Annotated in this window: 54 protein-coding genes and 1 pseudogene (2 of these 55 only partly in view); 30 read left to right on the top strand and 25 right to left on the bottom strand. The window is 73.1% G+C overall.

Annotated features, from left to right (window positions below; translation table 11 throughout):
- The 3 genes from IH50_RS0120330 to IH50_RS0120320 form a co-directional block, all read left to right on the top strand.
- On the top strand, positions 1–612 hold the 3' portion of the coding sequence (locus tag IH50_RS0120330) for an aminoglycoside adenylyltransferase domain-containing protein (RefSeq protein WP_030863979.1). Its footprint begins 192 nt before the window's first position; the window shows 612 of its 804 coding nt (coding positions 193–804); the start codon falls outside the window, past its left edge; the stop codon is at positions 610–612.
- Positions 613–758: 146 nt separating this feature from the next.
- On the top strand, positions 759–1187 hold the full coding sequence (locus tag IH50_RS0120325; protein ID WP_030863977.1) for a VOC family protein: 429 nt from the start codon (positions 759–761) through the stop codon (positions 1185–1187).
- Between the two features lie 127 nt (positions 1188–1314).
- A complete protein-coding gene (locus IH50_RS0120320; protein ID WP_030863975.1) occupies positions 1315–1740 on the top strand; it encodes a CBS domain-containing protein in 426 nt (141 codons plus the stop codon).
- Positions 1741–1838: 98 nt separating this feature from the next.
- Here IH50_RS0120320 and IH50_RS0120315 read toward each other — a convergent pair whose 3' ends face one another.
- On the bottom strand, positions 1839–2294 hold the full coding sequence (locus IH50_RS0120315) for an archease (RefSeq protein ID WP_030863973.1): 456 nt from the start codon (positions 2292–2294) through the stop codon (positions 1839–1841).
- A 130-nt stretch (positions 2295–2424) separates the two neighbouring features.
- Here IH50_RS0120315 and IH50_RS0120310 point away from each other — a divergent pair, with 130 nt between their 5' ends.
- Positions 2425–3075, top strand: coding sequence for a phosphoribosyltransferase (locus IH50_RS0120310; RefSeq protein WP_030863971.1), 651 nt, complete (start codon positions 2425–2427; stop codon positions 3073–3075).
- Positions 3076–3443: 368 nt separating this feature from the next.
- On the opposite strand, the gene IH50_RS0120305 is transcribed toward IH50_RS0120310, so the two are convergent.
- Complete coding sequence (locus IH50_RS0120305) at positions 3444–4058, bottom strand: TetR/AcrR family transcriptional regulator (RefSeq protein ID WP_051767387.1); 615 nt, start codon at positions 4056–4058, stop codon at positions 3444–3446.
- 266 nt (positions 4059–4324) lie between these two features.
- Here IH50_RS0120305 and IH50_RS0120300 point away from each other — a divergent pair, with 266 nt between their 5' ends.
- The 4 genes from IH50_RS0120300 to IH50_RS0120285 are packed head-to-tail and all read left to right on the top strand — an operon-like array spanning position 4325 to position 9126.
- Positions 4325–4882, top strand: coding sequence for a 2Fe-2S iron-sulfur cluster-binding protein (locus tag IH50_RS0120300; protein WP_030863968.1), 558 nt, complete (start codon positions 4325–4327; stop codon positions 4880–4882).
- The gene (locus tag IH50_RS0120295; RefSeq protein WP_030863967.1) at positions 4879–5871 is read left to right on the top strand and encodes an FAD binding domain-containing protein; all 993 of its coding nucleotides are present in this window, start codon (positions 4879–4881) and stop codon (positions 5869–5871) included. The genes IH50_RS0120300 and IH50_RS0120295 overlap by 4 nt, the downstream gene beginning before the upstream one ends.
- A complete protein-coding gene (locus IH50_RS0120290; protein WP_030863966.1) occupies positions 5868–7997 on the top strand; it encodes a xanthine dehydrogenase family protein molybdopterin-binding subunit in 2130 nt (709 codons plus the stop codon). The genes IH50_RS0120295 and IH50_RS0120290 overlap by 4 nt, the downstream gene beginning before the upstream one ends.
- On the top strand, positions 7990–9126 hold the full coding sequence (locus tag IH50_RS0120285) for an XdhC family protein (protein WP_030863965.1): 1137 nt from the start codon (positions 7990–7992) through the stop codon (positions 9124–9126). The genes IH50_RS0120290 and IH50_RS0120285 overlap by 8 nt, the downstream gene beginning before the upstream one ends.
- A gap of 230 nt (positions 9127–9356) precedes the next feature.
- Here IH50_RS0120285 and IH50_RS0120280 read toward each other — a convergent pair whose 3' ends face one another.
- Positions 9357–9920, bottom strand: a complete 564-nt coding sequence (locus IH50_RS0120280) for an NADPH-dependent FMN reductase (RefSeq protein WP_030863963.1) — start codon at positions 9918–9920, stop codon at positions 9357–9359.
- 121 nt (positions 9921–10041) lie between these two features.
- Between IH50_RS0120280 and IH50_RS0120275 the strand changes: the two genes are divergently transcribed.
- Positions 10042–10704, top strand: coding sequence for a TetR/AcrR family transcriptional regulator (locus tag IH50_RS0120275; RefSeq protein WP_037872580.1), 663 nt, complete (start codon positions 10042–10044; stop codon positions 10702–10704).
- Positions 10705–10765: 61 nt separating this feature from the next.
- Positions 10766–11803, top strand: a complete 1038-nt coding sequence (locus tag IH50_RS0120270; protein WP_037872619.1) for a LacI family DNA-binding transcriptional regulator — start codon at positions 10766–10768, stop codon at positions 11801–11803.
- Between the two features lie 139 nt (positions 11804–11942).
- On the opposite strand, the gene trxA is transcribed toward IH50_RS0120270, so the two are convergent.
- The gene (gene trxA / locus IH50_RS0120265; protein WP_030863954.1) at positions 11943–12332 is read right to left on the bottom strand and encodes a thioredoxin; all 390 of its coding nucleotides are present in this window, start codon (positions 12330–12332) and stop codon (positions 11943–11945) included.
- Between the two features lie 118 nt (positions 12333–12450).
- On the opposite strand from trxA, the gene IH50_RS0120260 reads away from it, so the two are divergent.
- Positions 12451–13896 carry a dihydrolipoyl dehydrogenase family protein gene (locus IH50_RS0120260; protein WP_030863951.1) on the top strand — a complete coding sequence of 482 codons (1446 nt, stop codon included), beginning with the start codon at positions 12451–12453 and terminating at the stop codon, positions 13894–13896.
- Positions 13897–14157: 261 nt separating this feature from the next.
- On the opposite strand, the gene IH50_RS0120255 is transcribed toward IH50_RS0120260, so the two are convergent.
- Entirely contained in the window at positions 14158–14802 is a 645-nt protein-coding gene (locus IH50_RS0120255) for a peptide deformylase (protein WP_030863948.1), read from the bottom strand.
- Positions 14803–14931: 129 nt separating this feature from the next.
- Here IH50_RS0120255 and IH50_RS0120250 point away from each other — a divergent pair, with 129 nt between their 5' ends.
- A complete protein-coding gene (locus IH50_RS0120250) occupies positions 14932–16347 on the top strand; it encodes a PepSY-associated TM helix domain-containing protein (protein WP_030863947.1) in 1416 nt (471 codons plus the stop codon).
- A gap of 63 nt (positions 16348–16410) precedes the next feature.
- Here IH50_RS0120250 and IH50_RS0120245 read toward each other — a convergent pair whose 3' ends face one another.
- From IH50_RS0120245 to IH50_RS0120230, 4 genes are all read right to left on the bottom strand, one after another.
- Positions 16411–16758 (bottom strand): tetratricopeptide repeat protein, encoded by a 348-nt coding sequence (locus IH50_RS0120245; RefSeq protein WP_030863944.1) that lies wholly within the window; start codon positions 16756–16758, stop codon positions 16411–16413.
- Between the two features lie 62 nt (positions 16759–16820).
- Positions 16821–17483 carry a response regulator gene (locus IH50_RS0120240; protein WP_030863941.1) on the bottom strand — a complete coding sequence of 221 codons (663 nt, stop codon included), beginning with the start codon at positions 17481–17483 and terminating at the stop codon, positions 16821–16823.
- Positions 17480–18727 (bottom strand): sensor histidine kinase, encoded by a 1248-nt coding sequence (locus IH50_RS0120235; protein ID WP_078914043.1) that lies wholly within the window; start codon positions 18725–18727, stop codon positions 17480–17482. The genes IH50_RS0120240 and IH50_RS0120235 overlap by 4 nt, the downstream gene beginning before the upstream one ends.
- The gene (locus tag IH50_RS0120230) at positions 18724–19560 is read right to left on the bottom strand and encodes a CPBP family intramembrane glutamic endopeptidase (RefSeq protein WP_030863936.1); all 837 of its coding nucleotides are present in this window, start codon (positions 19558–19560) and stop codon (positions 18724–18726) included. The genes IH50_RS0120235 and IH50_RS0120230 overlap by 4 nt, the downstream gene beginning before the upstream one ends.
- A 484-nt stretch (positions 19561–20044) precedes the next feature.
- Here IH50_RS0120230 and IH50_RS39945 point away from each other — a divergent pair, with 484 nt between their 5' ends.
- The 5 genes from IH50_RS39945 to IH50_RS0120205 all read left to right on the top strand — a co-directional run bounded on the left by IH50_RS39945 (position 20045) and on the right by IH50_RS0120205 (position 25176).
- Positions 20045–21490, top strand: coding sequence for a DUF4185 domain-containing protein (locus IH50_RS39945; protein WP_199822110.1), 1446 nt, complete (start codon positions 20045–20047; stop codon positions 21488–21490).
- A gap of 666 nt (positions 21491–22156) precedes the next feature.
- Positions 22157–22813, top strand: coding sequence for a hypothetical protein (locus IH50_RS0120220; RefSeq protein ID WP_078914042.1), 657 nt, complete (start codon positions 22157–22159; stop codon positions 22811–22813).
- Between the two features lie 153 nt (positions 22814–22966).
- Positions 22967–23644, top strand: a complete 678-nt coding sequence (locus IH50_RS0120215) for a sigma-70 family RNA polymerase sigma factor (RefSeq protein ID WP_078914041.1) — start codon at positions 22967–22969, stop codon at positions 23642–23644.
- Positions 23645–23697: 53 nt separating this feature from the next.
- Positions 23698–24675 carry a pyridoxal-phosphate dependent enzyme gene (locus IH50_RS0120210; protein ID WP_030863926.1) on the top strand — a complete coding sequence of 326 codons (978 nt, stop codon included), beginning with the start codon at positions 23698–23700 and terminating at the stop codon, positions 24673–24675.
- Between the two features lie 141 nt (positions 24676–24816).
- Positions 24817–25176 carry a cupin domain-containing protein gene (locus IH50_RS0120205; protein WP_030863923.1) on the top strand — a complete coding sequence of 120 codons (360 nt, stop codon included), beginning with the start codon at positions 24817–24819 and terminating at the stop codon, positions 25174–25176.
- A 16-nt stretch (positions 25177–25192) separates the two neighbouring features.
- On the opposite strand, the gene IH50_RS0120200 is transcribed toward IH50_RS0120205, so the two are convergent.
- The 9 genes from IH50_RS0120200 to rhaI all read right to left on the bottom strand — a co-directional run bounded on the left by IH50_RS0120200 (position 25193) and on the right by rhaI (position 36653).
- Positions 25193–26530: a PASTA domain-containing protein gene (locus IH50_RS0120200; protein WP_030863921.1), complete on the bottom strand. Its 1338-nt coding sequence runs from the start codon at positions 26528–26530 to the stop codon at positions 25193–25195.
- 182 nt (positions 26531–26712) lie between these two features.
- Positions 26713–28023, bottom strand: a complete 1311-nt coding sequence (locus tag IH50_RS0120195) for an FtsX-like permease family protein (protein WP_030863919.1) — start codon at positions 28021–28023, stop codon at positions 26713–26715.
- Positions 28024–28026: 3 nt separating this feature from the next.
- On the bottom strand, positions 28027–28812 hold the full coding sequence (locus IH50_RS0120190) for an ATP-binding cassette domain-containing protein (protein WP_030863917.1): 786 nt from the start codon (positions 28810–28812) through the stop codon (positions 28027–28029).
- Between the two features lie 124 nt (positions 28813–28936).
- On the bottom strand, positions 28937–29578 hold the full coding sequence (locus tag IH50_RS0120185) for a LutC/YkgG family protein (protein WP_030863915.1): 642 nt from the start codon (positions 29576–29578) through the stop codon (positions 28937–28939).
- Positions 29575–31053 (bottom strand): LutB/LldF family L-lactate oxidation iron-sulfur protein, encoded by a 1479-nt coding sequence (locus tag IH50_RS0120180; protein WP_030863914.1) that lies wholly within the window; start codon positions 31051–31053, stop codon positions 29575–29577. Before IH50_RS0120180 ends, IH50_RS0120185 begins: the two co-directional genes overlap by 4 nt.
- Entirely contained in the window at positions 31050–31805 is a 756-nt protein-coding gene (locus tag IH50_RS0120175) for a (Fe-S)-binding protein (RefSeq protein WP_030863912.1), read from the bottom strand. The genes IH50_RS0120180 and IH50_RS0120175 overlap by 4 nt, the downstream gene beginning before the upstream one ends.
- 72 nt (positions 31806–31877) lie before the next feature.
- Entirely contained in the window at positions 31878–33323 is a 1446-nt protein-coding gene (locus IH50_RS0120170; protein ID WP_030863910.1) for a rhamnulokinase, read from the bottom strand.
- The gene (locus IH50_RS0120165; RefSeq protein ID WP_030863907.1) at positions 33320–35359 is read right to left on the bottom strand and encodes a bifunctional rhamnulose-1-phosphate aldolase/short-chain dehydrogenase; all 2040 of its coding nucleotides are present in this window, start codon (positions 35357–35359) and stop codon (positions 33320–33322) included. Before IH50_RS0120165 ends, IH50_RS0120170 begins: the two co-directional genes overlap by 4 nt.
- A 133-nt stretch (positions 35360–35492) precedes the next feature.
- A complete protein-coding gene (rhaI, locus tag IH50_RS0120160; protein WP_030863904.1) occupies positions 35493–36653 on the bottom strand; it encodes an L-rhamnose isomerase in 1161 nt (386 codons plus the stop codon).
- 260 nt (positions 36654–36913) lie between these two features.
- On the opposite strand from rhaI, the gene IH50_RS0120155 reads away from it, so the two are divergent.
- The 10 genes and pseudogenes from IH50_RS0120155 (at position 36914) to IH50_RS0120110 (ending at position 46705) form a co-directional block, all read left to right on the top strand.
- Complete coding sequence (locus IH50_RS0120155; protein WP_030863900.1) at positions 36914–38431, top strand: sugar ABC transporter ATP-binding protein; 1518 nt, start codon at positions 36914–36916, stop codon at positions 38429–38431.
- Positions 38428–39468, top strand: coding sequence for an ABC transporter permease (locus tag IH50_RS0120150; RefSeq protein WP_030863897.1), 1041 nt, complete (start codon positions 38428–38430; stop codon positions 39466–39468). Before IH50_RS0120155 ends, IH50_RS0120150 begins: the two co-directional genes overlap by 4 nt.
- Positions 39461–40474: an ABC transporter permease gene (locus tag IH50_RS0120145; protein WP_030863894.1), complete on the top strand. Its 1014-nt coding sequence runs from the start codon at positions 39461–39463 to the stop codon at positions 40472–40474. Before IH50_RS0120150 ends, IH50_RS0120145 begins: the two co-directional genes overlap by 8 nt.
- 28 nt (positions 40475–40502) lie before the next feature.
- Positions 40503–41588, top strand: a complete 1086-nt coding sequence (gene rhaS, locus IH50_RS0120140; RefSeq protein WP_030863892.1) for a rhamnose ABC transporter substrate-binding protein — start codon at positions 40503–40505, stop codon at positions 41586–41588.
- Positions 41589–41619: 31 nt separating this feature from the next.
- Positions 41620–41940, top strand: a complete 321-nt coding sequence (locus IH50_RS0120135; protein ID WP_030863889.1) for an L-rhamnose mutarotase — start codon at positions 41620–41622, stop codon at positions 41938–41940.
- A gap of 249 nt (positions 41941–42189) precedes the next feature.
- Positions 42190–43215 (top strand): LacI family DNA-binding transcriptional regulator, encoded by a 1026-nt coding sequence (locus IH50_RS0120130; RefSeq protein WP_030863886.1) that lies wholly within the window; start codon positions 42190–42192, stop codon positions 43213–43215.
- 100 nt (positions 43216–43315) lie between these two features.
- Entirely contained in the window at positions 43316–44617 is a 1302-nt protein-coding gene (locus tag IH50_RS0120125) for an alpha/beta fold hydrolase (RefSeq protein ID WP_030863884.1), read from the top strand.
- A gap of 57 nt (positions 44618–44674) precedes the next feature.
- The gene (locus IH50_RS0120120) at positions 44675–45418 is read left to right on the top strand and encodes a PIG-L deacetylase family protein (RefSeq protein ID WP_030863881.1); all 744 of its coding nucleotides are present in this window, start codon (positions 44675–44677) and stop codon (positions 45416–45418) included.
- A 22-nt stretch (positions 45419–45440) separates the two neighbouring features.
- Positions 45441–45626, top strand: a pseudogene (locus IH50_RS39940) (sigma factor); the annotation flags it as partial.
- A gap of 350 nt (positions 45627–45976) precedes the next feature.
- Positions 45977–46705, top strand: coding sequence for a DUF2470 domain-containing protein (locus IH50_RS0120110; protein ID WP_030863876.1), 729 nt, complete (start codon positions 45977–45979; stop codon positions 46703–46705).
- A 42-nt stretch (positions 46706–46747) separates the two neighbouring features.
- On the opposite strand, the gene IH50_RS0120105 is transcribed toward IH50_RS0120110, so the two are convergent.
- Entirely contained in the window at positions 46748–47983 is a 1236-nt protein-coding gene (locus IH50_RS0120105) for an FUSC family protein (protein WP_030863872.1), read from the bottom strand.
- Positions 47984–48064: 81 nt separating this feature from the next.
- Positions 48065–48553, bottom strand: coding sequence for an FBP domain-containing protein (locus tag IH50_RS0120100; protein WP_030863869.1), 489 nt, complete (start codon positions 48551–48553; stop codon positions 48065–48067).
- A 162-nt stretch (positions 48554–48715) separates the two neighbouring features.
- Between IH50_RS0120100 and IH50_RS0120095 the strand changes: the two genes are divergently transcribed.
- Both IH50_RS0120095 and IH50_RS0120090 read left to right on the top strand, forming a co-directional pair.
- On the top strand, positions 48716–49696 hold the full coding sequence (locus IH50_RS0120095) for a phosphotransferase family protein (protein WP_030863866.1): 981 nt from the start codon (positions 48716–48718) through the stop codon (positions 49694–49696).
- Between the two features lie 91 nt (positions 49697–49787).
- The gene (locus IH50_RS0120090; protein ID WP_030863863.1) at positions 49788–51077 is read left to right on the top strand and encodes an ROK family transcriptional regulator; all 1290 of its coding nucleotides are present in this window, start codon (positions 49788–49790) and stop codon (positions 51075–51077) included.
- Between the two features lie 284 nt (positions 51078–51361).
- Here the strand turns inward: IH50_RS0120090 and IH50_RS0120085 are convergent, their stop codons facing one another.
- From IH50_RS0120085 to IH50_RS0120065, 5 genes are all read right to left on the bottom strand, one after another.
- On the bottom strand, positions 51362–51643 hold the full coding sequence (locus tag IH50_RS0120085) for a hypothetical protein (RefSeq protein ID WP_030863860.1): 282 nt from the start codon (positions 51641–51643) through the stop codon (positions 51362–51364).
- Positions 51644–51710: 67 nt separating this feature from the next.
- Positions 51711–52742, bottom strand: coding sequence for an SDR family oxidoreductase (locus IH50_RS0120080; RefSeq protein WP_030863857.1), 1032 nt, complete (start codon positions 52740–52742; stop codon positions 51711–51713).
- Between the two features lie 47 nt (positions 52743–52789).
- The gene (locus IH50_RS0120075) at positions 52790–53752 is read right to left on the bottom strand and encodes an SDR family NAD(P)-dependent oxidoreductase (protein ID WP_030863854.1); all 963 of its coding nucleotides are present in this window, start codon (positions 53750–53752) and stop codon (positions 52790–52792) included.
- Positions 53753–54038: 286 nt separating this feature from the next.
- On the bottom strand, positions 54039–55250 hold the full coding sequence (locus IH50_RS0120070; RefSeq protein ID WP_107062095.1) for an aromatic acid exporter family protein: 1212 nt from the start codon (positions 55248–55250) through the stop codon (positions 54039–54041).
- An 8-nt stretch (positions 55251–55258) separates the two neighbouring features.
- Positions 55259–55915, bottom strand: coding sequence for an HAD family hydrolase (locus IH50_RS0120065; protein ID WP_030863846.1), 657 nt, complete (start codon positions 55913–55915; stop codon positions 55259–55261).
- A 221-nt stretch (positions 55916–56136) separates the two neighbouring features.
- Between IH50_RS0120065 and IH50_RS0120060 the strand changes: the two genes are divergently transcribed.
- Positions 56137–56140 carry the beginning of a hypothetical protein gene (locus IH50_RS0120060; RefSeq protein ID WP_037872572.1) on the top strand. It continues 272 nt past the right edge of the window, so 4 of the gene's 276 nt are visible here — the first part of the coding sequence; its start codon is at positions 56137–56139; the stop codon falls past the right edge of the window.

Raw genomic sequence — 56140 nt, 5'->3', positions numbered from 1 at the left:
GCCCTGCCCGAACTGGCCGGGGCGCTCGCCCACCCCGCCCTGGCCTGCCCCGCGGCCGGACTGGAACTGGTCGTCTACCCGGCCGACTTCGCCCGCCGTCCGTCCGGCGGCGCGGGGTACCTCATGGACCTCAACACCGGACCGTCCCTGCCCGAGCGGGTCAGCCACGACCCCGGGGAGGGGCCCGCGTTCTGGTACGTCCTCGACCGTTCCCTCGCCCACCAGGCCGGCCTGTCGCTGTTCGGCGCTCCGGTACGGGACGTGATCGCCGCACCGGAGCGGGCCGACGTGCTCGCCGCGCTCCGCGCCTCCGTGCGGGAACACGCCGAGGGGGAGGGGCACACGGCCGACAACCGGGTGCTCAACGGCTGCCGCTCCGTGGTGTGGTGCCGCACCGGCCACTGGTTCGCCAAACGCGCGGCGGCCGGGATCGTCGCCGACGCGGAGGCGGACTTCCGGTCCTTGATCACGGACGCGCTGCGCAGCTTCGAACGCCCCCGCGAGTCCGCGCTCGCGCTGCCCGGGGCGGCGGTCGGGGACTTCCTGGCCTGGGTGGCCGGCCGCGTGGACGAGGCAGCCGCGGCCGAGGGCGGGCACGACGCCCCGGCCTGACCCGCGCCTTGCGTACCGTCGCCCCCGGCCGACGGCTCGACAGCCGCCGGATGTGCCGTCTAGGCTCTCCGGCGCGGCATCGCGTGCCGGTCACCGGCCGGGTGAGGCATGGAGGCGCCGCGGATGCCCATGGAGGCATTGCCCTCGTGTCAGTCGAGTTCAACCACACCATCGTTCTCACCCGTGACCGGGAGAAGTCCGCCCGTTTCCTCGCCCGCGTCCTCGGCCTGGAGGTCGGGGAACCGGCCGGAATGTTCCTGCCGGTGACGACCGCCAACGGAGTCACCCTGGACTTCGCGACCGTCGACATCGACATCCCGGCGCAGCACTACGCGTTCCTCGTCTCCGAGGACGAGTTCGACGCGATCCTCACCCGGCTCGTGGACGCCAAGATCCCCCTCCAGGCCGATCCGCACGGCAGGCACCCCCGCCGTATCAACCGCAACGACGGCGGTCGCGGCGTGTACTTCCGGGACCCGGCGGGCCACGGCCTCGAGGCCATCACCCTCCCGTACGGCACCGATCCGGCCTCGCCGCTGAACGGCGTCACCGAGGAGGTTCCCGGGGCCGTGTAGCCGTGCGGCCGGACCGGGGGCGGGCGTGTTCCGCACGCCCGCCCCCGGCCGGCCGGTTTACGCGCCGCGTGGCGGGCTACGCGACGGACACGGGGAGTCCAGGCCGGCCATGTACCGGGAGGTGCCCATGACCACGCGGATACGGGACGTGATGTCCGCGGACACCGCGTCCGTCGAGCCCATGACGACGGTGGCGCGGGCCGCGCGCCTGATGCGCGAGCAGGACATCGGCGATGTCCTCGTCGCGTACGACTGTGATCTGTTCGGTGTGCTCACCGACCGCGACATCGTGCTGAGGGGCGTCGCCGAGGGGCGCGACCCGGAGGCCACGACGGTCGGTTCCCTGTGCACGCGCCCGCCCCTGGTGACCCTCGACCCCGAGGACACCACCGACCACGCCGTGGAGCTGATGCGGCGGCACGCCGTCCGGCGGCTCCCGGTGGTGGAACGCGGTGGCTGTCCGGTGGGGGTGGTGAGTCTCGGGGATCTCGCCACGACGGAGGATCCGCACTCCGCCCTGGCGGACATCAGCGCGGCGGCGCCCACGCACTGAGCGCGGGTTGTCCGCCCCGCCGCCCCGCCGCTCCGTCCCGTGCCGGGGGCTCCGCCCCCGGACCCCCTTCCCGAACACCGGAGAGGCTGGTTCCGCTGTCACCCGTCCACCGTGAGCGCGCACGTCCAGCCGTACGGCCCCGGGTGGATCCGTAGTTCCTCCCGGGCCACGGCCGTCGGCATCCGTCCGGTGACCCGTACGTCGGTCAGGGCGGCCACCGCCAGGCGTATGTCGAGACCGTCGTCGGTCTCGTCCGCCTCCACGTCGACCGGTACCTGGCCGTACTCCTCCAGCCGGTACAGGATCTCCTCCAGCAGCGCCGCCAACAGATCGTCGTCACTGGCCCCGGCCAGCCGGACGCGGCCCACGTCCGTGGGCCGCACCCCGGAGACGTCGGCGAAGCACTCCACCATCGCCGCCACCGCCTCCCCCAGACAGTTCTCCCGGCTCGCCGCCCACGCCTCGATCCGGAACTCGTCCTCCTGCGCCACCGCCCGGTGCCCGCTCTCGTCCGGCCACCGCGCCTGCCCGTAGTCGCTCGTGTCACCGACCATGGAACCCGCCTGCCCGACGACCGCGCACCCATGCCGGGCGCCGGGCGCTTCGAGTGCCGGAGAGCGGGGTACACGGGTGCGGACCAGGTGCTTCAGGTGCCGTCTCCGGTATGGAGGGAGGGCATCCGTCATGCGGTTCCATGACCGCCGGCAGGCCGGCCGCGAACTGGCCGCACGGCTGCGGGAGAGGCAGGACGAGGGGGCCCTGCCCGATCCCGTCGTGCTGGCCCTTCCCCGCGGCGGTGCCGCCGTGGCCGTCGAGGTCGCCGGGGCACTGGACGCCCCGCTCGACGTCCTCGTCGTACGGAAGATCGGCGCCCCCTTCCACGAGGAGTTCGGCGTCGGCGCGATGGCCGGCGACGGGGTTCCGCTCCTCGACCAGGACGCCCTGCGGCGGCTGGGCATCGACGAGGCCGACCTCGCGCCCGTCGTCGAGCGCGAGCGCACCGAGCTGCGCCGCCGCGAACAGCGCTACCGCCAGGGCCGCCCCGCCCCCGAGCTGCGCGGACGGACCGTCATCGTCGTCGACGACGGGCTGGCGACCGGCTCCACCGCCCGCGCCGCGCTGCGCGCCCTGCGGGCACAGGACCCCGGGCACCTCGTGCTGGCCGTTCCGGTCGGCGCGGCGGAGGGCGTCGCGCTGATGCGCTCCGAGGCCGACGAGGTGGTGTGCCTGCACGAGCCGGTCGCGTTCATGGCCGTGGGCCAGTGGTACGAGGAGTTCGACCAGCTGACGGACGACGACGTCCTGGACGCGCTGCACCAGCGGCAGCCCCGGTAGGGCCGGTCCGGCGGATCACGCGGGACCGCGGGATCCGGCACACCCGGCCGCGGCGCCGTCGCCGGCCGCACATGCTCAAGGCGGTCGCCCACGGCCCCGGCGCCGCCCTGATCCCGCGGATCCCGCGCCTCGCCCGTCTCGCCCCGGACCCGCCGGTCACCCGTGTGTGCCGTACCGGCGACCCGCGTCGCGGACCGCCGACCCGCGCCCGCGGCGGTCACGCCCGCCCGGCGGTCCCTGCCGCCCCGCGGGAACCGCGTGAGCCGGCCCCCGCGGCGGCCGCCCGGGAGCGGGACGGCGTCCATGCCGTTCGGGTGTCCGTGGGGGCCCGCCGGAGGGGCGCCGGCAGGGGGCGGGTCGCCGGCGGATCACTGCCCCGGTGCTCCCGCCCGCAGCCCGTCCATGATCAGGTCCAGCAGCCGGGCGGCGCGCGGCTGCCAGTCCTCGGCCGGATCGAGCTGCCAGAGGCCGCCGATGGCGAGGATGAGGTCGTCCGCGGTCACGCCGGGGCGGATGGATCCGGCCTCCTCGCAGCGGCGCAGCAGCAGTTCCGCCGCCTCGGTCACCGGGCTGTGTCCCGGCTTCGCCGGGCTCCCCGGCCCGCTGGTGGCCTGCCGGATGGCGTCGGCCAGCCCGGCCTTGGCCATGGCGAAGCGGGCCAGCCCGTCCATCCACTCGCGCAGCGCGCAGGCGGGCTCCAGCACGCTCAGCAACTGCGCCGCGCTGTCCGCCACCTGCCGCATCTCGTACCGGTAGATCTCCAGGACGAGTGCCTCGCGGCTGGGGAAGTTCCGGTAGAACGTGCCCTGCCCGACGCCCGCCTTCTTGGCGATCACGCTCAGCGGGGTGTCCGCCGAGCGCGTGAGTTCGACGAGGGCCACCTCCAGGATGCGCTCGCGGTTGCGCTGCGCGTCCGAGCGCAGGGGCGCCGCCGTGCTCCGCGGTGTCCGTGCGCACGGGGACGCTTCCTTCTTGTGTCCCACTGGCCCTCCTCCCGGGTCGTGACCGAAACCCGTCCTTGCTAACCGGACAACTGTCCACTACGTTTTCAGGGGTAGCGGACAGCTGTCCGTTTCGGGTCCATCGTATCGGCGGACACGGACGGCGGGACACCCGGTGGCATGCCCCCGACGACCGGTGTGTTCCCGGCCCTTCCCCCTCTTCCGCATGGTCCCGGACACCCCGCCTTCCGTACAGCCCCATGTCATCGACTCGTTCCGCCTTCCAGATCCGTGAAAGAAGGCTGCTCATGGCCCCCTCGACGTCCAGCAGCGTCACCCTGAACATCAACGGCGAGAAGCACACACTGTCCGTCGACCACCGCACCACCCTGCTCGACGCGCTGCGCGAGCGCCTCGACCTGACCGGCACCAAGAAGGGCTGCGACCAGGGACAGTGCGGCGCCTGCACGGTCCTGGTCGACGGCCGCCGCACCGTGTCCTGCCTGCAACTGGCCGTCGCGTCCGACGGACGCGAGATCACCACCGTGGAGGGCCTGGCCGACGGGGACCGGCTGCACCCGGTGCAGCAGGCCTTCCTCGACCTGGACGGCTTCCAGTGCGGCTACTGCACGCCCGGCCAGATCTGTTCGGCCGTCGCCGTCATCGAGGAGCACGCGGCGGGCTGGCCCAGCGCCGTCACCGGGGACGTGCGTCCCGAGGCGGGACCGCCGCCCCTGACCCCCGAGGAGATCAGGGAACGCATGAGCGGCAACCTGTGCCGCTGCAGCGCGTACGTGCAGATCGTCGAGGCGGTCGCCCGCGCGGCCGCCGAGAGCCGGACCGAGACCGAGGAGGCCGCGGCATGAGGGAGTTCGACTACCGGCGCGCCGACGACGTCTCCGGCGCGGTGGCGCTGCTCGACGCCGACCCCGACGCCCGCTACCTCGGCGGCGGCACCAACCTCGTCGACCTGATGAAGAACGGCGTCGAGCGCCCGGCCCGGCTCGTCGACGTCCGCGCCCTCCCGCTGGACCGGATCGAACCGGCCGACGGCGGCGGACTGCGCATCGGCGCCACCGTCACCAACAGCGACCTCGCCGCGCACCCCGGCGTCCGCCGGGACTACCCGGCCCTCGCCCAGGCCGTACTCGCCGGTGCCTCCGGGCAGTTGCGCAACATGGCCACCGTCGGCGGCAATCTGCTCCAGCGCACCCGCTGCGGCTACTTCACCGATGTGACCAAGCCCTGCAACAAGCGGGCGCCCGGCAGCGGTTGCCCCGCGATCGAGGGCGAGCACCACAACCACGCCGTCCTGGGCGCCTCCGACCACTGCGTGGCGATCCACCCCTCCGACATGGGAGTGGCGCTGACCGCCTTCGACGCGGTCGTCTCCTACGAGACCGCCGACGGGCCGGGGGAGTTGCCGCTGGCCGATTTCTACCTGCCGGTGGGTGACACCCCGCACCGGGAGACCGCCCTGCCGCCCGGCGCGCTCATCACCCACGTCACCCTGCCGCCCGCGCCGGTCGCCGCCCGCTCGCGCTACCGCAAGGTCCGCGAACGCGCCTCGTACGCCTTCGCGATCGGCTCGGTCGCCGCCGCCCTCGACGTCAGCGGGGGAGTCGTCCGCGAGGCCCGCCTCGCCCTCGGAGCCGTGGCGTCCCGGCCCTGGCGGGCCCGCGCCGCCGAACGCGTACTGAACGGCGCCCCGGCCACCGCGGAGTACTTCGCGGCGGCCGCGGACGCCGAACTCGCGGCCGCCAGGCCGCTGCCCGACAACGGATACAAGGTGACCCTCATGCGCAACCTCGTGGTGGCCGTGCTCTCCGAACTCGCCGAGGAGGCCGCCCGATGACCACCGCCACGACCGGCACCACCACGGCGGGAGCCGTCGGCACCGCGCACACCCGCGTCGAGGGCCGCGACAAGGTCACCGGCGCCGCCCGCTACGCCGGCGAGATCCCCTTCGCCGATCTCGCCCACGGCTGGCTGGTGCTGTCCACCGTCGCCCGCGGCCGGATCCTGTCCGTCGACACCGGACCCGTGCTCGGCATGCCGGGCGTGCTCACCGTCCTGCACCACAAGAACGCCCCGCGCCTCGACACCGACTACATCGGGATGCTGGGCGTTCCGCCGGACCCGACGGCCGCCGTCTTCCAGAACGACCGGGTCCCGCACGCCGGCTGGCCCGTCGCACTGGTCGTCGCCGAGACGTCCGAGCAGGCCCGGGAGGCCGCCGAGCGGCTCGTCGTCACCTACGAGCAGGAGCCGCACGACATCGAGCTCTCCGCCGGCCGCCCGGACGCCTACGCGGCGGACGGGCACATGCCCGCGGTGACGGAGAAGGGCGACCTGGAGGCCGGACTCGCCGCCTCGGCCCATGTGGTGGACGCCGAGTACACCACGCCCGAAGAACACCACGCCATGATGGAGCCGCACGCGGCGACCGCCCTCTGGGACGGCGGCCGGCTCGAGGTCGTCGACTCCAACCAGGGCACCACCTGGGTCGCCGACGAGCTCGCGCGGATGTTCTCGCTGGACGCGTCCGCGGTACGGGTGCGCTCCGAGCACATCGGCGGCGGCTTCGGCAGCAAGGGCGTACGGGCCCACCAGGTGTCCGCCGTGATGGCCGCGACCGTCCTGCGGCGGCCGGTCCGCGTCGTGCTGACCCGGCGTCAGATGTTCTCGCTCACCGGCTACCGCAGTCCCACCGTCCAGCGGGTCCGGCTCGGCGCCGACGCCGACGGCCGGCTGCGCGCCCTGGAGCACCGCTCACTGAACCAGACGTCCACGGTCTGGGAGTTCGTCGAGCCGAGCGCCGGTGTGGCGCGCGTGATGTACGACGCCGACGCCCACCGCACCTCCAACGAGGTCGTACGGCTGGACGTGCCGTCCCCGACGTGGATGCGCGGGCCGGGCGAGGCGCCCGGATCGTTCGCCCTGGAGTCGGCGCTCGACGAACTGGCCGAGCGGTGCGGGATCGACCCCGTCGAGCTGCGGCTGCGCAACGATCCCGAGCGCGGCCCGGTCTCCGGACTGCCGTTCGCCGGCCGCAACCTCGCCGCCTGCTTCCGCGAGGGCGCCCGCCGCTTCGGCTGGGCCGGCCGCGACCCCCGCCCGGGGACGCGCCGCGAGGGGCGCTGGCTGCTCGGCACGGGCACGGCCGCGGCCTCCTTCCCCTCGGGTGCCCTTCCGTCGACGGCCGCGGTGACCGCGGAGGCGGACGGCACCTTCACCGTGCGGATCGCCGCGGCCGACATCGGCACCGGGGCGCGCACGGCGCTCACCCTGGTCGCCGCCGACGCGCTGCGGGTGCCCACCGACCGGGTCCGGGTGCGCATCGGCGACAGCGACTTCGGCCCGGCGGGGATCGCGGGCGGCTCCATGGGCACCCGCTCCTGGGCCTGGGCGGTCACGGCCGCCGCCGGGGAACTGCGGGAGCGGCTCGTTCCGGGAGGCGTCGTGCCGCCGGAGGGCATCACCGTACGGTCCGACACCACCGCCGCCCTCGCCGGCCTCGCCCAGAAGGAGCGGCACTCCTTCGGGGCGCAGTTCGCCGAGGTGGCCGTGGACGTCACCACCGGTGAGGTGCGGGTGCGCCGGATGCTCGGCATCTTCGCGGCGGGCCGGATCGTCAACCCGCTCACCGCGCGCGGTCAGCTCGTGGGCGGCATGACCTGGGGCATCTCGATGGCCCTGCACGAGGAGGCGGTCCGGGACCGGGCCTCCGGCGGCCTCTACGGCGCCGACCTGGCCGGCTACCACGTCGCCACCCACGCCGACGTGCCGGCGGTCGAGGCGGACTGGATCGACGACCCGGACCCCGACGACCCCGTCGGCATCAAGGGCGTCGGCGAGGTCGGCATCGTGGGCGCGGCGGCGGCCGTCGCCAACGCGGTCTGGCACGCGACCGGCGTACGGCACCGGAACCTGCCCATCCGTCCCGACCGGGTACTGGAGGCGGGAGGACCGCGTGTTTGACATCGCCGGCGAGCTGCACCGCTGGCTGGCCGAGGGCCGGGAGTTCGCCGTGGCCACGGTGGTGTCCGTGGGCGGCAGCGCGCCGCGCGGCCCCGGCGCCGCCCTCGCCGTCGACCGTGAGGGCACGGCGATCGGCTCGGTGTCCGGCGGGTGCGTGGAGGGCGCGGTGTACGAACTGTGCGCCCGGGCGCTGGCGGACGGCGAGACCCGTGTCGAACGGTTCGGCTACAGCGACGAGGACGCCTTCGCCGTCGGTCTGACCTGCGGCGGGGTCATCGACATCATGGTGACCCCGGTCGGCCGGCAAGCCCCCGCCCGGCAGGTGCTCGGGGCGGCGCTGTCGACCGTCCTGCGGGGCGGGCCGGGGGCGCTCGCCCGGGTCGTCGAAGGCCCGGCGGAACTCCTCGGCAGGGCCCTGTTCGTCCACCCGGACGGGACGTACGAGGGAGGCCTCGGCGGGGTTCCCGAGCTGGACCGGACGGCGGCCGGGGAGGCCGGGGCCCTGCTGGAGGCCGGCCGCACCGGCACGGTCCGCGTCCAGGAGGACGGGTCGTACTGCCCCGGCGGGCTGACCCTGCTCGTGGAGTCCTCGGTGCCGCCGCCCCGCATGATCGTCTTCGGGGCGATCGACTTCGCGGCGGCGCTGGTGCGGGTGGGCAAGTTCCTCGGCTACCACGTCACGGTGTGCGACGCGCGGCCCGTGTTCGCGACCGGGGCCCGCTTCCCGGAGGCCGACGAGGTCGTGGTCGACTGGCCGCACCGCTATCTGCGGGGCACGGAGACCGACGCGCGCACGGTGCTGTGCGTCCTCACCCACGACGCCAAGTTCGACGTACCGCTGCTGGAGGTGGCTCTGGGGCTGCCGGTGGCGTTCGTCGGCGCGATGGGTTCCCGGCGCACCCACGCCGACCGGGAGCGGCGGCTGCGGGAGGCGGGGGTGGGGGAGCGGGAGCTGGCCCGGTTGCGCTCTCCGATCGGTCTCGATCTCGGGGCGCGTACTCCGGAGGAGACGGCGCTGTCCATCGCGGCGGAGATCGTCGCCGGCCGTCGGGGCGGTACGGGGGTTCCCCTGACGGGCCTGCGGACGCCGATCCACCGTGACGGGCGGTCCGCGTCGGCGGCTGCCTGAGTTTCTTGGACACGGGGCCGGTTCCCGCCGCGTCGGGTGAGGGGTTTTCGCCCCCGCCGCCCCTTCCCGTTCCCGTCCCCGGGGGCGCTGCCCCCAGACCCCCGCTCCTCAAACGCCGGAGAGGCTAATTCCAGCCTCTCTGGGGGTACCCCCTCTGGGGGAGTTTGAGGAGCGGGGTCTGGGGCGGAGCCCCAGGTTCGGGACGGGAAGGGGCGGCGGGGGCGAGGGGATCAGGCCGCGGCCGGCTCGCCGGCGAGGCCGTGGAGGCGGGTGACGACCTCGGTCAGCTGGGCGGCGACCTCGGCGTCGTCGGCCGGGTGGGTCTCGGCGAAGCGGGTCACCGAGCCGGGGATGGAGAGCTTGATGTCCTCGATCACCTTGCCGCCCGCGATGCCCACGGACTTGCGGGCCTCGTCGTGGGCCCAGACACCGCCGTACTGGCCGAAGGCGGTGCCGATCACGACGACCGGCTTGCCGCTGATGGCGCCGGCGCCGTAGGGACGGGACAGCCAGTCGATGGCGTTCTTCAGGACGGCCGGCATCGTGCCGTTGTACTCGGGCGTGAAGAGCAGCAGCGCGTCGGCGCCCGCGGCGGCCTCGCGCAGCGCGACGGCGGCGGCCGGCACGGTGCCCTCGACGTCGATGTCCTCGTTGTAGAAGGGGATCTCCGCGAGCCCCTCGTAGAGCGCCACCTCGGCGCCCGCGGGGGCGAGCTTGACGGCGGTCTCGGCGAGCTGACGGTTGTGCGAACCGGCGCGGAGGCTGCCGACGAGGGCGAGGATGCGAACAGACATGGGGAAACTCCAGGGGGCGCTGAAATATTGCCGAAACAATCCGGACCGGGGTCCGTTTCTTCTTTGTAGCACTCTAACCGGACCGCGGTCCAGTTTCTTCCCGATGCTTTACGCTGGCTTCATGTCCGCCGCGCCACCGCCCGTCCCGGCATCCCAGGACCCCGTACAGCCGCAGGAGTTGCCGCAACTCGGCACCGACCCCGACGAGCCCTGCCTGCGTGCCGACGCCGCGCGCAACCGGGCCCGCCTGCTGGAGGCGGCCGCGCTGCTCGTGGCCGAGCGCGGGGCCGACGGCATCACCATGGAGGAGGTCGCGGCGGCAGCCCGCGTGGGCAAGGGGACGGTCTTCCGCCGCTTCGGCGACCGCACCGGTCTGCTCACCGCCCTCCTCGACCACTCCGAGAAGAAGTTCCAGGCCGCCTTCCTCACCGGACCCCCGCCGCTCGGGCCGGGCGCGCCCCCGGTCGAACGGCTGCGCGCCTTCGGCCTCGCGATGCTCCGCCGCGCCGCAGAGGAGCTGGAACTGCAACTGGCGGCCGAACCGGAAGCCGGCCGCCGCTTCACCAGCCCGCCCCGCCGCGTCCTGTGCCACCACGTGACCCTGCTGCTGCGCGAGGCGGTCCCGGACGCGGACTGCGAGGTCCTCGCCCACACGCTGATGGCCCAGCTCGACCCCGCCCTGATCCACCACCTGATACGTCAGTGCGGCATGCCGCCGGAGCGGCTGGAGTCCGCGTGGCTGGACCTGGTCGACCGGGTGACGGGCCAGGCGCCCGACCGCTGACGGTGTATCAACTCCCCCGGATGACAGCCCGGTTACGGCTTCTGCGAGGATGCCGTACGTCATGGTGCAGATAACGAACACGCCCGCGCCCGCGCCCCCCGCACCGACGCGCTCCGTACCCACGAGTGCCGATGTGGCCCGCCTGGCCGGCGTCTCGCGCGCGACCGTCTCCTACGTCCTGAACAACGCCGGTGCCGTCCGGATCAGCGAACCCACCCGCCGCCGGGTCCGCGAGGCCGCGAAGGAACTCGGGTACGTGCCGCACGCGGCGGCCCGCAGCCTGCGCGCCGGACACAGCCGTACGGTCCTGATGCCCGCGCCCGCCTTCCCCGTCGGACCGCTCTACAGCCAGTTCATCAACGATCTCCAGAGCGCCCTCGCCGGCCTCGACTACACGGTCGTGCAGTACGGCACCGTCGGCCTGCACGACGACGAGGCCGCCCGCGCCTGGGCCGAGCTGCGGCCCGTGGCGGTCCTGGTCCCCGGCTCCGGACTGAGCCCGCGCGGTGTCGAGGTGCTCAAACGCTCTGGGGCGCGGGCCGTCGTCACCCTCGGCCCCGAACCCGTCGACGGTGCGCACACCCTGCTCATGGACCACGACGTCGTCGGGCACAGCGCCGGCGCCCACCTCTTCGACCGGGGCCGCCGCCGGATCGGCGTGGTCGTCCCGAGAGAGCCCGGCCTGGAGGCGTTCTCCGCGCCCCGCCTGGCCGGCGTGCGCGCCGCCCTGCGCGGCACCGACGCCACGGTCACCGAGCTGCCCCTGGCGCACGACGAGGGCGCCGCCGCCCGGCTGGCCGCCCGCTGGCGCGAGCTCGGCCTCGACGCCGTGTTCACGTACAACGACGAGTACGCGATGCTGCTGATGCGAGCGCTCCAGGACGAAGGCGTCCGCATCCCGGAGGAGACCGCCGTCATCGGCGCCGACAACCTGATGCTGGGCCGGCTGCTGCGCCCCCGCCTGAGCACCGTCCACCTGGAACTGCCGTCCGGCCGCGAACTGGCCGGACTGGTCGACCGCGCGGTACGCGACCCGGCCACGGCCCCCGGGGCCCACAAGGTGCTGGGGGCGTCGGTGATCCGACGCGAGTCGAGCTGACTCTAAAGGGGCGCGGGGCTGTGCCGACATGCGGCTCCGCCGCGTGGGCGCGAACGGGGGTCCGGGGACGGAGCCCCCAGGGACGGGAAGGGAAGGGGCGGCGGGGGCGAGAACCCACCCCACCGCCGCCGAGGCCGCCTCAGGCGCCCGGCGCCTCCCCCTGCCGCGCCTGCTGCTCGGCGATCTGCTTGCGGACCTCGTCCATGTCCAGCTTGCGGGCCTGCCCGATGACGTCCGTCAGAGCGGCCTCGGGCAGCGCACCCGGCTGGGCGAACACGGCGACCTGGTCACGCACGATCATCAGCGTCGGGATCGACTGGATGCCGAAGGCCGCGGCCAGCTCCGGCTGCGCCTCGGTGTCCACCTTGCCGAACACCAGGTCCGGGTTCTCCTCCGCCGCCTTCTCGTACACCGGCGCGAACTGGCGGCAGGGACCGCACCAGGCCGCCCAGAAGTCGATCAGTACGAACTCGTTGTCCGTGACCGTCTGGTCGAAGTTCTCCTTGGTGAGCTCCACGGTGCTGCTCATCACGCGTTCCCTCTTCCTGGGGTCGGGTCGGGCCGTCGGCACAACACGGCCGGGCGGTCACGTATTCCGCGCCCCTACCCATGTGGCCACAGCGCACACCACCCATCAGACTGACGCCATGACGGAAACGCAATCGACGCAACCGGAATCAACCGCCTACGACGTCGTGGTGCTCGGCGCCGGACCCGTGGGCGAGAACGTCGCCGACCGCACTCGCGCCGCCGGGCTCACCACCGCGGTCGTGGAGAGCGAACTGGTCGGCGGCGAGTGCTCCTACTGGGCGTGCATGCCCAGCAAGGCCTTGCTGCGCCCGGTCATCGCCCGGGCCGACGCCCTGCGCCTCCCCGGCCTGAGCCGGTCCGTCCAGGGGCCCCTGGACGCCGACGCCGTACTCGCCCGCCGGAACTCCTTCACCTCCGACTGGAAGGACGACGGCCAGGTCCGCTGGCTGGAGGGCACCGGAGCCGACCTGTACCGCGGCCAGGGACGGCTCACCGGTCCGCGCACCGTCACCGTCACGGACGCCGACGGCGGCAGGCGGGTCCTCACCGCCCGGCACGCCGTCGCCGTCTGCACCGGCAGCCGCGCCCAGCTGCCCGACCTGCCCGGACTCGACGGGGTCCGGCCCTGGACCAGCCGCGAGGCCACCGGCGCGCAGTCCGTGCCCGGCCGGCTGGTCGTGGTCGGCGGCGGGGTCGTCGCCACCGAGATGGCCTGCGCCTGGCAGGCCCTCGGCTCGCGGGTCACCGTCCTCGTCCGCGGCGAGAGCCTGCTGAACCGCATGGAGCCGTTCGCCGGCGAGATGGTCGCCGAGGCGCTCACCGAGGCCGGCGCCCAGATCCGCACCGGTACCTCGGTGAAGTCGGTGACCAGGGAGAACGGCACGGTCCTGGTCGTCACCGACGACGGTGACCGGATCGAGGCCGACGAGATCCTCTTCGCCACCGGCCGCGCCCCGCGCACCGACGACATCGGCCTGGAGACGATCGGTCTGGAGCCCGGCTCCTGGCTCACCGTGGACGACAGCCTCCGCGTCACCGGCCATGACTGGCTGTACGCCGTCGGCGACGTCAACCACCGGGCCCTCCTCACCCACCAGGGCAAGTACCAGGCCCGGATCGCGGGCGCCGCCATCGTCACCCGGGCCGCCGGGGAGCCCGTACGGGCGGAGGACTGGGGCGCGCACGCCGCCACCGCCGACCACACCGCCGTCCCCCAGGTCGTCTTCACCGACCCGGAGGCGGCCTCCGTCGGCCTCTCCCTGGCCGAGGCGCAGCGGGCGGGCCACCGCGTCCGCGCCGTCGACGTCGACCTGTCCTCGGTCGCCGGCGCCGCCCTGTACGGCGACGGCTACAAGGGCCGCGCCCGCATGATCGTCGACCTCGAGGAGGAGATCCTGCGCGGCCTCACCCTCGTCGGCCCCGGCGTCGGCGAACTCATCCACTCCGCGACCATCGCCGTCGCCGCCCAGGTCCCGATCGCCCGCCTGTGGCACGCGGTCCCGTCCTATCCCACGATCAGCGAGATCTGGCTCCGCCTCCTGGAGGCCTACCGGGACGCCTGAGCCCGATGAGCCCGTCCGCCTCCTTCAGCCCGTCTGGGGGTGCCCCCTCTGGGGGAGTTTGAGGACGAGGCCCGAAGGGCCGACGGGGGTCTGGGGGCGAAGCCCCCAGGGAAGGGAAGGGAAGGGGCGGCGGGGGCGAACCACTCCGGGGAACGACGGCCGGCGGTCCGGTCCGACAGAGGACGACGGCCAAGGCGTCCGACGCCGAGCACCCCGGTCCTCCGGCAGGCGGCCTCCGCCCGCCGGAGGACCGGCCCGAGATCACGGCAGCTCGAAGCCCAGCTCCCGGGCCGCCCCCTCCGGCGTCGGCTGCGACCAGCGTTCCGTCACGGACCGGTTGGACGACAGCGATCGCGGCTCGGCCCGGTCGAGGTACAGCGTGCCGTCGAGGTGGTCCGTCTCGTGCTGCACGATCCGCGCGGGCCAGCCGGTGAACACCTCGTCCAGCGCCCGCCCGTGCTCGTCCTGCCCCCGCAGCCGCACCTCGGCGGGCCGCGCCACCACCGCCTGGTACCCCGGCACGCTCAGGCACCCCTCGAAGAACCCGACCCGCCGGGTGCCGACCGGCTCGTACACCGGATTGACCAGCACCCGGAACGGCTGCGGCACCCGCCCGCGCGCGAGGCGCACCTCCTCCGGGACCGGTGCCGGGTCCTCGATCACCGCGATCCGCAGCCCCACCCCGACCTGCGGCGCGGCCAGCCCGACCCCCGGCGCCGCGCGCATGGTGACCCGCAGCGCCGCCACGAAACGGGCCAGCAGCTCGGGCCCCAACTGCCCGTCGTACGGCTCGGTACCACCGCGCAGCACCGGGTCACCGGCCGCGACTATGGGCAACGGCCCTTTCATGGCGAGCAGTTGCTCGACCCGCTCGGTCAGGGGCGCGCGATCGTCCGGAGTTCCCATCCCGTCAGGATCGCACGCCCTTCCTATGTGATTCAGGTCACACAAAACTCCCGGGAACCGGACGCCCCGCCGCCCCGACTACTGCACCACCACCCCGCCCGCCGAGACGTCCCCGGGAGAACCCCACCGATGACCACCGCTCTCTCGCCCCCCACGGACGAGGCACCGAAACCCCCCGCCTCCGAACCCGCACCCGCGAAGAGCGCCCGGACCGGCCTGCGCCCCCTCGTCCTGCGCCTGCACTTCTACGCGGGCGTCCTGGTCGCGCCGTTCCTCCTCGTCGCCGCCCTCACCGGCCTGCTGTACGCCGCCTCGTTCCAGGCCGAGAAGATCGTCTACGACCATGAGCTGACCGTCCCCGTCGGCGACCGCAAGCTGCCCGTGTCCGAGCAGGTGGCCGCCGCCCGCGAGGCCCACCCCGAGGGCACGGTCTCCGCCGTGCGCCCCTCGCCCGAAGCGGACGCCACCACGAGGGTGATGCTGTCCGGCATACCGGGTGTGGACCCCGGCCACACCCTGGCCGTGTTCGTCGACCCGTACACCGCGAAGGTGCGCGGCGAACTGGAACAGTACGGTTCCTCGGGCGCGCTGCCCCTGCGCACCTGGATCGACGAGTTCCACCGCGATCTGCACCTCGGTGAACCGGGCCGTCTCTACAGCGAGTTCGCCGCGAGCTGGCTGTGGGTGATCGCGGGCGGGGGACTGGTGCTGTGGTTCTCCCGGCGCCGCGCCCTGCGCAAGCTGCGCGGCACCAGCGGGCGGCGCCGCACGCTGGCCCTGCACGGCGGGGTGGGCGTGTGGGCCGCGGCCGGCTTCATCTTCCTCTCGGCGACCGGCCTGACCTGGTCCACCTACGCCGGCGCGAACATCGGCGAGCTGCGCACCTCCCTCGGCCAGGAGACCCCCTCGGTGTCGGCCGCGGCGGCCGGCGAACACGCGGGCCACGACGCGGCCGGCGGCACGGCGGGCGACGCGGCGCACGGCGTCGGCCTGGACAAGGTCCTCGCGGCGGCACGGGCCGAGGGCCTGGGCGACCCGGTGGAGATCGTGCCGCCCGCCGACGAGAAGTCCGCGTACGTCGTACAGCAGATCCAGCGCAGCTGGCCCGAGAAGCAGGACTCGGTCGCCGTCGACCCCGCCTCCGGCGAGGTCACCGACGTCCTGCGGTTCGACGACTACCCGGTCCTCGCGAAACTCACCCGCTGGGGCATCGACCTGCACACCGGCAACCTGTTCGGCCTGGTGAACCAGATCGCCCTGATGGCCCTGGCTCTCACCCTGATCCTGCTGATCCTGTGGGGCTACCGCATGTGGTGGCAGCGGGGCCGCGGCTCCGCCTTCGGCCGGCCGATCCCGCGCGGGGCCTGGCAGCAGGTGCCGCCGTACGTACTCGTCCCCCTGCTGGCGGCGATCACCGTCCTGGGCTACTTCGTCCCGCTGCTCGGCATCCCCCTGGCGGTGTTCCTCGCCGTCGACATCGTGCTCGGGGAGGTGGCCCACCGCCGGGGCCGGCGCACGTACACGAGCGGCACGGCGGCGCGCTGACGCGCGGTGCCCGGCTCCCCGTCGCGGGGAACCGGGCACCGGCCCGTCCTCATTCCTCGTCCCTCACTCCTCGTCGAAGGAGCCGTCCAGCGCGGCGGCGATCCGCAGGTGCGGCCGGGCCTCGTCGTCCCGCCCCTGCCGCTGGAGGGTGCGCCCCAGCATCAGCCGGGCGTAGTGCTCCACCGGATCACGCTCCACGAGGACCCTCAACTCCGCCTCCGCGCGCCGCAGTTGCGCCGAGTGGTAGTAGGCGCGCGCCAGCAGCAGCCGCGGGCCGGTCTGCTCCGGCACCTCCTCGACCAGCCCGCCGAGAACGCGCGCGGCGGCGGCGTAGTCCTTGGCGTCGAAGAACATCCCGGCGCGCTCCCAGCGCTCGGCCGGCGTCCCGTGGTCGTAGTACGTGGTGTCCACTTCTGGCCTCCTTCGAGGCCGACAACGGGCCCGGCCGGTCCCGTATTCCAGGCACCGGCCGGTCAGGTCGCCAGGCCCTGGCGGTAGGCGTAGACCACTGCCTGGACGCGGTCGCGCAGGCCGAGTTTGGAAAGGATGCGGGAGACGAAGGTCTTCACGGTCTCCTGGCTGATCAGCAGGGCCGCGGCGATCTCGCTGTTGGACAGGCCGTCCGCGATGAGGCGGAGGACCTCCAGCTCGCGGGGGGTCAGGGGGAGGTCCCGCGGCGCCCCGTCCTCGGCGGGGCGGATCCGGGCGGCGTACCGGCCCACGAGCTGGCGGGTCACCTCCGGGTCCAGCAGCGCCGCGCCCATGGCCACGGTCCGGATGCCGTGGAGCAGCCGGTCCGGCGGCGCGTCCTTGAGGAGGAACCCGCTCGCCCCCGCGCGCAGCGCCTCGTAGACGTACTCGTCCAGGTTGAACGTCGTCACCACGAGCACCTTCACCGGATGCGGCACCCCCGCGCCGGCCAGCAGGCGGGTGGCCTCGATGCCGTCGAGCACCGGCATGCGCACGTCCATCACCACGACGTCCGGACGGAGCCGGCCGGCGAGGTCGACGGCGGTCTGCCCGTCGCCGCACTCGCCGGCCACCTCCAGGTCGGGCTGGGCGTCGATGATGGTCGTCAGGCCGGTGCGGATCAGCATCTGGTCGTCGCAGACCAGGACCCGGATCGGTGCGGTCATGCCGTGTTCCCCGTCGGTACCGTGTTCTCCGTCGTCGCCGTGTCCCCCGCCGGCGCCGTGCCCCCTGCCTGCACCGTGCCCCCTGCCTGCACCGTGCTCCCCGTCGGTATGCGGGCCCGTACGACGAAGCCGCCGCCCGTCTCCGGTCCCGCGCTGAAGTCGCCGCCCAGGACGTCGACCCGCTCCCGCAGGCCCGCCAGGCCCCGGCCGCTCCCGCCGGGGGAGGAGGAGACCGGGGTGCCGGAACCGTCCGTGCCGACCTCCACGGTGATCTGCCGTTCGCTGTGCCGCACCACGACCCGGGTGGCGCCGCCGTGAGCGTACTTGAGGGCGTTCGTCAGGGCCTCCTGCACGACCCGGTAGGCGACGAGGTCGGCGCTGCCGGTCGACGGGGCCGGCGTGCCCTCCTCGGTGAACTCCACCGGCTGCCCGGCCCGGCGGGTCTGCTCCACCAGCGTGAGGAGCCGGCCGACGGGCGGTGTCCTGGCCTCGGGGCCGTGGTCGGGGTTGAGCAGGTCGAGCAGGTGCCGCAGGTCGGTGATGGCCCGTCGGCCGGTGTCGCTGACGGCGGTCAGCGTCTGGTCCAGCCGGTCGGGCGCGGCGGTCAGATAGCGGGCCGCCTCGGCCTGTACGACCATGGCCGTCACATGGTGGGTCACCACGTCGTGCAACTCGCGGGCGATCCGGGCGCGTTCGGCGGTCCGGGAGTTCTCGGCGACGCGGTGCCGGCGCTCGGCCTCCGCGACCCGGGTGGCGCGCAGCCACGCCCCGGTGCCCCACGCGAGGGCCACCGCCAGGTAGAACGTCACGAACTCGCTCACCGGCTCGCCCGGGCCCAGCCGGTGGAACGCGACCGTCAGCGCCGCGTAGGCGACGGTGCACAGGGCCATGGCGGTGCGCCGGTACCGCTCCAGGTACGCCCCGGCGCTCAGCAGCGCGACGGGCAGCGCGGTGCCCGCGGGGGAGTGGTAGCCGCGGAGCTGGTCGAGGGCGAACCCGGCCACCACCAGGGCGAGGCAGACGGCCGGCCACCGCCGGCGCACGGCGAGCGGAAGGGCCTGGAGGGCCACCGCCACGAAGGCGAGCGTGTCGAAGGGACGCTCCGGCACGCCGCCGAGGAGCGTTCCGTGGTTCTGGAAGTCCGGCCACAGCGACAGGGAGAGGACGAGCAGCCCGAGCAGAAGGTCCCTGACGGTGACGTCCAGCCGGTGCCACGTCTCCTGGAGCCGGTGAGGAGCGATCACCGGGGCAGTCTAGCGGTGGCGTCGGTTCGCTCCGCGCGCCGGCGGCGGGGCATCAGATTGCCGCGCCGGTGGGCCAGCCACAGGAACCCGATCGTCAGCAGCACACCGAACAGCACCGAGTACACGCTTCCCTCCGGGCCGAAGTCGCCGCCGGTGATCCACTTGTTGCCCGACATCGTGGAGTCCAGCAGCCCCTGCTCGGTGTCGTTGCCCGAGACCACGGTGCTGAAGATGCCGCCCGCGGCGAAGTTCCAGCCGAAGTGCACGCCGATCGGCACCCACAGGTTGCGGGTGGCGACGTACGCGGCGGCGAGCATGCCGCCGGCCTCGATCGCGATGGCGAAGGCGCCCCACGCCGTGGCGTCCGGGTTGGGCAGGTGCGCCAGGCCGAACAGCAGCGCGGTCAGCGTCAGCGCGATCCAGGTGCCCAGGTACTCCTCGACGATCCGGAACAGCACCCCGCGGAACAGCAGTTCCTCGGTGACGGCGGCGGCGGCCATGAAGCCGAAGAGTCCGGCCGTGCCGCTCAGGGAACCCAGGCCGTGCACCTCGTAGTTCCCGGAGGTGAAGAGGTTCGTGATGACCATGCCGAACATCACGACGCCGATCAGCGTTCCCCGGCCGAACGCCGGCGCGGCACCGGCCGGGTCCAGCTCCGTGACCGGCCGGCGCTCGGTCCGTCCCACCACCCACCGGTAGACCGGCACCGAGAGCACGGCGGTCAGCGTCCCGAGGGCGAGCGTGAGCCACGGGTTGTCCCGCACCGCGCTCACGCTCTGTCCGCCTATGGCGGAGATCGCCGCCACGGCCAGAAGCTGCCAGACCACTCTCATCGATGACTCCTTCGTCGGATCCGCGGCCCGGTGCCGCGTGTCGTGAGGGACGCTACGGATCCGGCGGCCGGAAATCGTCACCGCACAGTGGACACTTGCCTGTAGCTCGCACGGGGGACAGGGCGCGTCCCATGGCCGCACTCGATATGTGTGGCGAACTGTCGACCGGTCTTGAGCGGCACCCAGATGAAATGGATTTCTTGAGCCCGGGAAGCGCACGCGCCGACTGAGCCCTCCGCTCACTCCGCGGGTAAGGCCGAATCCGCCTCGTAGCTGCTGTGACCTGCTGAGAAGCCGGAAGAACAGAAGATCCAAAAGGTCCGTGCCCCGGCGATGGCACGACCGGAGGAATGGTGCGCATCGGCCAATTCTTGTCGAACTGTCGCCCTCAACACGCCAGTTGACGCCCCAGCGGCACGTTAACACCGTCCGCTGAAATCGATTTCGACGCTGGCCGGCCCGAGTCCCACCGGGAGCACAGTCAATGCGCAGATCCACCCCATCATCCAGACCGGCAGGGCCCCTGGGCCGTGCCCTGGCCACGGCCCTGCTCGCCCTCGGCACGGTGCTGACGGTCGTGCCGCCGGGCTCGGCCGCGGCCGGCACCCCGCCGGACGCCGTACGGACCGCGGAGACCCGGGCGACGGCCGCCGCCGCTTCACCTCCGGCGAGCGACTTCTTCTCGACCGTCGCCGTGGACGCGGCGGCCACCGTCGGCGCGCCCGCGGCCGGCGACAACCGGGACCACGGCGACCTCTGGCCCAACTGCTGGTCCGGCGACGACAACGTGTACGCCGCCTACGGCGACGGGACCGGATTCGGCGCCGGCTTCAGCGACATCGGGGTCGCGAGGATCTCCGGCATGCCCGGCGCACTGACCGGATCACAGCTCTCCACCGACGTAGGCCAGATCTGGAACGCGGGCCACAACCGCAAGCCCACCGGCATGGCCTGTGTGAACGGCGACCTCTACCTCGCGGTGCAGGACCTGGCGCACGACTTCAACGACGCCCCGGCCGCGACGATCGCCAGGTCCACCGACAAGGGCCGCACCTGGACCTGGGACCACAACCGGTCGATGTTCGGCGGCGGCGTCTTCACCACGGTGATGTTCCTGGACTACGGCAAGAACCACGCCAACGCCCCCGACGACTACGTCTACGGCCTGGACCACAACTGGCGGGACTCCTTCGACAACACCGTCCCCGATCCCGTCGACCTGTACCTGGCCCGCGTCCACAAGAACTCCGTCATGGACGAGAACGCCTGGCAGTACATGTCCGGCACGGACGCCTCCGGCAACCCGGTCTGGTTCACGGAGATCTCGCAGCGCAAGCCCGTCCTCCACGACGACCGGCGCGTCTACCAGAACGTCCTCGCCCCCGGCCGGGCACACGACATGACGGTCCTCAGCCAGGGTGGCGTCGTCTACAACAAGCCGCTGAACCGCTACCTCTACACCTCCTGGACCGAGTACACCTTCGAGTTCTACGAGTCACCGACCCCCTGGGGCCCCTGGAAGCACTTCGCGACCAAGGCTTCGGCGGCTACCCCTGGACCCACTCCAAGCACGGCGGCTACGCGACCACGATCCCGTCGAAGTACATCGGCGCCGACGGCAAGTCGATGTGGCTCCAGTCCAACGTCTGTCCCTGCGGCGGCGGTTACCCGCAGGGCGACCATTACGCGTACACCTTCTCCCTGCGGAAGCCGAGCCTGGAGCCGCGCCGCGACACCACTCCGGGAAACGCCGCCGGCCCGGGCCGCAACCTCGCCCGCGAACCCGGCACCGTGCCGGTCCAGCGGGCCACCCACTTCGGCAAGGACGCCCTCTACGCCGACGGCAACCGCGACCAGAGCGAGGACGACTGGAACGACGAGCGCAAGGACGCCAGTTGGTGGGGCTACACCTGGCCGCGCCAGTACATGATGAACAAGGTCACCTACACCACGGGCGACATGTTCGCGGACGGCGGCTGGTTCGCCGGTGACCTGAGGGTGCAGGCGCGGCGCGACAACCGGTGGGTGGACGTGTCGGGGCAGCGCGTGGGGCCCGAGTACCCGTACAGCGACGCCGCGGGCGCGCACCGGACCTACACCTTCTCCTTCGACCCGACGGCGGGCGACGGCGTACGGATCATCGGCCGGCCCGGCGGGACGAAGACCTTCACCTCCCTCGCGGAGCTCGAGGTCCACTACGGCGACGCGGGCGGCCTGATGCTCGGCGGTTCACCGACCGACGTGACCGGTGACGGCAAGGACGACATCGTCACGTTCACCCGCGGCACCGCAGCGGAGGTCTACGCGGTCCCCTCGGACGGCACCGCGTTCACCGGCGGAGGCAAGTGGAACGACTTCTTCGGCCTCGCCGGAGAGACGACCCTCTGACACCACCCGTTCCACCCCGACCGGCCCGGCCGGCCGCGGCTCTCGTTTCCCCGTACGGGTCCGCGGCCGGCCGGGCCTTCCCCCTTCCCGCCCACTCGGTTTCCCTGCTCATGTGTTCGGGGTCACATGCCGGGGAATGAGTTGCGTGCGTGGGAGGAACCGTATCCACGGGCGACCGCTCGGGGCCCGGATGCGACGATGAGGGGCCATGACTGCTGGGTGGGTTGCTCGCACGGGACGGGCCGCGGTGTTCGCGGGCGTCTGTGTCGTGCTCGCCGCCCTGGGGCACGTCATGATGTCCGGCGACCACGTTCCCCTCTGGACGCTGGCGGCCGGCTGGGCCGCCACCGGCGCCGTGGGCTGGGGACTCGCGGGACGTGAGCGCGGACTCCCGCTGATCACCGCCGTCGCCGTCGCCGCCCAGACGGTTCTGCACACGGCCTTCTCCCTGACGGAGCCCGCCCACGCCGACCTTATGGACGGGACGGACGGGAGCGCGATGCCGCACGGCATGCACTCCACGCCCATGCCCATGCCCATGCCCATGGGGACGGGTACGGGCATGGAGGGACACATGACGCCCTCCGGCGACTCCTCCGCCGGCATGCTCGCCGCCCACCTGCTGGCCGCGCTGCTGTGCGGCCTGTGGCTCGGGTACGGCGAGCGGGCGGTGTTCCGGGTACTGCGGACCGTCGGCGGATGGCTGGCCGCCCCGCTGCGACCGCTGTTCCTCACGCAGGTGCCGACGGTCCGCCCGCCGCTCCGCGTCCGCCGGCGCCGCCGCTCGGACCGGGTACCACGGCTCCTTGCCCTCGTCCACGCGATCACCTTGCGCGGTCCGCCCGCCGGGACCGCTGCCGCCTGACGGCAGCCGGTGACACCCCGGGCCGCCCCTGCGCGCCCCGGGCTCCGGCCGTGTGCCGGTACAGCCCTGTTCCGCGTACCGCCCGCGGCCGTATCCCCGCCGACCGGGTCCGCGCACGCCCGTGGTTCCCGGTTCCCCCGCGAAGGACCTCAGGTGATCACTTCCACCCTGTCCGCCCCTGCCGGAAGACCCACCGACGACGCGGCGACCGCCTGGGCGCTGGCCGCGCGCGGCGGTGACTCCGACGCCGTCGACCGTTTCGTCCGCGCCCTGCACCGTGACGTCATCCGCTACGTCGCCCATCTGTGCGCCGACCCGCAGGCGGTGGACGATCTGACCCAGGACACGTTCCTGAGGGCGCTCGGCAGCCTGCACCGGTTCGAGGGCCGTTCCTCGGCACGCACCTGGCTGCTGGCCATCGCCCGCCGTGCCGTCGCCGACAGCCACCGGTACACGGCCGTACGGCCCCGGAAGGCCGAGGTGTCCGACTGGCAGCTGACCGTCGAACGGGCCCAGCCGCGCGGGCTGCCCGGATTCGACGACGGCATCGTGCTGCTCGACCTGCTGGACCGCCTCCCGGAGGAGCGCCGCGAGGCGTTCGTCCTCACACAGCTCCTCGGCCTGCCGTACACCGAGGCGGCGGCGCTCGGCGACTGCCCGGTCGGCACGGTCCGCTCCCGCGTGGCCCGCGCGCGGACGACCCTCGTCGCCCTCATCGCCGAGGCGGAGGAGGCGAACACGGCCGTACGGAAACCCGGACCGACCCGGACCGAGGATCCAGCACCCGGATGTATGGTCCAGGAAAAGAGGACGGGAGACGTGTGCTCATGACAGCCACACAGGGCCAGGACGACGACCGACCCGACCCCCGCTGGAGGCACCCCGTGACGACGACCACCCCGCCGGTCACCCTCGACGACGTCCTCTCCGCCGCCGAACGCCTCAAGGGCGTCGCCCACCGCACGCCCGTGCTGCGCTCCCGCACCCTGGACGAGCGCGTCGGCGCCGAGGTCCACCTCAAGTGCGAGAACTTCCAGCGGGTGGGCGCCTTCAAGTTCCGCGGCGCCTACCACGCGGCCTCCCGGCTCACCCCCGACCAGCTCTCCCGGGGCATCGCCGCCTACTCTTCCGGCAACCACGCCCAGGCCGTCGCCCTGGCCGCCCGGGAGCTGGGCACCACCGCCGTCATCGTCATGCCCGAGGACGCCCCGCCGTCGAAGCGGGCGGCCACCGAGGGGTACGGCGCCGAGATCGTCACCTACGACCGCTACAGCGGCGACCGGGTCGCCATCGCCGAGGCTCTCGCCGCCGAGCGGGGACTGACCCTCGTCCCGCCCTACGAGCACCCGCACGTCATCGCGGGACAGGGCACGGCGGCCCTCGAACTCGTCGAGGAAGCAGGGGAGCTGGGGGCGCTGCTCGCGCCGGTCGGCGGCGGCGGACTGATCGCCGGAAGTGCCACCGCCGTCAAGGGCCTGCACCCCGCGACCCGGGTGATCGGCGTGGAGCCGGAGGCCGGCGACGACACCAAGAGGTCCCTGGAGGCGGGCCGGCGCGTCAGCATCCCGGTGCCGCGCACCATCGCCGACGGCCAGGCCCTGCACACCCCGGGCGAGCTGACGTTCTCCCTCAACCGGCGGCTCCTGGACGGGATCGTGCTGGTCGGCGACGACGAGATCAGGGACGCGATGCGGTTCGCCTTCGAGCGGCTGAAGATCGTCCTGGAGCCGAGCGGTGCCACCCCGCTCGCCGCACTGCTCACCGGTCGCGCGGGCCCCCTCCCGCCCCGTGTCGGTCTGATCCTGTCCGGCGGCAACATCGACGCCGGCCGCTTCGCCCGGCTCTGCGGTCCGGGCGACTGACGGACCGGCTTCACTCGAATGGCGTACCCGAGTGGACAGGCGGACGATGAAGTGGCGGGGCCCGGCCCCCGCCGGTGCCGTGCGAGGCGGACGGAGACCGGACCCGGCCGTGCAGGGAGACGGTCGGAAGGGAACAGGGTCATGCTCGAGATCAAGACGCTGGACAAGCCGGACGAGCGGCGCGACTTTCCCAGGGGACACCTGGAAGCCGTCCACATGACAGGGCTGGACTTCGCCGTGGCCACCTTCGAGCCCGGATGGCGCTGGTCCGAGTCCGTCGGTCCCATCGCGGGGACGGAGAGCTGCCGGATCCACCACAACGGCTATGTCGTCCAGGGCCGTATGCACATCCGCATGGACGACGGCGCGGAGCAGGAGGTCGGCCCCGGCGACGTCTTCGTCTGCCCACCGGGCCACGACGCGTGGGTCGTCGGCGACGACCAGGTCGTGGTGCACGACTTCGCGGGCGGCATGGCCCAGGAGTACGCCAAGGCGGACTAGTCCGCCCGGCCACCGGTCAACCGGAGTTGTATCCCCAGCGCGCACGGCCGTCCTTGCCCATGAAGCACTTCGCGGGACGGCCGTCGGCCGTCGTCGCCGTGGCTCCCACCGGGGAGCAGAACTGCCCGAACCCGATCCCCGACCGGCCGCCGGACCCGGAGCCGGAGCCGGAACCGGAACCGCCGGAGGAGGAGCCTCCGCCGCTGCCCGAGCCCCCGCTCGACGAGCTCCCTCCGCTGCCGGAGCCCCCGCCCGAGGTGCCGTCGTACGACGGCTGCGGAGCGGGCTTCGGGGCGGGCTTCGGCTTGGGCTTGGGCTTCGCCGTCGGGCTGGGTTCCGTGCACGGCTTGCCGGAATCGATCAGCCACAGGCGGACCGGTGCCGGGACCGTGGTCTCGGTTCCGGCCTCCGGGTCCTGCCGGCACACGGCCAGGTCCCGTTCCTCCTCGTCAAGTGGCTTGCCCGTGTAGGCGTGGAAGAGGGACACGCTGTCGAGGCCGAGGTCGCCGAGGGTTGCCGAGGCGTCGTCGAACGGCATGCCGACGACGTCCGGCATCACCACCCGGCGGACCCCGTACAGCCGCGTCGGGCACTTCTCGCGTTCCGGCACCGCGTACAGCGTCAGCGTCCGCAGGGACGGGCGTACCGTCTCGTCGCGGGCGGGGTTCTGGAAGCAGACCCGCCACCCGGTCCCGTCGGTCCCGACCGTCCGGAACTCGGAGGTGGCGTCCATCGTCGACACCTTCCGCCAGCCGCCTTCGCGGGCCCGCGCCGCGGCCGCGGTGAGCGTGGCCCCCTGGAAGTCGGCGACGACGGTCTCGGCCGGGTTCTTGCCGTCCTTCGCCACGGGCTCACCAGAGCCGGAACCGGAACCGGAGCCCGACCCCAGCCCGCCCACGACCACCGAGACGGCGAGCACCGACACCAGCACCGGGTGCCGCCGTACCCATGTGGACACCCGCGTCCCGCGTCCGGGCCGCGTCGGGGAGCCCGGGGGCAGGAGCTCGCCCGCCGCTTCGAGGAGTGCGCCCTTCGGGTCGATCTTCGAACCGTGCAGCTTGTGCGGCCTGCCGTCGACGAGGACCTCGACGGAGTCCAGAAGCCCCGACGCGCGGCGGAGGATGCGCAGGGGCAGGGAGGCGCGGGTGGCCCTCGGCCGCAGGAGGCTGCCGAGCAGGATGAGCCCCCGGTCCGTGAGCACCGCGTAGCCCCAGCCGTCGTGGTAGACGGCCCGCACGGACTCGTCCGGAGCGAGCTCCTCCAGCAGCGCCCTCTTGTGGCCGTCGGAAAAGGAGACGGTCTCGCCCGCCAGGCTCACGGCGGCAAGAGGGTCGGGGTACAGCGGATCGGGCATCGGTTCCTCAGTGCTGCGTGGCGGTGTCGGACATGGCGGGATGTTAGCGGATTGGCGATGTACGTCAGTACACGCCCGAACCGGTCACGCGGGGGCCGCTCCCCGATCATGTGTCAGGGCCGTCCGGTACGGCTGAGGGGCGCCCGCCGCGGCAGGCGCCCCCATGCTGACCGGGCAGGACGTCAGGCGGCCTGAGCCACCGCACGCACCGCCGGAGTGCGCAGCACCCTCCTGGCCGTGCCCAGGCTCGTCCCGAGGGTCACCGCGGCCGTCACCGCCACCATGGCGAGCCACGTCCCGAGGAACTGGTCCGGCAGCACCCCGTCGGTGCGGACGACCGTGAACGGTACGACCCCGGCCAGCGCGGCCGACGTGCCGAGCAGCACCCCCGTGACCGTGAGGATCACCCCCTCGGTACCCACCACACGGAGCACCTGCCCCGGAGTCGCCCCCGCCAGGCGCTGCTGCCCGAACTCTCGGGAGCGGTAGGTCGTCGCCGCGTACAGCGAGTTGACCAGCATGACGCAGACGAAGACGGCGATGATGCCGACGACCGTGAGGTTGAGCGTCTCCAGGTTCTTCGCGTCGACCGACTTCACCAGGCCCGAGGCCGCGACGGCGTCGCTCTCCACCGCCTGCATGGTGATCGTCGCCGTGGACACCGCCGTGAACATGATCAGCGACACCAGGATGCCGGCGAGCTCCCCGGCCCGCTGCCGCAGGTTCCGCACGGCCAGCCACCCGCCGGCCCCGCCGAGCGCCAGCCGGGCGAGTACGCCCTTCAGCAGCCGCGGCGCCATCAGCGCCAGCCCCACCGAGAGCATGATCGCCCCCTGGGCGGGCGGCGCCATCAGCATCTCGTCCGTCGCGGAGAAGAAGAAGGTCGAGCCCGCCCCGGCGGCCCCGGCCGCCAGCGTGCCGTACGCCAGGACGCGCCGTGCCCCGGCCCGCTCCCTGCCGCGCCGCGTCACCCGCCGCACGGCCAGGAACGCGGCGCCCGCCGCCGCGAGCAGCGTGATGTGCACGCCGCTCATCAGCGCGATCGGGCCGAAGGAGTACTCGACCGACCGTGCGACCTGGCCACCGTCCTGGAACATGTCCAGCAGCGCCCGCCCGCCGAGCATCGCCGGGCCGATCGCCAGCGCCGCGCCCGCCAGGGCCACGGCCGCCGCCTCGCCCACGACCATCCGCTTGATCTGCGCCGGGGTCGCCCCCGAGCAGCGCAGCAGTTCCAGCTCGGCCGTCCGCTGCCGCACGTTCACCGTCAGCGTCGAGGCGACGGCGAAGAACACCAGCAGCGTGCCGTACCCGCCGACGACGCCGGCCGCCGTGCCCAGCGTGTCGGAGCTCACCGGGTCCACGCCCGGCTGCCCGGCCGTGTCGTGCATCGAGTGGAACATCATGATGATCGCCGCGCCCAGGAAGGCGGACAGCAGCGTCGCGAGGAACCGTCCGGGCCGCTGCCGGATCGACCGCATGGCCAGTACGAACACGGCTCACACCCCCGCCGTCGTGTCGTCGCCCAGGTGCGCCAGCCGCTCGGCCACCGCGTCCGCCGTCGGCGCGTCCAGCCGGCCGGCGAGCCGGCCGTCCGCGAGGAACAGCACACTGTCGGCGTAGGAGGCGGCGACCGGGTCGTGCGTCACCATCACCACGGTCCGCCCGTGCACCCGCACCGCCTGCCGGAGCAGCGCCAGCACCTCCCGCGCGCTGCGCGTGTCCAGGGCGCCGGTCGGCTCGTCCGCGAAGATCACCCGGGGCTCGGTGACCAGCGCCCGCGCGATCGCGACGCGCTGCCGCTGGCCGCCGGAGAGCTGGTCGGGCCGGTGCCCGAGCCGGTCGCCGAGGCCGACGGCGGTGAGGATCTCCCGGGCCCGCCTCCGGTCCACGCGCTGTCCGGCCAGCTTCAGCGGCAGCACCGTGTTCTGCGCGACGGTCAGCGTCTCCAGCAGGTTGTACTGCTGGAACACGAACCCGATCCGCCCGCGCCGGAACTTCGTCAGCTCCGCCTCGCCGCCGCCGGTCAGCTCCTTGCCGTCCACCTGGACGATCCCGCTGTCGGGCCGGTCCAGACCCGCCGCGCACTGCAGCAGCGTCGACTTGCCCGAGCCCGACGGCCCCATCACCGCGGTGAACGTCCCCCGCGCAAGGCCGAGCGTCACCCCGTCGAGGGCGGTCACGGCGTTGTCCGCCGTCCCGTAGGACTTGCTGACCTTCACCAGCCGCAGTGCCTCGGGGGCGGGTCCCGTGTCGTGGTCGCGTCGTGACCCGTTGCGAAACATCGTCATCTCCTCCGTCCGGCACGTCCTGTGCCATGCCGACGACGCTACGGAGGAGACGGCCGCGCCACACTGGGCGCAGAACCCGTATCGGGGGGTGTAGTCAGGACCACCCCCCGAGGGGGTTTCACCCGACCAGTACGACCTCCAGCGTGCGCGGCCCGTGCACGCCCTCCACCCGGTCGAGCTCGATGTCGCTGGTCGCCGACGGGCCGGAGATCCAGGTGAGCGGACGGGCCGGGTCGAGACGCCCGAGGGCCTGGGGGACGGAGGAGACGACCTGGTCGGGGACGCGGACCACGCAGATGTGGTGGTCGGGGACCAGGGTGATGCGGCGGCGGCCCTGGTCGGGGGAGCCGTCCAGCACGATCGTGCCCGTCTCCGCGACGGCGACCGCGCAGGCGGTGACCACACTGTCGACCCGGTCCAGCTCCTGCGGCGTACTCTCCGCCCGGTCCATGACCCGGGTCACCTCCGTCGAGGCGAGCCAGTCCTCGTCGAGACCGGGCGGAACCAGCACCGACGACGCGCCGCGCGCCGCGAGCAGCCCGGCGATCACCCCGGCCAGCCCGGCCGCGTCCGTACGGTGCACGACGGCCCGGTAGTCGGCCAGGTTCTCCGCGAGGAGGTCCACCGTCTCCTCGACGGTGCGCCCACCGTGCTCGCGCAGATAGTCACGGACGACGGCCCGCTCGTACGGGGTGTCGTCCTGCGGTACGTCGGCGAGGGCCCGCCGCACCCGGCCCAGGATCCGTTCCCTGCTGCTCACTTCGCCGCTCCCTTCCCGCCCCGCGTACGCTGCCACCAGTCCCGGAACGGTTCCGCCGGCACCGGCGGCAGGTCCCGGGTCCCGCTCCAGGCCCGGCCGGGGCCCGGCAGGGTGCGCGGATGGAGGCGGCGGGTGCGCGAGGCGAGGCGCTGGCCGGTGCGCAGGGCCCCGGGGTGCGCGAAGGCCCAGCGGGCGGCGCGCATCGCGGCACGCTCGGCGGCGTGCCCCTTGGCCGGCTTGAGCACCACCTTGTTGCCGCCCCGGATCACCTCCCCGCCCTGCGCCACCCGCTCCCGCAGGTGCACCAGCACCTCGGGGATGTCGATGGCGACCGGGCACACCTCGTAGCAGGCCCCGCACAGCGACGAGGCGTACGGCAGGGAGGCGTCGATCTCGCTCCCCGTTCCCCGGAGTTGAGGGCTGAGGATGGCGCCGATCGGACCCGGGTAGACCGAGCCGTAGGCGTGGCCGCCGGCCCGCTCGTACACCGGGCACACGTTCAGGCAGGCGGAGCAGCGGATGCAGCGCAGCGCCTGCCGGCCCACCTCGTCGGCGAGGGTGTCGGTGCGGCCGTTGTCCAGCAGGACCAGGTGGAAGGTGCGCGGGCCGTCCTCGTCGGTGGTGCCGGTCCACGTCGAGGTGTACGGGTTCATCCGCTCGGCGGTCGAGGAACGGGGGAGGGTCTGCAGGAACACCTCCAGGTCCTGCCAGGTCGGCACGATCTTCTCGATGCCGACGACCGAGATCAGCGTCTCGGGCAGGGTCAGGCACATCCGCCCGTTGCCCTCGGACTCCACCACCACCAGCGTGCCGGTCTCGGCGACCATGAAGTTGGCGCCGGAGACGCCCACCTTGGCGCGCAGGAACTTCTCCCGCAGGTGCAGCCGGGCCGCCTCGGCGAGTTCGGCGGGCGTGTCCGTCAGTCCCTCGGGGGCGGGGCGGCCCCACTCGCTCATCTCGCGGGCGAAGATCTCCCGGATCTCCCCGCGGTTGCGGTGGATCGCCGGCACCAGGATGTGCGAGGGCCGGTCCTTGCCCAACTGCACGATCAGCTCGGCCAGATCGGTCTCGTAGGCGGCGATGCCCTCCGCCTCCAGGGCCTCGTTGAGGCCGATCTCCTGCGTGGCCATCGACTTGACCTTGACGACCTCCGACTCACCGGTCTCCTTGACCAGCCGTGCCACGATCCGGTTGGCCTCGTCGGCGTCGACGGCCCAGTGCACGGTGCCGCCCGCCGCCGTCACCGACTCCTCCAACCGCTCGAGGTAGTGGTCGAGGTGACGGAGCGTGTGGTCCTTGATCTGCTTGCCGGCCTCCCGCAGCTCCGCCCAGTCGGAGACCTCCGCGACGGCGTTCGCCCGCTTGGCGCGGATGGTGTGCGTGGCGTGCCGCAGATTGCCGCGCAGCGTCGCGTTACCGACCGCCTCGTGGGCGGCCTCGGGAAACGCCGGCATGCCGAGATACGTCCCGCTCATACGGCCGGTTCCTCCTCCGTGCTCGCCAGGATCTCCGCGATGTGCACCGGCCGCATGCCGGTCCGCAGCCTGGTCATCGTTCCGCCGATGTGCATCAGGCACGAGTTGTCCGCCGCGCACAGCACCTCGGCGCCCGTCGACTCGGCGTTGCGCACCTTGTCGGTGCCCATCGCCGCCGAGACGTCGGAGTTCTTCAACGCGAAGGTGCCGCCGAAGCCGCAGCACTCCTCGGCGCCCGGCAGCTCGGCCAGCTCCAGCCCCTTCACCGCCCGCAGCAGCCGCAGGGGCCGCTCGCCGAGACCGAGACCGCGCAGCCCGTGACAGGTGGGGTGGTAGGTCACCTTGTGCGGGTAGTACGCCCCGACGTCGGTCACCCCCAGCACGTCCACCAGGAACTCCGTCAGCTCGTACGTCTTCGGCACCACCGGCGCCAGCGTCGCCGCGAGGGTGTCCCCGCGGCCCTCCGCCCGGGCCCGCTCACCCATCCGTGGATACAGCTCCCGCACCATCGCCCCGCACGACCCGGACGGCGTCACGATCGCCTCGTAGTCCTTGAAGACGTCGGAGAAGTGCCGGGCGAGCGGCTCGGCCTCGTGCCGGTAGCCCGTGTTGTAGTGCGCCTGGCCGCAACAGGTCTGCGCCATCGGGAAGTCGACGTCGACGCCCAGCCTGGTCAGGAGTTTCACCACGGCGCGCCCGGTGTCCGGATACAGCGTGTCGTTGACACAGGTCAGGAACAGTGCGACACGCATCGCGGCTCCTAGTGAATCGATCATCGGGTGAATGCAGGGTAGTGGGGGAGCGTGGGGCCGGGGGAGACCGCGTCAGCCCCGGGCGAGCCGGGCCTGCGCCGCCCGCCACCGCTGCGTACCGCCGCGCGGCTCGTACCGCGTCAGCGGTTGCGTACGGGTGAGCAGCCGCCGCATCCCGGCCAGGTCGCCGACCAGTCCGTGGGCACGGGCCTGCACCAGCACGTTGCCCAGCGCCGCCGCCTCCGCCGGCCCGGACACCACCGGCAGCCCGCAGGCGTCGGCGGTGAGCTGGCACAGCAGGGCGTTGCGGGTGCCGCCGCCCACGATGTACACGACGTCGGCGGACCGCCCGGAGAGCCGCTGCGCGTCCTCGACGGCCTTGCGGTGGGCCAGGGCGAGCGAGTCGAGGATGCACCGGGTGGTCTCGGCGGGGGTGGCCGGCACGGGCTGGCCCGAGTCCCGGCAGGCCTCGGCGATCCGCTCCGGCATCCGCCCGGGCGCGAGGAACGCCGCGTCCCCGGCGTCCACCACCGACCGCAGCGCCGGCACCTTGGCCGCGTCGAGCAGCAGCGCGCCCAGATCCGGCTGTCCCCAGGCCCGCAGGCACTCCTGGAGCAGCCACAGGCCCATGATGTTGCGCAGGTAGCGGACCGTGCCGTCCAGCCCCAGCTCATTGGTGAAGTTGGCGGCCCGGCTCTCCTCGGTGAGCACCGGCGCGTCCAGCTCCAGACCGGCCAGCGACCAGGTGCCGGTGCAGATGTACGCGAACCGCTCGCCGTCCGCGGGGACGGCGGCCACCGCGGACGCGGTGTCGTGCGAGCCGACCGCCGTCACCGGGACCGGCCCGGCCAGCCCGGTCTCCTCCAGCACCTCGGGCCGCAGCACCCCGGCCGCGTCCCCGGGATGCCGCAGCGGCGCGAACAGCGAGAGGTCGATGCCGAGGCGCTCCGCGACCCCGTGCGCCCAGTCGCGGGTGCGCGGGTCGATCAGCTGGGTGGTCGAGGCGTTGGTCAGCTCCGTGCCCTGCTCGCCGGTCAGCCAGTACGTCAGCAGATCCGGAATCAGCAACAGCCTTTTCGCCGCTGCCAGTTGGGCCGAGCCGCGGGCCGCCGTCAACTGGTACAGCGTGTTGAACGGCGCGTACTGCAGACCGGTCGCCGCGTACAGCTCCCCGGCGGGCACGGTCGCCCACACCTTCTCCGCGATCCCGTCGGTGCGGCCGTCGCGGTAGTGCACCGGGTTGCCGAGCAGCGCCCCGTCCGCGTCCAGCAGCCCGTAGTCCACGGCCCAGCTGTCGATGCCGACGGAGTCCACCCGGCCTGCCGCCCTCAGCCCGTCCAGCACCCCGGCGTACAGCGCCAGGACGTCCCAGCGCAGCCCTTCGGGCACGCGCACCGGCCGGTTGGGGAAGCGGTTGACCTCGGTCAGCTCCAGGCTGTCGGGGCCGACGCGGCCGACCATGACGCGTCCGCTGGACGCGCCGAGGTCGACCGCGGCGTAGGACTTCACGGTGCTCATCGCAGGAACGCGGCGGCGACGCCGGCGTCGACCGGGACGTGCAGTCCGGTGGTGTGGGTGAGGTCGCCGCCGGTCAGCGCGAACACGGCGTTCGCCACGTGCTCGGGCAGCACCTCGCGCTTCAGCAGCGTCCGCTGGGCGTAGAACTCGCCCAGCTTCTCCTCCGGCACCCCGTACACGGCGGCGCGCTTGGCGCCCCAGCCGCCCGCGAAGATCCCGGAGCCGCGCACCACACCGTCCGGGTTGACGCCGTTGACGCGGATGCCGTGCTCACCCAGCTCGGCGGCGAGCAGTCGCACCTGGTGCGCCTGGTCGGCCTTGGTGGCCGAGTAGGCGATGTTGTTCGGGCCGGCGAACACCGCGTTCTTCGACGCGATGTAGACGATGTCGCCGCCCAGCTCCTGCGCGGTCATCACCCGGGCCGCCTCGCGCGAGACGAGGAAGGAACCGCGGGCCATGATGTCGTGCTGGAGGTCCCAGTCCTTCGCGGTCGTCTCCAGCAGCGGCTTGGAGATCGAGATCCCGGCGTTGTTCACCACCAGGTCGACCCCGCCGAAGGCGAGCACGGCGGCCTTGAAGGCGTCCGCGATCTGCTCCTCGGACGTCACGTCGACGGTCACGGCGACGGCCTTGTCGGATCCGCCCAGCTCCTCGGCGACCCGCTCGGCGTTCTCCCCGTTCAGGTCGGCCACGACGACGCACGCGCCCTCGGCCACCAGCCGCTGGGCGATCGCCCTGCCGATCCCGCTGCCCGCACCCGTCACCAGCGCCACCCGGGTGGCGAGCGGCTTGGGCTTCGGCATCCGCTGGAGCTTGGCCTCCTCCAGCGCCCAGTACTCGATGCGGAACTTCTCCGACTCCTCGATCGGCGCGTACGTGGAGACCGCCTCGGCCCCGCGCATCACGTTGATCGCGTTGAGGTAGAACTCGCCGGCCACCCGCGCGGTCTGCTTGTCCTTGCCGAAGCTGAACATGCCCACGCCCGGCACCAGCACGATCGCCGGGTCGGCGCCGCGCATCGCGGGGGAGTCGGGCTGCGCGTGCCGCGCGTAGTAGGCGGCGTACTCCTCGCGGTAGGCGGCGTGGAGTTCCTTCAGCCGGGCGACCGCCTCGTCGAGCGGGGCGGACGGCGGCAGGTCCAGGACGAGCGGGCGGACCTTGGTGCGCAGGAAGTGGTCCGGGCAGGAGGTGCCCAGCGCGGCCAGCCGCGGGTGCTCGGCGCGGGCCAGGAAGTCCAGTACGGCGTCGGAGTCGTCGAAGTGGCCGACCTGCGGCCGGTCCTGCGAGGCGACGGCGCGGACGTACGGCGCCAGCGCGGCGGCCCGCTCCCGCCGCTCCTCCTCGGACAGCGCCTCGTACCCCTCGATCACGGGGCCGAACGGCTCCGGCCGGCCGCGCTGGGCGAGGAACTCCTCGGCGGTGCGGATGATGTGCAGCGAGTTGCGCTCGCACTCCTCGGAGGTGTCGCCCCACGCGGTGATGCCGTGCCCGCCGAGCACACAGCCGATGGCCTGCGGGTTGGCCTCCTTCACGGCGGCGATGTCCAGCCCGAGCTGGAAACCGGGCCGCCGCCACGGCACCCACACCACGGTGTCGCCGAAGCACTCGGCGGTCAGCTTCTCCCCGTCGGCCGCGCAGGCCAGCGCGATCCCGGAGTCGGGGTGGAGGTGGTCCACGTGCGCGGCGTCGACGAGCCCGTGCATCGCGGTGTCGATCGACGGGGCCGCACCGCCCTTGCCGTGCAGGCAGTAGTCGAACGCGGCGACCATCTCGTCCTCGCGCTCGACACCCGGGTACACACCGGTCAGTGCCCGCAGCCGGTCCAGCCGCAGCGCGGCCAGCCCCGCCTCGGTCAGCGTCCCGAGGTCGCCCCCGGACCCCTTGACCCACATCAGCTCGACGTCGCCCCCGGTGACGGGGTCGGTCCCGGTGCCCTTGGCGGAGGTGTTGCCGCCGGCGTAGTTGGTGTTGCGGGGATCGGCCCCGAGCCGGTGCGATCGAGCGAGCAGAGCGGCAGCTTCGGGATGGGTTGCCATGAACGTCCAGTCCTTACGTGAAAGAGGGTGAGTGGTGCGCCCCTCCAGGGGCGCGGGGCTGTGTCGATGTGCGGCTACCGCCGCGTGGGCGCGGCCGGCCGGCCGGCCGCGACGAACAGCACGGGGCAGACGCTCACGCCCCCCACCCGGCCTGCTCCCCACCGACCCGCTCGGCGACGATCTTCTCCGCCCACCCGGACCGCCGGTAGGCGACCAGGGGCTCGGGGTCCAGCCCCATCTCCTCCCGCACCTCGCGCAGCAGCGGACGCACGTCCGTGTTGTACGCGTCCATCAGCACCGCGTTGGCCTCGAGCACGTCCCCGGAGGCCTGGGCCTCGCTCAGCGCCGCCCGGTCGACCAGCAGCGCCTTCGCCGTCGCCTCCTGGACGTTCATGACGGAACGGATGATCGCCGGGATCTTCGCCTCGATGTTGTGGCACTGGTCGAGCATGAACGCCACCTCGGGAGCGAACCCGCCCCCGCGGATCACCTCGTACATGATCCGGAACAGCTGGAACGGGTCGGCGGCGCCGACCATCAGGTCGTCGTCGGCGTAGAACCGCGAGTTGAAGTCGAACCCGCCGAGCTTCCCCTCCCGCAGCAGCGTCGCCACGATGAACTCGATGTTGGTGCCCGGAGCGTGGTGACCGGTGTCGACCACGACCTGTGCCTTCTCGCCCAGCTTCAGGCAGTGCGCGTAGGCGGTGCCCCAGTCCGGCACGTCCGTCGTGTAGAACGCCGGCTCGAAGAACTTGTACTCCAGCAGCATCCGCTGGTCGTCCCCGAGCCGCTCGTACACCTCGGCGAGCCCTTCGGCGAGCCGGTCCTGGCGGGCGCGGATGTCGTCCTGTCCGGGGTAGTTCGTCCCGTCGGCGAACCACAGCTTCAGGTCCTTGGAGCCGGTCGCGTCCATGATGTCGACGCACTCCAGCAGGTGGTCGACGGCCTTCCGGCGCACCGCCGCGTCCGGGTGGCAGATGCTGCCGAGCTTGTAGTCGTCGTCCTGGAAGGTGTTGGAGTTGATCGCGCCGAGCCGCACCCCGCGGTCCTCGGCGTGCTTGGCCAGTGCCGCGTAGTCCTCGACCCTGTCCCACGGAATGTGCAGCGCCACGGTCGGCGCGACACCGGTGAACGCGTGCACCTGGGCGGCGTCGTCGAGCTTCTCCTGCGGGGTGCGGGGGACGCCCTGTTGCGCGAACACCTTGAACCGGGTCCCCGAGTTCCCGTACGCCCAGGACGGCGTCTCCACGGCCTGTGTCTTGAGAGCGGCTTTCACCGCGGCGAGCTCGGTCACGTCAGGGCTCCTGTGACATCGGGTCGTAACGACCACTGAGTGAAACGATTCAGAACGGGAAGCTATGGGTCTCCCGAAGGGGTGTCAACCCCTCCGGCACAGACGGTCCTCCGTGACCAGGCCGAGACCTGAAGGTGTCGAAAGTTTTTCGGCTGGGACCCATTGACGTGACATGCGTCGCGCGCCTAACGTCCCGGCAACCCAGTTGAAACCTTTCACGACGTCGTGGGGCCTCCCGTCGGCGTCGTCGAGGAGCCCTCATGACCCACCCGTCCGACACGGGTCCGGCCCCGGTTCTCGCGCTGAAGGGCATCTCCAAGTCCTTCGGCGCGGTCCGCGCCCTGCGGGACGTCTCCCTGGAGCTGTTCCCCGGGGAGGTGCACGCCCTCGCCGGCGAGAACGGAGCCGGCAAGTCGACCCTCATCAAGACGCTCGCCGGAGTGCACCGTCCGGACACCGGCCAGGTGCTGCTCGACGGCGCGCCGGTCGTCTTCCACGGACCCGGTGACGCCCGCGACGCCGGCATCGCCGTGATCTACCAGGAGCCCACGCTCTTCCCCGACCTGTCGATCGCCGAGAACATCTTCATGGGCCGGCAGCCCCGGAAGGCGCTCGGCCGGATCGACCACCGCGCCACCCACGACGCGACCGCCGCCCTGATGCGGCGGCTCGGCGTCGACCTCGACCCGGACCGTCCGGCCCGCGGCCTGTCCATCGCCGACCAGCAGATCGTCGAGATCGCCAAGGCGCTCTCCTTCGACGCCCGCGTCCTGATCATGGACGAGCCCACCGCCGCCCTCACCGGCAGCGAGGTCGCCCGCCTCTTCGGCGTCGTACGCACCCTGCGCGAGCAGGGCGCCGCGGTGCTGTTCATCTCCCACCGCCTGGAGGAGATCTTCGAGATCTGCCAACAGGTCACCACGCTCCGCGACGGCGCCTGGATCTCCAGCGAGCCGCTGGAGGGCATGACCGAGGACGACCTGGTCCGCCGCATGGTCGGCCGCGACCTCGAGGAGCTCTACCCCAAGCAGGACGTCACGCCGGGCGAGATCGCCCTGAGCGTGCGCCGGCTGACCCGCGAGGGCGTCTTCACCGACGTCTCCTTCGACGTGCGGCGCGGCGAGATCGTCGGCCTGGCCGGACTCGTCGGCGCCGGACGCACCGAGGTGGCCCGCGCCGTGTTCGGCGTCGACCGCTGGGACGCCGGCGAGGTCGAGGTCGACGGGCGCAAGCTCACCAACGGCGCCCCGTCCACGGCCATGGCCGCGGGCCTCGCCCTGGTCCCCGAGGACCGGCGGGCCCAGGGCCTGGTGATGGACATGTCCATCGAGCGGAACATCGGCCTCACCGGACTCCGTACGACCGTGAAGGCCGGCCTGATGGACCGCGGCGCCGAACGCAGCCGCTCCCGCGACTGGGCCGTCAAGCTCCAGGTCAAGTACGCCCGGATCGCCGACACGGTGAACACCCTGTCCGGCGGCAACCAGCAGAAGGTCGTCCTCGCCAAGTGGCTCGCCACCGGCCCGAAGGTGCTGATCGTCGACGAGCCCACGCGCGGCATCGACGTCGGCACCAAGGCCGAGGTGCACCGGCTGCTCTCCCAGCTCGCCGCCGACGGCGTCGCCGTCCTGATGATCTCCTCCGACCTGCCCGAGATCCTCGGCATGGCCGACCGCGTGCTGGTGATGCACGAGGGCCGGCTCACCGCCGAGATCCCCCGCACCGACGCCACCGAGGAAACCGTGATGGCCGCAGCCACGGGGAGGGCCGCCGCATGACGGTCGCCGCTCCCGGAGAAGCCCCCGTCGCCGAGGCACCGAAGGCCGGCGCCACCCGGCTGGCGGACCGCGTCTTCAAGATGCGCGAACTCGCCATCCTCGTCGTCTTCCTGGTGATGATCGCCGTCACCCAGGCCGGCAACAGCGAGTTCCTGTCCGAACAGGGCATCAAGGACCTGCTGCTGAACGCGACCATCCTGGTCCTGGTCGCCACCGGCCAGTCCCTGGTCGTCATCACCCGCAACGTCGACCTGTCCGTCGGCTCCACCCTCGGCATCAGCGCCTTCGCCGCCGGCACCTACCTCCAGGGCGGCGGGAACCCGGTCGTCGCCGTCGCCCTCGCCGTGCTGCTCGGCATCGGCTTCGGACTGCTCAACGGCCTGCTCGTCAGCCTCGGCCAGGTCCCCGCCCTCGTGGTCACCCTCGGCACGCTCTACATCATCCGCGGCATCGACTCCATCTGGGTCGGCTCCCGCCAGATCACCGCCGCCGACCTGCCCGGCGGGTTCGTCGACTTCGGCTCCGGCGGCATCTCGGCCGTGCCCTACCTGGCGCTCATCGCGCTCGCGGTGCTGGTGGCGACGGCGTACTACCTCAAGCACTTCGGCAGCGGACGCGAGCTGTACGCGCTCGGCTCCAACCCCGAGGCCGCCCGGCTCGCCGGCATCCCCGTGCGCAAGCGGATCCTCGCCGCGTACACCTTCTGCGGCGCCCTCGCCGGCCTCGCCGGCGCCCTGTACCTGGCCCGGTTCGGCAACGTCGACTCCAGTACCGGCAACGGCTACGAACTCACCGTCGTCAGCGCGGTCGTGGTCGGCGGCGTGGTCTTCACCGGCGGCTCCGGCAGCGTCTACGGCGCGGCCCTCGGCGCGCTGCTGCTGACCTCCATCAACAGCGTGCTGCCCGCCCTCGGCGTCAGCTCCGTGTGGGTGCTCGCCATCAACGGCATCCTGCTCATCCTCGCCATCGCGGTCGACCGGATCGTCGCGCTGCGCGTGGCCTCCGCCCTGAAGAAGAGGAACGCCCGCCATGCCTGAGTCCCTCACGCGCGCGGTCCGCTGGGACACGGTCGTCGGCGCCCTGCTCGTCGTCGTCCTGCTGCTGTCCTTCACCACCGTCGACGGTTTCGGCAACGCGCTCAACCTGTCGTTCCTCATCGGCAACACCCTGCCGATCGCGCTGATCGCCCTGCCCATGACCCTGCTCGTGGTCTCCGGCGAGATCGACCTGTCCGTGGCCTCCACGGCCGGCCTGTCCGGCGCGGTGATGGGCGCCCTGTGGAACCAGGGCATGACCATCGAGACGATCATCCCGATCTGCCTCGTCATCGGCGTCGTCTGCGGCCTGGTCAACGGCCTGCTGGTGACCCGCCTCGGACTGCCGTCCCTCGCCGTCACCATCGGCACGCTGGCCGCCTACCGGGGCATCGCGCAGATCGTGCTCGGCTCCGACGCGGTGACCGACTTCCCCACCCCGTACCTGGACTTCGCCGCCGGACGCATCGGTGACACGTTCGTCCCGTACGCCCTCCTGCCCTTCCTGGTGCTGCTCGCCATCGCCGTCGTCACCCTGCACGCCACCCCGTTCGGCCGGTCGCTGTTCGCGGTCGGCGCGAGCGAGGAGGCGGCCCGGTTCGCCGGCATCCGCGTCAAGCGGCAGAAGCTGATCCTGTTCACCCTGACCGGCCTGATGGCCTCCCTCACCGGCGTCTTCTGGGCACTGCACTACGCCAGCGCCCGCTACGACAACGCCACCGGCCTCGAACTCTCCGTCGTGGCGGCCGTACTGCTCGGCGGCATCGACTTCGACGGCGGCAAGGGGACGCTCGGCGGCGCGATCGCCGGTGTGTTCCTGCTCGGCGCGCTGCAGAACGTGATGAGCCTCCAGGACGTCTCCGCGCAGTCGCAGATCGTCGTCACCGGTGTGCTCCTGGTGCTGTCCGTGCTCGGACCGCGCGTCGCCCGGCAGATCGCCGTCGCGAGGGCCGGACGCCGGGCCACCGCGTCACCACCGGTCTCCAAGGCCCCCACCGCCACCCCCTGATTCCTTCTCGTCCTCTAAGGAACCCACCATGCGCAAGGCATCCATCCGCCGTACCTGCGCGGCCCTCGCCGCCGTCACCTCGCTCGCCCTGGCCGCCACCGCCTGCGGCGGCACCACCAAGGAGGACGTCAAGAACGAGGGCGGCGGCGCGGCGGCCCCGGCCGGCAAGGCCGACCCCAACGCGGCCACCAAGAAGGGCCTGACCGTCGGCTTCCTGCCCAAGCAGGTCAACAACCCCTACTTCACCAGCGCCGACAAGGGCGGCGAGAAGGCAGTCAAGGAACTGGGCTCCACCTACAAGGAGGTCGGCCCCTCCAGCGCCACCGACACCGCCGGCCAGGTCTCCTACGTCAACACCCTGACCCAGCAGCAGGTCGACGCCATGGCCGTCTCCGCACAGGACCCCGGCGCCCTGTGCACCGCGCTCAAGCAGGCCATGAAGAACGGCATCAAGGTCGTCACCTACGACTCCGACACCACCCCCGACTGCCGCAACGCCTTCGTCTCGCAGGCCAGCGGCGAGGACCTGGGCCGCACCGAGGTGCAGCTGCTCGCCGAACAGATCGACTACAAGGGCGAGATCGCGATCCTGTCCGCCGCGCAGACCGCGACCAACCAGAACGCCTGGATCGAGTTCATGAAGGACGAACTCAAGGACCCCAAGTACAAGGACATCAAGCTGGTCAAGGTCGCCTACGGCAATGATGATGCCCAGCAGTCCTTCCAGCAGACCCAGGGCCTGCTCCAGGAGTACCCGGACCTGAAGGGGATCATCTCCCCGACCACCGTCGGCATCAAGGCCGCCGCCCAGTACCTGTCCGGCTCCAAGTACAAGGGCAAGGTCAAGCTGACCGGCCTCGGCACCCCCAACGACATGCGCAAGTACGTCAAGAACGGCACCGTAGAGGCGTTCGAGCTCTGGGACCCGGCCAAGCTCGGCGAGCTGGCCGCCCGCACCGCCGTCGCCCTGTCCTCCGGCCAGATCACCGGCAAGGAGGGCGAGACCTTCACGGCCGGCGCGATGGGCGAGTACACCATCGGCAAGGACGGCGTGATCAACCTCGGCAAGCCCACCGTCTTCAACGCCGAGAACATCGACCAGTTCGACTTCTGATCCCCACTTCCCCCTGAAGGAGCGGTACTTCATGCGACGCGTCTGTTTCCTGCTCAAGGTCCGACAGGACCGGATCGCCGAGTACCGCGAACGCCATGCCGCCGTGTGGCCCGAGATGTGCGAGGCGCTCTCGGCCACCGGCTGGCACAACTACTCCCTCTTCCTGCGCGACGACGGCCTCCTCGTCGGCTACCTGGAGACCGAGGACTTCGAGGCGGCCAAGGCGGGCATGGAGGCCACCGAGGTCAACGCCCGCTGGCAGGCCGAGATGTCCCCCTTCTTCGAGTCCCTCGACGGCTCCCGGCCGGACGAGGCGATGACACCGCTGACCGAGGTCTTCCACCTCGCCTGACGACGGAGGCCCGCGATGGGACGACGCACCCTCCCGGCCGGCGCGGTGCCGAGGGGCCGCCGACACGCGCGTCGCCCGGGACGGGGTGCCGTCGGCCGTGTACCGGGAGAAGTCCACCGGTACGACACCCTTCCCCCCGCACGTAGTCGGCCTCAGGCTGCCCGCCTGACCGTGACCGCTCAGGGGCGGCGCTGCCGGTAGTGTGATGGCCCGCCGCGTCGCCCCGCTCTTTCTGGAGGTCCCTGCCCGATGGCCCAGTCGGTGGGTATCAAGGACGTCGCCCGCGTCGCCGGAGTGTCCGTCGGCACGGTCTCCAACGTGATCAACCGCCCGGACACGGTCGCCGCCGAGACCCGGGCCCGGGTGCTGTCCGCCATAGACCGGCTCGGCTACGTGCGCAGCGAGTCCGCCCGCCAGCTGCGTGCCGGCCGCAGCCGCATCATGGGCCTGCTCGTCCTCGACATGGGCAACCCGTTCTTCGTCGACGTCGCCCGCGGCGCCGAACGCGCCGCCCGCGAGGCCGGACTCGGCGTGATGGTCTGCAACAGCGCCCAGAACCCGGGCGAGGAGGCCGAGTACCTCTCCCTCTTCGCCGAACAGCGGGTGCGGGGCGTGCTGCTCACCCCGGCGGACGCCACCGGCCGCAACATCGAGGCGTTCCGCCGGCACGGCATCCCCTTCGTCCTGGTCGACCGGGTCGCCGAGGGCACCACCGAGTGCTCTGTCTCCGTGGACGACGTCGCGGGCGGCGCGCTGGCGGTGCGGCACCTCGTCGACGCCGGGCACCGCTCCATCGCGTACGTCTGCGGCCCGCCCGGACTGAACCAGGTCCGGGACCGCCGCACCGGCGCCCTGAACGCCCTCGCCGAGGCCGGACTGGGCCCCGACCACCTGCGCGAACTGCCCACCGAGCGGCTCGACGTCGCCGCCGGCCGCGACGCGGGCGCCCGCCTGCTCGGACTCGCCGACCGGCCCACCGCCGTCTTCTGCGCCAACGACCTGCTCGCCCTCGGTGTGCTCCAGGCGATGTACGCGGCCGGCGTCGGCGTCCCCGACGACCTCGCGATCGTCGGCTACGACGACATCGAGTTCGCCGCCGCGGCCGCCGTACCGCTGACCTCGGTGCGGCAGCCCGCGGTCACCATGGGGGCCCTGGCGGCCGAGCTGCTGCTGGAGGAGACCGAGGGCGGGAGCACCGCCGAGCCGCACGAGCACCGCCGGGTCGTGCTCCGCCCGGAACTGGTGGTCCGGCGCTCCAGCCTGACGGCCCGCTGACGGACATTGCGCAAGATTCCATGATCCCGGGCTCGTTGGCCGGACGAACATGTGCTGAACTGGGTCACGGTCCGACAATCCGTTCGTCCCGGGAGTCCCGTTGACCGTCAGCTACCGCCAGCCCGGCGTGGTCCTCACCGACCGCTGGTTCACCGTGCCCCTCGACCACGACGACCCCTCGGGGGAGACGATCGAGCTGTACGCGCGTGAGGCCGTCGCGAGTGACAAGGCCGGCCAGGACCTGCCCTGGCTGCTCTATCTCCAGGGCGGCCCCGGCTTCGGGGCGAACCGTTTCGTCGGGAAGCAGGCCTGGCTCGGCCGGGCCCTGGAGGACTACCGGGTCCTGCTCCTCGACCAGCGCGGCACCGGCGCCTCCACCCCCGCCAACCGGCAGACCCTCCCGCTGCGCGGCGGCCCCGCCGCACAGGCCGACTTCCTCACCCGCTTCCGCGCCGACTCCATCGTGCGCGACTGCGAGACCATCCGCCCCCAGGTGACCGGCGGCGCCCCCTGGACCGTCCTCGGCCAGAGCTTCGGCGGCTTCTGCACCGTCGCCTATCTCTCCACCGCCCCCGAGGGCCTGGACACCGCCCTGATCACCGGCGGACTGCCCTCCCTCGACGCCCACGCCGACGACGTCTACCGGGCCGCCTACCCGCGCGTCGAGCGCAAGGTCGCCGCGCACTACGCCCGCTACCCGCAGGACGTCGAACGCGCCCGCCGCATCGCCGACCACCTCCTCACCCACGAGGTCGTCCTCCCGAACGGCTACCGGTTCACCGTCGAGGCGTTCCAGTCGCTCGGCCGGATGCTCGGCAGCGGCGAGGGCAGCCACCGGCTGCACCACCTCCTGGAGGACGCCTTCGTCCGCACCCCGGGCGGCCCCGAACTCTCCGACGCCTTCCAGGAGCAGGCACAGGGCCTGCTGTCGTACGCCGGACACCCGCTGTACGCACTCGTCCACGAGGCGATCTACGGCCAGGACGCCCGCCCCACCGCCTGGTCGGCCGAGCGTGTGCGCGCGGAGTTCCCGCGGTTCGACGCGGCCAAGACGCTCGCCGGCGACGAGCCGCTGCTGTTCACCGGCGAGACCGTTCACCCCTGGATGTTCGACTGCGACCCCGCGCTGCGCCCGCTGCGCGAGACCGCCGACCTGCTCGCCGCGCGCACCGACTGGACACCCCTGTACGACCCGGCGCGCCTGGCCGTCAACGAGGTCCCGGCCGCGGCGGCCGTCTACCACGACGACATGTACGTCGACACCACCCACTCCCTGGAGACGGCCCGCGCCATCCGAGGCCTGCGCACCTGGGTCACCGACGAGTTCGAGCACGACGGCGTCCGGGCCGGCGGTCCCCGCGTCCTGGACCGGCTGCTCGCCCTGGCGCGCGACGAGATGTGAGTCCGGGTCCGGGCGCGGACCCGGCGGGATGCCGGTACGGCGGGTTAGTCTGCGGACATGACCGAGCCGACGACCAGTCAACTCCCACCCATGCCCGACGACTGGCGGCGCGCCCTGGCCGTGGTGGCCCACCCGGACGACCTCGAGTACGGCTGCGCGGCGGCGATCGCGTCCTGGACCGACGCCGGCCGCGAGGTCTCCTACGTGCTGGCGACCCGCGGCGAGGCGGGCATCGACACCCTGGAGCCGGCGGAGTGCGGCCCGCTCAGGGAACGCGAGCAGCGGGCGAGCGCGGCCGTGGTCGGCGTCTCGGAGGTCGACTTCCTCGACCACGCGGACGGGGTCGTCGAGTACGGCCCCGCGCTGCGCCGGGACATCGCCGCCGCGATCCGCCGGTACCGGCCCGAGCTGGTGATCACCTTGAACCACCGGGACACCTGGGGCGGCACCTACTGGAACACCCCGGACCACGTGGCCGTCGGGCGGGCCGTGCTCGACGCGGCCGGTGACGCCGGCAACCGCTGGATCTTCCCGGAGTTGACCGAGCGGGGCCTCGAACCCTGGAACGGCGTCCGCTGGGTGGCGGTCGCCGGTTCCGGCAGCCCCACGCACGCGGTGGACGTGACGGACGGGCTGGAGCGGGCGATCGCGTCGCTGCTCGAGCACCGGACCTACATCGAGGCGCTGACCGACGAGGACCCGGAGGCGTACGCCCGCGGTCTGCTGACCGGTTTCGCCGAGGAGACGGGGAAGCGGTTCGGGAACCGGCCCGCGGTCGCCTTCGAGCTGTTTCCCCGGTGAGTTCCGTGAACGTGGCCGGGAACTGCCGGCGGAGCGCTTCGAGGAGCACCGCGGGCACCTCGAGGCGGTCGCCTACCGCATGCTCGGCTCGCTGACCGAGGCGGAGGACGCCGTCCAGGAGGCCTGGCGGAGACGGGGCCGCACCGGCACCGACGGCATCGGCAACCTCGGCGGCCGGCTGACCACCGTGACCGGCCGGACGGCCCTGGTCAACGACTCCCTGGGACTGCTCGGCGTGGTCGACGGCCGCATCCGGTCGGTCATGTCCGTCACCGTCACCGGCCACCGCATCACCGGCATGTACATCCTGGCCGGCCCGGACCGCCTCGCTCACGTGCGGTAGCCGCGGGCAGTCGTGCCGCAGGGCGGTACGGGAGGGCTGGAGGTGTCTCCTCCGGGCCCCTCCGGAGGAGACACCCGGCAAGCGCCGGGCCGCGTGACCCACCCCGTCCGGCCCCCACGCGCCCGGAAAGGCCGCGTGGAGATCGGGCGGCCCGGTTGGCGCGCACCCCGATCTTCGGTAGGTTAGGCAAGGCTTACCTAAGAGGAGGTTCGGGGATGGCTGACGACACGCACGACTGGACGGCCGCGCCCGGTGCGGCGCAGCGGGCCCGCTCGGTGCTCGCCGCCGCGTGGTCCTGCACGGTGACCGCGGAGGGCACCCGGGAGAAGCTCGTCGGCGCGCACGGCGTGACCGACGACGGACGGGTGCTGCTGCACGTGCCCGAGGACAGCGCCCTGCTCGCCGCCGCGCTCTGCGCGCCCCGCGGCGAGCCGTCCGCCGTACTGGAGTTCGCCGACGTGGCACCCGTCCCCGTACGCAACCGGATCCGCGCCCGGCTGTGGCTGGCCGGCTGGTTCGCCGTGCGGGACGGGCACCTCGTCCTCCGGCCCACGCGCGTGGTGCTGCGGCAGCCGTCCGGCGCCCTGGTCGTCGACGTCGAGGAGTTCGCCGCCGCCGAGCCCGACCGGCTCGCCACCGCCGAGGCCCGGCTGCTGACCCACCTCGCCGACTGCCACGCCGACGCCGTCGAACGGCTGACCCGGCTGGTCGACCACGGCAGCCTGCACGGCGCGGTCCGCGTCCAGCCGCTCGCCGTCGACCGGCACGGACTGACCCTGCGCATCGAACGCCTCCGCACGGACGGCGACGTGCGCCTGCCGTTCCACGCGCCCGCCGACGACGTCTCCCAGCTCACCGAGCGCATGCACGTGCTGCTCGCCCAGGCGAGCGCCGCCTCCTGCCCCCGTGCGCTGCAGCGGCAGCGCACGGACGGCGACGTATGACGCGGGGACTCCGGCCGCACGGGTGGCCCCCGGCCGGGTGCGTCACGTGGAACGGCGGGAGGCGCCCCCGCGCTTGCGGCGCAGCCGCTCCCGCATCCGGGTGAGCCGCGGCAGCCGCTCGCGCTGCTCCTGCGAGTGCCGGTCCAGTTCCTCGAACAGCCGGCGCGTGCGGTGCTCGGTGTCCATCTCGTCGAGGATGCGGTTGACCTCGGTCAGCACGGCGCCCAGCAACTGCCACTGGCGGGCGTCGCGCCGGGCCTGCTCGAAGAGCAGCCGGGCCAGCCTGTCGCGGGTGGCGGCCGCCTGCCGCAGCTGGGAGGCGAGCCGTTCCTCCGCCGACTCGGCGTTCGCGCTCACGCTCGTGGTCACCAGCACCGCGAAGCTGACCACGGCGTCCGCGATCTCGGACAGCAGCTCCTCGAAGGCGGCGCCCGTCTCCGGATCGAACAGCCGCTCCGGGTCGCGCTCCTTGGCCAGGTCGGTCAGCGTGCGCGCCAGCACCCGCAGCACCACCGTGCAGATCTCCAGCGTGTCGAGGCCGGTGCGCAGCACCACCCGGTGCAGCAGGCCCTCACGCACCCGCGGATTGAGCCGCAGGCTGTCCTCCGCCTGCCGGAGGTCCGCGTCGACCTCGGTGATGTCGTGGTCCAGGCGGCGGGCCTCGTGCAGCCGGGCCGCCGCGCGGTGCGGGGGCGTACGGCCCGACGCCTCCTCGCCGATCCGCAGCATCAGCTGCCGCACCCGGCGCGCCAGCTCCTCGATCGACTCGCCGGCCTCCTCCACCCACACGGGCGGGGCGAGCAGGAGGTTGAACCCCATCCCGACGATCGCCCCGATCAGCGTCTCCACGATCCGGGCCCAGGCGGTGTCCCCGTGCGTGGTCACCCCGAGCACCAGCATCGCGCTGATCGCCACCTCGGGCACGAACTCGTCCACCCGCACCAGATGGCCGACGATCAGCGACGCCAGGATGAGCAGACCCAGGCTCCACCAGGTCAGACCCACCAGCAGGCTGAAGAGGATCGCCACGACGACGCCGGTCACCACGGAGTTCACCCGGCGCACCCCGGTGGTGAGCGTGGAGTACAGGGTGACCTGGACGACGAGCAGCGCGGTCAGCGGCGCGGTGAGCGGGGCGGCCTCCGGACTCAGCCGCAGCGCGATGACGTAGGCGACGGTCGCCGCTGCGGCCGACCTCACCATCTGCACGGTCACCGGGTCCCGGTGCCGCTTGACGAACTCGAGGGCCGGCGCTGTCATCTCACGTACCACTTGCATCCTGGGACGGTTCCCCTTCCCCGGACGCGACGAACGTGCTCACCTGCGACAGCAGTCACCCGGAGGACAGCCGGGCCGGGCCTACAGCTTGTCGAGGAAGGCGAACAGGTTGCCCCTGGTACGGGCGATCTGCTCCTCCAGGGTGAGGCTCTCCTCGAAGCGGGCACCGGTCTCCGGGACCTTCACGCCGCGCAGATAGAGGGAGCAGGCGAGGTCGGTGCACATGTAGGCGCCGACCGAGTTGCCCTCGCGGCCGGCCGGGCCCGCCTTGCGTGCGGTCATCAGGGCGACACCGCCGCGCGGATGGGTCGTCAGGCACAGGGAGCACATGCTGCGGTGCAGGAAGCCGCGCTGGGCCGGCTGGAAGCGCATGGCCACCCCGACGAGACGGTCCTCCCGCTCGGTGACGAGATAGCTGCGGTCGGGTGCGCCCGGATCGCGCCAGCCCAGGAAGTCGAGATCGTCCCAGGGGCGTTCGCCAAGGTCGCGTGGTACGGCCAGCCGCTTGGCCTCACCCTTCGAGCAGTTGATGAACGAACTGCGGATGTCCTGCTCGGTGAGTGCTCTCATGGGGGTCGTCTCCTGGCGTGCTCTTTCGAAACCTAGGGGGTCTAGGTTTCTGGATCAGGGTAGATATCCGGCGTCGGGGGAGCCAGCGATTTTTCCCGGGGACCGTGGCCCGGTGCGTTCCGTAGGCTGTACCGCAGTCGCCGAAGGGGAGGGGCAGGGACGATGGGGGACTCCTGGGAGCGGGCCCGCCGGGTGCTCGCGGAGGCGGGACTGCCGCCCGGCGCGCTCGCCGGGGTGCGCCCGCTGAGCGGAGGTACGTACAACACCGTCGAGGAACTCCTCCTCACTGACGGCGGCCGCTATGTGCTCAAGGTCCCGCCCGCGCCCGCCGCCCCCGGTCTCCGGCACGAGCGGCGCCTGCTCGTCTCCGAGGCGGACTTCTGCGCCGGGGCCGCCGAGGCCGGTGTACCCGCCCCGCGCGCCGTGTCCCTCGGCGGTGACACCTCCGTACCGTACCTGCTGATGACCGCCTGTCCGGGTGAGCCCTGGACGCGGGTGGAGCCGGCCGGCGGGGAGCGGGCGGCGCTGCGCAGGGAGCTCGGCCGTCAGGTGGCCCGGCTGCACCGGGTGACCGGACCGGGTTTCGGCTACCCGTCCGGCGCCCTCGGCCCGCTCGCCCCCGACTGGCGGACCGCGTTCACCGCGATGACCGACGCCGTCCTCGCCGACGCCCGGGACTACGGCGCCCGGCTGCCGCGCCCCGTCGACGAGGTGGCCTCCATGATCCGTGCCGCCGCCGGGGCGCTCGACGAGGTCACCGTGCCGGTCCTTGTCCATTTCGACCTCTGGCCGGGCAACATCCTGGTGGAGCGCACGCCGGCGGGGGAGGCCCGGATCGGCGGGATCATCGACGGGGAGCGCATGTTCTGGGGCGACCCGCTCGCCGACTTCGTCTCCCTGGCGCTGCTCGGCGACATCAGCACGGACGAGGCGTTTCTCGCCGGATACGGGCAGGCCGGGGGCCGGGCCGTCCTCGACGCGGCGGCCCGTGTCCGGCTCGCCCTCTACCGCGCCTACCTCTACCTGATCATGCTCACCGAGACGGTTCCGCGGGCGAGCGGGGACGAACACGGACGATGGCTTCAGGCCACCGTCGCCCCGGAGCTGGAGGCCGCGTTGGACGACATCGGCGAACCCTGTTAGTTCACATCATGAAATAAGGGTGCTGAAAAGTCGCGCCCGGCCGGTTCCCGGCGGTATGTTGCAGGTCGGGCAGGGTTTCGGAAGGAGCCACATGGCGGGGCGGAACGGGCGCACGGTGCGCGACCTCAGGCGGGCCAACCGCACGGCCGTGCTGCAGCGGCTGTACTTCGACGGCCCGCTGAGCCGCTTCGAGCTCGGCCCCGCGACCGGGCTCAGCTCCGGATCGGTGAGCAACGTCGTCGCGGACCTGGTCGCCGACGGCCTCGTGGAGGAGGCCGGCAGTGTCGACTCCGACGGCGGCCGTCCGCGCACCCTGCTGCGGGTGGCACCGGTCAGCGGCCACATGATCGGCGTCGACGTGGGCGAGACCCGGGTCCGCGTCGAACTGTTCGACCTGACCCTCACCGAGCTCGCCCGCGCACAGCGCCCGCTGGAGCAGCAGCGCTACGAGGTCGAGGTCATCGTCGACCACATCCGCTCCGGCATCGCCGAGGTGCTCGCCGGTGCCGGTCTCGCCCCCGAGCGGCTGCTCGGCGTCGGCATCGGCGTCCCCGGCATCGTCGAGCACACCCCCGACCGGGGCGCCGTCGTGCACGGCCAGACCATCGGCTGGGACGCCGTCCCCCTGGAGTCCCTGCTGCGCGCCGGGTCCCCGCTGCCCGAGACGGTGCCGTACTTCATCGACAACGGCGCCAAGACCCTCGGCCAGGCCGAGATGTGGTTCGGCGCCGGACGCGGCGCCCGCAACGCCCTCGTCGTCCTCTTCGGCTCCGGCGTCGGCGCCTGCCTGGTCACGCCCGAGGTGGAACACGGCCGGGCGGTCGAATGGGGGCACCTGACCGTACGGGTCAGGGGACGCCGCTGCCGCTGCGGCGCGCTCGGCTGCCTGGAGGCGTACGCGGGCGCCGAGTCACTGCTCGCCCGGTGGCGCGAGGAGGGCGGCCGGGTGCCCGGGGGCACGGACGAGGAGACGGCGCTGACGGCGATGCTCGCCGCCGCCTACCCGGCCGACGACAGCGCCCCCGATCCCGTCGCGCTCGCCGTACTGGAGGAGACCGCCGAGTACCTGGGCGCGGGCCTGTCCGACCTGATCAACCTCTTCCAGCCCGAGCGCATCCTCATGGGCGGCTGGGCCGGCCTCCAGCTCGGCGCCCGGTTCCTGCCGGCCGTGCACCGGCACGCCCTGTCGTACGCGCTGCGCCACCCGGCCGAGAAGGTGACGATCGAACTGGGCCGCCTCGGCCCCGACGCGGTCACCGTCGGCGCCGCGATCCTGCCGCTCGCCGACTTCTTCACCCGCGGCGGCCGCCGCCCCGACCCGGACCCGCAGTCCCCGCCGCCCGCCTGGCACACGGCCCTCCAGGAACGCACCCCGCGCTAGGGGGTGTCGCTCGGGCCGGACGGCCTCAGGCGACGGCACCCCGCAGCCGAGTCGAGCGGGGCGATGGGGCCCACCCGCGCAGGGGTCTTCTTGCTCGAGTGAAAGCAGGGTGTGGGGGAGCCGAGAACCGGCGACAACGCCGCTGGAGTCCCCCTCCGGGGAGCGCGTGCCAGGGGCCGCGACCCCGGCACGATCCGAACGACGCCCCCAGGAGCCCGGCTCTACGGCCCTGCGTGGCGGGGCGGCCATGTGTGACGTGCACGCCGCCGCCCCGCACGGCCCGGTCACGCGGAGGATTCGTCCGGCACGGGCTGTTCCGGGTTGGCGGACGCCGAGTGCGGGGCGCCCTGCCGGCCGGTGCCGGCCTCGTCCGTGTCCGGCACGTCGGACCCGGCCTCGCCGGACGCGGGTTCCTCCGGCTCGCCGGCCTTCTTCCCGCTCTCCCGCTCCGCCGCGGCGGGCGCGACCTCCCAGGGGTCCTCACCGGGGCCGGCCTGCTGGTCGGGCAGGTCGCGGGGGACACCGGCGCCGTTCTCGCCGGGTCCTTCGAGGCGGTGGTCGGTCACGGCGCTCTCCCTTCGTTCGTACGCGACCCTCGCGGGTACCTCCGCGCGGACCGGTGAAACCTCGTGCTCAGCCGACCTTGCGGCCCCGCATCGGTTCCGTGTCCTCCCCGGCGCCCTGTTCCATGCCCAGCAGGAACTCCTCCACCACCTGCGTCGCCGTGTGCTCCGGCCGCCAGCCGAGCTCCACGCGCGCACGCGTGCAGTCCATCAGCGGCAGCCTCAGCACGGCGTCGAACAGATGCGGCGACGCCGGCAGCAGCCGCAGCCCCCACGCGGCGGCGACCGCCGAGCGGGCGGCGGTACGCGGCAGCCGTACCCGGCGCGTCCCGAGCATCTCCCCGAGCAGCTCCGCGTCGACCGTCGGCTCCGCGGCGAGGTTGAAGGCGCCCCGCGCCCCGGCGGACAGCACGGCCAGCCGGTAGGCGTGGGCCGCGTCGTCGGTGTGCAGCGCCTGCACCCGCAGCCCCGGGACGTCCGGGAGGACGGGCAGCAGATCGGGCCGTGCGAGCTGACCCGGCAGGAAACGGCCGCCGAAGATACGGCGCTGCTCGCTCCCCGACTCCCGCTTGAAGAGGAACGCGGGCCGCATCCGTACCACCCGTGTCCCCGGATGATCGCGCTCGAACGTGTCCAGCGCCCGCTCCAGGTACGCCTTCTCCCGGCAGTACGCGGCGTCCGGCCAGCCGTGCGTGGGCCACGACTCGTCCACCGCGTGGTCCTTCGGGCCCGGCGAGTACGCCCCCACCGACGAGGCGTGCACCAGCGCCGGCACCCCCGCCTCGGCCACCGCGTCGAACACCCGCATACCGCCCAGCACATTGGTGCGCCAGGTGGCCGCCGGATCGTGCGTCGGCTGGAACGCCCACGCCAGGTGGATCACCGCGTCCGCGCCGGCGAACTCCCCGACGAGATCGGACCGGTCCGAGGCCAGGTCCACCGCCGACCACTCGGTCTTCGGGAGCGACAGGTCGGGGACCCGCCGTGCCAGGCCCCGCACGGAGCCGACCTCCGGTTCCCGCGAGAGGACCCGCACCACGCTGGTCCCGACGTTGCCGGTGGCGCCCGTGACGACGACCCTCCTGCCCGCTGTGCTGCTCACCTTCCGCTCCTCTCGGCCGCTGCTCCGCGGAACCGGCCGAGTACCCCTCACGCGAAGGCGTTCACGCCCGTCAGACGGGCCGAGAGTTCCCACAGGCGGGCCGCCTGCTCCGGGTCGACCGCCCAGTCCTTGACCCCGGTGCGCCCGCCGTCGGCCGGCCCGGCGACGTCGCAGTCCTCCAGATAGAGCCCGCCCATGCCGTCCAGCCGCGGCGAGGTGGCGGCCCAGACCTGGGTGGCCGCGCCCTGCTGCGGGGTCTTGAAACCCTCGGGGTTCAGCGGGTTGCCCTGCTCGTCGATCCAGCCCCGGTCCACCATCTCCTGCCGGGGCAGATGCCGCTGGAGCGGGGTGAGGATGCCGCCCGGGTGGAGGGAGAAGGCACGGACGCCGCGGTCCCGGGCGAGGCGGTCGAGGTGCACGGCGAACAGCACGTTGGCGGTCTTCGCCTGCCCGTACGCCTCCCACTTGTCGTAGCCGCGCTCCCAGTGGACGTCGTCCCAGCGGATGCCGCAGGCGTGGTGCCCGCGCGAGGAGACGGACACCACGCGGGCGCCGCCGGGCTCGACGGCCGGCCACAGGCGGTTGACGAGGGCGAAGTGCCCGAGGTGGTTGGTGGCGAACTGGGCCTCCCAGCCGGGCCCGACCCGGGTCTCGGGGCAGGCCATGATCCCCGCGCTGCCGATCACGATGTCCAGGGTCCGCCCCGACGCCAGGAAACGGTCGGCGAACGCGCGCACGCTCTCCAGGTCGCCGAGGTCCAGCTCGGACACCTCGACGCGCTCCAGGCCGTCCAGCGCCTCCCGCGCGGAGCCGGGGCGGCGTGCGGGGACGACGACCCGGGCGCCGGCCTTGACGAGGGCGCGGGTGGTCTCCAGGCCGAGTCCGGAGTAGCCGCCGGTGACCAGCGCGAGCCGTCCGGTCAGGTCGATTCCCTCGAGGACGTCGTCCGCGGTGCTGCGGGCGCCGAAGCCCGAGCCGATGGGGTGCTGTGCGCCGCTGTTGTCGTTCATGTCCGTCACGCTACGGATTGGAGCGCTCTCGAAGTCAAGCGACGCCCGGAGCGGGGCAAGAGGAAGCCCCGGCCGCGACGGGGGAATCACGGCCGGGGCGGCTCGGTGGTGGGCGCGCACGGCGGTCGCCTCTCGGCGAGGGGCTCCACAGGGCTTCAGCCGGACGATCGTCCCTGTGGGCGAATGGTGAGGCCCGGGGACACTGTCCCGTCCGCACCCACGGTCTGTTCAACGGAGAACCACCCCCGGGTGTTCCGCGTCCGGCCGTTCACGGGCGTGACGTGTGTCACCGGCTCCGGGCGCCGCTGTCGAGGTCGGCCCAGAGGTTCTCGGCCTGGAGCACCAGTGTGCCCAGGACGGCCGTCCGCGCGGCGCCCTGCCCTGCCTGTTCGCGCAGCCCGTCCTGGAGCCGTCCGTGCAGCTCCCGCATCACCGCCTCGGTCCGCTCGTCCAGGAGGGTGTCCACGCGCGTGCCGCCCAGCAGCCGGCCCGCCTCCGCGTGGCAGACGTCGCCGAGCAGCTCCAGCAGTTCCGCGTAGCAGCCCAGCACCGCGGCGTCCGGTGCGGCGGGCGTACGCTCCTCGTCGGCGGCCACCGCGAGCGTGCGGGCCAGCGCCGTGAGGTGTCCGGTGACACGGCTGAACCGCTCGTCCTCGTCCTCCGGCGGCAGCGCCTCCGTCGGCGCCCGGTACAGGGCGCGCAGGACGCCCGAGGTCAGCCGCAGGCTCTCCTTGCTCCAGCCGCGGGCCGAGCGCAGCGCCTCCAGACGGCTCTGCAGCCGCGCCGCGTCGCCGAGCCGGTCCGCGGCGGTCTGCGCGTCCCACTCGCCCCCGCGCAGATCCCCGGCGACGGCGTGCAGCACGTCCCCCGCCTCACGGGCGAGCGCCGCCAGGTTCTCCCGTACGTCCCGCAGATGGATCGGCGGCAGGACCAGCGCGTTGACGGCGACACCGATGACCGCGCCGAGCGCCGCCTGCCCCAGCCGGTGCCCGACGGCGACCGCGCTCACCGTTCCCGTGGCGATGGTGAAGACGGCCGTGGTGGCGGCGTAGATGCCCTGGTCGCCGAAGCGCGGCCAGTTCGACAGCAGCACCAGCACCGGCACGGACAGCGCCAGGGCGCCCGTGGTGTCGCCGGTGACCGCCTGCGCCCCCGACGCCACGAGGGCTCCCACGCAGATCGCCGTGAACTGCCGCGCCGCCTGCATCAGCGAGCTGTAGACGGTGGCCTGCACCAGGACCAGCGCCACCCAGGGCGCCATCAGGGCCATCGGGTCGTCGAGCCACACCCGCGCCAGCAGCCAGGCCAGCAGGGCCGCCGCGGCGGCCTTCAGCGACTGGACTAGCAGGTCCCGCTCCCGTCCCGGCCCCCGCCACGCGGCCCGTGCCGCGCGGCCGACGGACCGCGCGTCCCACCGCAGGGCGTCCCGCACCCGTGTCACCGGGGCCGTCCGCCCCACGGCGTCGCCCCGTCCGGTCCTTTCCCGCACCCGTGTCATGTCTCGCGTCATGCCAGCGGGCTGTCCGACAGGGACGCCAGCAGATCCGCCGGACCGGCGTAGACCGCGTCCGCGCCGGCCTCCTCCAGGTCGGCGCGCGGGATGCCGCCGCACAGCACGCCCACGCAGCGCACCCCGGCGCGGACGCCCGCCCGCATGTCCCACACCGTGTCCCCGACGAACACCGCCCGTTCCGCGGGCACCCCCGCCAGCTCCAGGGCGTGCTCGACGGGCTCCGGCGCGGGTTTGCCCTCCGACACGTCGTCGGCGCTCGCCGTCGCGGCGATCGCCTCGTCCGCGTCGATCGCCCGGCGCAGCGCGCTCAGCTCGGCACCGCCCGCCGAGGTGGCGAGCACCACCGTCCAGCCGTCCCGGTGCAGCCGCTCCAGCAGCCGGCCGGCGTCCGGCAGCGCGGGCAGCCGGTCGAAGTACTGCCCGTACAGCGCCTTGTGCGCCGCGCTCAGCTCGTCGTCGCGGCCGGTGTCCCGGTCCTCGCCCAGCAGATGGGCGACCAGGTCGGAGGAGGGCAGCCCCACGGCCCGGTGGACGGCGTGCATCGGCACCCGGTGCCCCGCCTGCCGGAAGGCCTCCCACCAGGCCGTCACATGCAGATGGTTGGTGTCGACCAGAGTGCCGTCGACGTCGAACACGGCAGCCCGTTCCATACGTGATCCTTCCTTGAGGGGGCGGTACGGGTACCACCTCAGCCGCCCGCCACTCCGACGGCACCCCGCACTCCCGCACCCGGACGCACCCGGGGACCCGCCGTCCCGGTGACGTCCGTGAGGCCGCCCGGGCCGTCGCCTTCCCCGCCGTGCCCGGCGGGCGACGACCGGCGGCGGACCCGTACGCCGCGTTCGTCCCGTTTGCGCTCTACCCTCGATGCATGA

The sequence above is a fragment of the Streptomyces sp. NRRL S-37 genome (genome assembly GCF_000721605.1).
GTDB lineage: Bacteria > Actinomycetota > Actinomycetes > Streptomycetales > Streptomycetaceae > Streptomyces.
This window is presented reverse-complemented; position numbering and strand designations above follow the sequence as displayed.

Coding starts and splice junctions, on each gene's coding strand:
- IH50_RS0120320 (WP_030863975.1), top strand. CDS start 1,315: ATGACCACGCGGATACGGGACGTGATGTCCGCGGACACCGCGTCCGTC.
- IH50_RS0120315 (WP_030863973.1), bottom strand. CDS start 2,294: ATGGTCGGTGACACGAGCGACTACGGGCAGGCGCGGTGGCCGGACGAG.
- IH50_RS0120310 (WP_030863971.1), top strand. CDS start 2,425: ATGCGGTTCCATGACCGCCGGCAGGCCGGCCGCGAACTGGCCGCACGG.
- IH50_RS0120300 (WP_030863968.1), top strand. CDS start 4,325: ATGGCCCCCTCGACGTCCAGCAGCGTCACCCTGAACATCAACGGCGAG.
- IH50_RS0120295 (WP_030863967.1), top strand. CDS start 4,879: ATGAGGGAGTTCGACTACCGGCGCGCCGACGACGTCTCCGGCGCGGTG.
- IH50_RS0120290 (WP_030863966.1), top strand. CDS start 5,868: ATGACCACCGCCACGACCGGCACCACCACGGCGGGAGCCGTCGGCACC.
- IH50_RS0120280 (WP_030863963.1), bottom strand. CDS start 9,920: ATGTCTGTTCGCATCCTCGCCCTCGTCGGCAGCCTCCGCGCCGGTTCG.
- IH50_RS0120275 (WP_037872580.1), top strand. CDS start 10,042: ATGTCCGCCGCGCCACCGCCCGTCCCGGCATCCCAGGACCCCGTACAG.
- IH50_RS0120270 (WP_037872619.1), top strand. CDS start 10,766: ATGGTGCAGATAACGAACACGCCCGCGCCCGCGCCCCCCGCACCGACG.
- trxA (WP_030863954.1), bottom strand. CDS start 12,332: ATGAGCAGCACCGTGGAGCTCACCAAGGAGAACTTCGACCAGACGGTC.
- IH50_RS0120260 (WP_030863951.1), top strand. CDS start 12,451: ATGACGGAAACGCAATCGACGCAACCGGAATCAACCGCCTACGACGTC.
- IH50_RS0120255 (WP_030863948.1), bottom strand. CDS start 14,802: ATGGGAACTCCGGACGATCGCGCGCCCCTGACCGAGCGGGTCGAGCAA.
- IH50_RS0120250 (WP_030863947.1), top strand. CDS start 14,932: ATGACCACCGCTCTCTCGCCCCCCACGGACGAGGCACCGAAACCCCCC.
- IH50_RS0120240 (WP_030863941.1), bottom strand. CDS start 17,483: ATGACCGCACCGATCCGGGTCCTGGTCTGCGACGACCAGATGCTGATC.
- IH50_RS0120230 (WP_030863936.1), bottom strand. CDS start 19,560: ATGAGAGTGGTCTGGCAGCTTCTGGCCGTGGCGGCGATCTCCGCCATA.
- IH50_RS39945 (WP_199822110.1), top strand. CDS start 20,045: ATGCGCAGATCCACCCCATCATCCAGACCGGCAGGGCCCCTGGGCCGT.
- IH50_RS0120220 (WP_078914042.1), top strand. CDS start 22,157: ATGACTGCTGGGTGGGTTGCTCGCACGGGACGGGCCGCGGTGTTCGCG.
- IH50_RS0120205 (WP_030863923.1), top strand. CDS start 24,817: ATGCTCGAGATCAAGACGCTGGACAAGCCGGACGAGCGGCGCGACTTT.
- IH50_RS0120200 (WP_030863921.1), bottom strand. CDS start 26,530: ATGCCCGATCCGCTGTACCCCGACCCTCTTGCCGCCGTGAGCCTGGCG.
- IH50_RS0120190 (WP_030863917.1), bottom strand. CDS start 28,812: ATGTTTCGCAACGGGTCACGACGCGACCACGACACGGGACCCGCCCCC.
- IH50_RS0120180 (WP_030863914.1), bottom strand. CDS start 31,053: ATGAGCGGGACGTATCTCGGCATGCCGGCGTTTCCCGAGGCCGCCCAC.
- IH50_RS0120175 (WP_030863912.1), bottom strand. CDS start 31,805: ATGCGTGTCGCACTGTTCCTGACCTGTGTCAACGACACGCTGTATCCG.
- IH50_RS0120170 (WP_030863910.1), bottom strand. CDS start 33,323: ATGAGCACCGTGAAGTCCTACGCCGCGGTCGACCTCGGCGCGTCCAGC.
- IH50_RS0120165 (WP_030863907.1), bottom strand. CDS start 35,359: ATGGCAACCCATCCCGAAGCTGCCGCTCTGCTCGCTCGATCGCACCGG.
- IH50_RS0120155 (WP_030863900.1), top strand. CDS start 36,914: ATGACCCACCCGTCCGACACGGGTCCGGCCCCGGTTCTCGCGCTGAAG.
- IH50_RS0120150 (WP_030863897.1), top strand. CDS start 38,428: ATGACGGTCGCCGCTCCCGGAGAAGCCCCCGTCGCCGAGGCACCGAAG.
- IH50_RS0120145 (WP_030863894.1), top strand. CDS start 39,461: ATGCCTGAGTCCCTCACGCGCGCGGTCCGCTGGGACACGGTCGTCGGC.
- rhaS (WP_030863892.1), top strand. CDS start 40,503: ATGCGCAAGGCATCCATCCGCCGTACCTGCGCGGCCCTCGCCGCCGTC.
- IH50_RS0120135 (WP_030863889.1), top strand. CDS start 41,620: ATGCGACGCGTCTGTTTCCTGCTCAAGGTCCGACAGGACCGGATCGCC.
- IH50_RS0120130 (WP_030863886.1), top strand. CDS start 42,190: ATGGCCCAGTCGGTGGGTATCAAGGACGTCGCCCGCGTCGCCGGAGTG.
- IH50_RS0120120 (WP_030863881.1), top strand. CDS start 44,675: ATGACCGAGCCGACGACCAGTCAACTCCCACCCATGCCCGACGACTGG.
- IH50_RS0120110 (WP_030863876.1), top strand. CDS start 45,977: ATGGCTGACGACACGCACGACTGGACGGCCGCGCCCGGTGCGGCGCAG.
- IH50_RS0120105 (WP_030863872.1), bottom strand. CDS start 47,983: ATGCAAGTGGTACGTGAGATGACAGCGCCGGCCCTCGAGTTCGTCAAG.
- IH50_RS0120100 (WP_030863869.1), bottom strand. CDS start 48,553: ATGAGAGCACTCACCGAGCAGGACATCCGCAGTTCGTTCATCAACTGC.
- IH50_RS0120095 (WP_030863866.1), top strand. CDS start 48,716: ATGGGGGACTCCTGGGAGCGGGCCCGCCGGGTGCTCGCGGAGGCGGGA.
- IH50_RS0120090 (WP_030863863.1), top strand. CDS start 49,788: ATGGCGGGGCGGAACGGGCGCACGGTGCGCGACCTCAGGCGGGCCAAC.
- IH50_RS0120075 (WP_030863854.1), bottom strand. CDS start 53,752: ATGAACGACAACAGCGGCGCACAGCACCCCATCGGCTCGGGCTTCGGC.
- IH50_RS0120070 (WP_107062095.1), bottom strand. CDS start 55,250: ATGACACGGGTGCGGGAAAGGACCGGACGGGGCGACGCCGTGGGGCGG.
- IH50_RS0120065 (WP_030863846.1), bottom strand. CDS start 55,915: ATGGAACGGGCTGCCGTGTTCGACGTCGACGGCACTCTGGTCGACACC.